Here is a 52,010-nt window from a genome sequence, read left to right on the forward strand (position 1 = left end):
CTCAGTCGGTGTATGCACAACCGTTGCACCTAGCGCTTTCATTAATTCTTGCTTTTCAATACTAAATTTCTCTGGTACACAAACGATGACACGTAAATCATGTTCTAACGCTGCAAGTGCCAGTCCAATGCCAGTATTTCCAGCCGTCGGTTCAATAATTGTTCCGCCCTGGGTAACAAGCCCCTTTTCTAACGCATCTTCGATTAATTCTCTTCCTAAACGATCCTTAACGCTTCCGCCTGGGTTGTAAAATTCAAGCTTTGCAAATAAACGGACTCCTTCTGGAAGTGAAAAACGAGTAATTTCTACAATTGGTGTATGACCAATCAATTCATGAACGCCACGATATACATTCATCGTGTTCTCCCCCTTATTTGCCAATAAAGAAAAGGCAACTGTATGTATTTTCTTTATATGAGACAGTTGCCTTTTTGTTACATTACTTTAACTCTTCTAGTACTTTTACGATAAAGTTTGTAGAATGAAGAGCTGCTTGATCTAAAAATTGATCAAATGAAACATTTGATTCTTTACCAGCAATATCAGAAAGTGCACGAATAATAACAAACGGAACTTCATATTGGTGGCATACTTGTGCAACAGCTGCTGCTTCCATTTCTACTGCATAAAGATCTTCAAATTTATCACGAATTGCCGCAACGCGGTTCGGATCACTCATAAATGAATCGCCTGTTGCAATCATACCTTTTACAACTTGAATATTTTCTTCTGCCTGCATACATTTCTCAGCTAATGCAACTAATGCGTCATCAGCTTTAAATCCAGGCGGCATTCCTGGCACTTGACCATATTCATAGTTAAATGCTGTTACATCTACGTCATGGTGACGAACTTCTGTTGAAATAACCACATCTCCAACATTTAAAGAGTGATGGAATCCACCAGCTGAACCAGTATTAATTACTTTTTCAGGCTTATATCTTTCTAATAAAATCGTCGTTGACATCGCTGCGTTTACTTTACCAATACCAGACTTTAACAAGATTACTTCATGTCCTGCTAATAGCCCTTTCGTAAATTCACAACCTGCAACAGTTTCTGTTTCTGCTTGTTCTAGTTTGTCACGTAAAATACGTACTTCTTCTTCCATTGCTCCAATTACAGCAATTCTCAATCTAATCCCTCTTTCTATTGCTTAGTTGCCTCCATTACCCAAACGAAATGATTTAATCTCGTGAACGTTACATGGAAGCCATTGTTTTCAAAAATAGATTGCATGATAGGAATACGTGTATAGTATTCTGTTTGCAAATCGTTTGCTAACTGATGAAAACCTCTTTGTTTTGCTGTTTCAACAGTTTTATCATATGCATCTTGATCTGCAAATATTGTATCAGCAAACACTATTTTACCACCTTTGTTTAGCAATTGACTATACTTCGCAATCGCTACGTCTTTTTCTTCATCTGTTAAATGATGAAATGCATAGGTGCTCACAATGGTATCAATTGAATTTGGAACTTCGAATGAAAGAAAATCACCTTCTGTAATTGAAAACTTTTGCGGCAATTTTTCTTTAGCAATCATGCGCATTTCGCGTGACGGTTCTATACCGTAAACTGTACGACCAGCAAGTAATAATTTATTTGTTAAATTGCCAGTACCAACACCAAATTCTAATACGTTACCAAATGACTTGTTAACTACATCCTCTAAAATGTCCTCATAACGGGCGAAAACTTCTTTATATTGTATATCTTCACCTTGTACGAATGAGTCGTACGTATGAGCCCACTCATCAAATAAACCATTAAATTCTGTCCCCATAAAAATTCCCCTTTTTCTTATCGGTTTTATCAGTATAATATGCCCTCTTTCTAAAAATGTCAATTGAAATGTACATGGTATTTCCTTCTTTTCTTTGTTACACTATAGGTGATTACATAGGAGAGGGGTCGTCTTCGTGTCATTTACCTTTGAAATGTTAGAAGATAAAGTAGAGTTTTTTGAAGCGGGAGACTTAGCTTCTTTAGAACGAAAAATTAGTGAACAAATCGATAATAATAAAGCACTTATGCTTGAGGTTCATCACATCTCGCATCAAATGGTTATGGATCCGGAAAGCAAAAGACCATATTATAGCGCGGTTGTTCATTTTAAATTAAAAAAATTACGCTAACTAAAAAAGAGAAGCTCATAAGAGCTTCTCTTTTTTAGTTTAGAGTTTGAACAAGTACTGGTTTCCAGCCTTCATTGTCTACCCAATCAATATTTACATAATATTTTTTACCTGATTGTTTATCTTGTACGTTACCGTAAGCTTTATTCTTACCGTTATTTCCGATTCTATGAATAACTAATTGCTCTACTGGAACGTCAATTGCAGCGGAAATTGCTTGATTCATCTCATTCCAATCTGCTGTACCTTTTTTAAACGTCATCGCAGGTGTTGCGCCTTGCTCTGTACCTACTGGCTTCCAAGAAGATTTCGTATAAGCATCGGTTGCCTTTGGCTGTGTTTTTTCAGCTGGTACTTTCTCGTTAGCTTTCGCTTCTTCTTCAGCTTTTTTCTGTTCTTCTTCAGCCTTTTGCTTCTCTTCTTCCTTCTTCTTAGCTTCTGCCTTCTCTTGCTCGTTCTTCTTCGTCTCTTCTTTACCTTTAGCTTTCTCAGCTTTATTCTCTTTTGTTGTTTGCTGAGCTACTTTTTTATCACTAGAAGACGCTTGCTCTTTTGTTTCAGGAACAAACAATTGATATGCCACAATAGCTACTGCTACTAATACAATAGCGATTGCAATATTTAAAACACCGTTTTGACGACGTTTTTGTTGTTTCTGTTGGAATCTAGATCCTCCTGCCATTCTTCAAACCTCCATGCAGTTTTTCATACTTGCTATTGTAACATTAAATCTAGAAAGGTTGAACATTTACAATAATATTTTCACGAAATGAAAACATTTCATAAATAATTGCAAGATTACTTTTCATTTTCTAATCTATGAATTGCTTCTACCAGTTCTGTAAAAACGGGTGTAACTACATTTTTGTTACTATCTGTTTCTATATCAACTACAACTAAAGCATACCTTGGATTTTCATATGGAAAATAACCTGCAAACCAGCGATTCACCTTTTCTCCTTTTCCTGTTTGTGCCGTTCCAGATTTTCCGGCAACATTTAGTGGTAACGAACGGAACACTGTTCCCGTTCCTTTCTCCGTCGTTACAACACCTCTTAATAATTCTTGTAGCTTTTTCACCGTTTCATAAGAAAGCTGTTTCCCAGTTAATTCATGATTTTCAAATGTAAAAAAGTCGGTTCCATTTTTATACACTATTTTTTTTACAGCTTTCACTTCCAACTTCTCTCCATCTCTAGCAATTGTCGCCATCATATTCGCTATAGCTAGAGGCGACACGCGTACATCTTTTTGTCCAATCATCGTTTGAGCAATGGCTTTTCTACTAACTTTATTTTCTTCACTTCTCCAAATTACAGCATTCTTTTCTTCTGGTAATTGCTCAAATTCCGATGTATGAAATACCGAACCTTTCCACCCTACCTTCTTACTTGCTCCTAAGGCCCCTAAATACGTTTCTAACACATCCCTATCCTTTTGCATTAGTTCATCACCTAATACAGCAAACGTTCGATTACAGCTTCTAGCAAAGCTTTCCTTAAAGTTTAATGACCCCATCATAACTTGTGGAAGATTTTCACCGTATAAATCCGTATTACAGTTAAATACACGGTTAAATCGCACCAAATTTTGATCAATTGCCGCCGCTGCAACTACTGTTTTAAAAACAGATCCAGGAAAATGAGGAGTTAACATTTGATTTTCCAGTGTTGCTTTGTATGCGCTCCTATCATTCATCTGTAAAGATGGCTTACTTACCATTGCTAAAACTTCACTATTTTTTATGTCTAGTAATACTAATCCACCTTTTTTTATTCCGTTTTCATTTATAATCTGTTCAGCTTGCCGTTGCAACGTTTTATGTAACGTTGTTTGAATAGTAACTGGATAAAATGGATTTCCTGGTGAAGTGTATTTTGCCTGCTTCCCGAAAATCGGCTCTCCTTGCCGATCCACTTGATATAGTACTTTTGCTTCTCCATCAGTAAGTAAAAATTCATCAAATGATTGTTGCAATCCGGAAATACCAATTGGCGTTTGTTCCGAAAGTTTTTTCATTTCTCCATAGCGCTTTTGAAATTCCTGTTCATTCTCTCCCACATCACCAATTAAATGATTTACCTCTCCCGTTTGCTTCAATCGAGCTTCTGCTGCTACAATGCCTAAAGTATCTAACTGATTTACCTTCTCCATCTGCTCAACCGTTAATTGAAATGGGATATTCCCCCTTTGTAATATAAATGCTTTATTCTTACTTTTCATTTGCAGTCTTATCTCTTGTCTCGACAAACCAATGATATGCGAAATTTTCTCTAACATGTCATTTTTTATTTGTAAAAATGGAAAAATAATTAGAACTGGATATTTCTCTTCACCGATTTCCTTACCATTTCGATCTGTAAAGTGCCCTCTTCCATTATCTACTGTAAGTGATTGCGTTCGCTGCGTAACACTTTTTTCAATTAAATTGATATTTTGGTCAGTAAATGATTCCGTATCTAAAATCTGTATTTGGATTAAGCGACAAAGTAGTAAAAACATTACACTCATAAAACAAATTAAAACAACTGTAATTCTCCGTTTTATTTTCATAAAAAACACCTCGTCTCATGTAGTTTAGACGAGGTGTTTCATCTTTTATACAAATAAAAAAATCACCCGTTTTTACACGAGTGATTTTTACGTTATTTTACAGAGATAATCTCTACTTGCATTTCTCCACCTGGTGTTTGAATTGCTACCTTCTCACCAATTTGCTTACCTAATAAACTTTTTGCGATTGGAGAATCGTTAGAAATTCTTCCTTCAAATGGATCTGCTTCTGCGCTACCTACGATTGTGTAAGATTCTTCATCTCCACCTGGTAACTCTTTAAATGTTACTGTTTTACCTAATGTAACAACTGTAGATTCTTCACCGTTATCTGTGATGATAACTGCGTTACGAATCATGTTTTCTAATTGTGTAATACGTCCTTCTACGAACGCTTGCTCATCTTTTGCTGCATCGTACTCAGAGTTCTCAGAAAGATCTCCGAAGCTACGTGCAATCTTAATGCGCTCTACAACCTCTTTACGTTTTACCGTTTTTAAATCCTCAAGTTCGTTCTCTAGCTTTTGCTTACCCTCTTGCGTCATTGGGTATGTTTTTTCTGTTGCCATATTTTCCACTCCTTTTATATACCAATCCCCTGAAAAAAAGAGGAGTTCCATATGAAAACTCCCCCACTTATATGTGTAGCGGAGGTTTCTAGTACGCTTGCACTAGCGGAGTTGTCACATACAACCCCGTATTCCCAATTCTTCTTTATATAAAGAAGATATGTATGGAAAGTTGATATAAATATGCCCTCACCTATATATAGATGAGGTTGCATGTTTCATTGTATTCGATAGGAAGGGAAAAAATCCCTTCCTATCGTATATCTTTTACTATGCTATTACAAATTTACTTTTTGTTCAAGAATTGTTGCAATTTTTGTCACCATAATATCAATTGCAACATGGTTTTGTCCACCTTCAGGGATAATAATATCCGCAAATTTCTTAGAAGGCTCAATAAATTGATTGTGCATTGGACGTACAACAGTTACGTATTGATCAATAACTGAATCCATCGTACGACCACGCTCTTCAATATCACGCTGCATGCGGCGTAAAATACGAAGATCCGCGTCTGTATCAACGAATAGCTTAATGTCCATTAACTCACAAAGACGTGGGTCTTCTAAAATAAGAATTCCTTCTAAAATGATTACATCTTTCGGCTCAACTGGAATAATTTCTTCTGAACGCGTATGCAATGTATAGTCATATACAGGCTTATCAATTTGCTCATATGCAAGCAACTGCTGCAAATGTTCAATTAACAGATCATTATCAAACGCAAGCGGATGATCATAATTTGTTTTTAAACGCTCTTCCATTGGTAAATGGCTTTGATCTTTGTAATAATAATCTTGCTCCAAGATTAAAATGGAATGACCTTTAAAATGGTCAAAAATCGCTTTCGTTACACTTGTTTTTCCTGATCCTGAACCACCAGCGATTCCAATTACAACAGGCTTATTCGTCCCCATTCGACTACCACTCTTTCTTATTGAAGTATGTTTTTGCGCATCATATTATTCACATACACTGGTTGATCCACTTTGAATTTCACGATTTGCAACGGATGTCTCGCTGCATCTAATTCGTTTCCATCCTCATCCCAAATTTTCTCCACCGTCTGCGTAAAGTTTTCTATTTCTGGTCCAAAGAACTCCACTTCATGTCCTGGTTTGAAGTGATTACGTTGCTCAAGCGTTACGATGCCCGTTTCTTCATTATAATCTAACACTAAACCAGCAAAATCATACGTTGTTTTCTTACTATGATTTCCAAACATTTGCTCTTGATGTCCTGGAACCCCTTCAAAGAATGCAGGAGCTGTGTCACGATTTGCACATTTATCAAGCTCATCTAACCACTCTTGTTTAAACTCAAAGTTATCCGGATCCGCACAATACGCATCAATTACTTTACGATATACAGTTGCCACAGTCGCTACGTAATGGATAGATTTCATACGTCCTTCAACTTTTAAGCTATCAATTCCAATTTCAATCATTTTCGGAATTGATAAAATTAAATTTAAATCTTTTGGACTCATCGCAAAGTGAGCATCTTCTTCTTGGAATAAAGGAAGCTCTTTTGCATCTTTATGTTGTGATACCGTTTGAACTAAATCATAGTCCCAGCGACAAGATTGACAACAACCACCACGGTTAGAGTCACGCGCTGTCATATGGTTACTTAATGTACATCTTCCTGAATATGCGATACACATTGCACCATGGACGAATGCTTCAATTTCAATATCCACTTTGTCCTTAATTTCTTTCATCTCTTCATAGCTTGCTTCACGAGCTAATACAAGACGATGTAAACCTTCTTCTTTCCAATACTGTGCTGCTTTCCAGTTGGATAGCGATTGTTGTGTACTTAAATGCACCTCAACAGAAGGTGCTACACGTTTACATGTCTCAATAATAAGCGGATCAGCAACGATAATTCCCGTTACGCCAGCTTTTTCAATCCCTTTTAAATATTCCTCTAGCCCGTCCATATTTTCATTATGTGCAAAAATATTTGTTGTTACATATATTTTCGCTCCATATTTCTTTGCAAATTCAACGCCTTCTGCCATGTCTTCCAGCGTAAAGTTACCTGCATTCGAACGAAGACCAAATTCTTGTCCACCTAAATATACAGCATCTGCCCCATAATGGATAGCTACTTTTAATTTTTCTAAGTTACCCGCAGGGATTAACAGTTCAGGTTTCTTCACAATAACGCGTTTGCCATCGATCACTCGTGAAATTTCTTGTACAGTCATTTCCTACACCCTCCTCGTTTAGTAAACCGTCTCTTTAAAGAAGAATCCTGTATCTAATGGACGATTTACTGGTTGCATTTCTTCTATCTCTTTATATAAATCGTCTTTCACGTCATAATACGCATCACGATCTTCTACACATAAATCAATTGCTTTACGATATTTCTTTGTTACCTCAATAATGTATTCAGAACTTTTTAGGACACCATCAATTTTTAAGCTATCCACTTCAGCGTCGATTAGTTCCTCTAACTCATCAATGAAACAAATATCGTTCGGACTCATAATGTGAGTACCATTTTCATCTTCATAAATTGGATATTTATTATTACGCTCTGGATCGTACAAGAACATATTCTCTTCATACTTTTTCTTTTCAATGTCGAGATTACGACCTTGATACTCAAAGTAGTTTCCTACTAATGAACGCTTTGATTGGAACATGCAAGTCATACCGTGAATTTGCACTTCAAGTTCCACTTCCGCATTTTCTTTTAATTCAACAATTTCATCTAAGCTAAGTTCACGAGCTAATACAGCGCGTTTCGCCCCTCTTTGCCCCCAATAGTTACAAGTAAACCAGTTTGTTGCTGTCGTTTCTGTATTCCAGTGCAACTTCATGTTTGGTGCAACTTCACGAACAGCCATTAATACCGCTGGATCTCCGAAAACAATCGCATCTACATTTATCTCATTTAAAAATGCAACGTAGTCTGTTAATTCTTCTACTTTATCATTGTGGAACATCGCATTCATTGCAACGTATGCTTTCACACCATTTTCATGTGCAATTTTAACAGCTTGTTTTACATCTTCACGTGAAAATTCCCCTGCTAAACGTAAACCAAACTTTTGTTCACCGATCATTACTGCATCTGCTCCTGCTTTTGCAAGAGGTTCGATATCCGCCACTGCTCTAGGCGTTATTAACAATTCAGGTTTCTTCATACCTTTGTCACCCTTTCTTTTTACTTACAGCCACTCCATCACCAATCGGGAAAATCGTTGTATCATATCCTTCATGGTTCATAAGCCATTCATTGTACGTCTTAATACGACGAATCAAACCACGTGTACGTCTATTTTCAATTTTCTCTTTTGTCGTTACAAGACCATGATACATAACATTATCTGAAATAATTACGCCACCAGGATTTAATAACGGTTCATATAAGTCAAAAAAGCGACGATATTGCCCTTTCGCTGCATCAATAAAAATAACATCAAATGTTCCATGTTCTTTCACTTGTTCGCCTGTTTCTAAAGCATCACCGTAAATAACAGAAATGCGATCTGTTACTGGAGAACGTTCTATATATTCAAGTGCCTTTTCATATCGTTCACGATTGCGCTCTACTGTCACAATACGTGAATTTGGAATAGCTTCCATCATACGAATACTAGAATAACCGATTGCTGTTCCAAGTTCTAAAATGCTTTTCGGCCCAATTAAACGTAAAAATTGCAGCATAAATTCCATTCCAAGTCGATCCATAATCGGCACATGGTTTTCTGTTGCATACTCTTCCATTTCAAGAATTAATTTATCTTTTGGATCAATAAATGATAATAGGTACTCGTTAACTGCATCCTCCATAATTGGTCCTCCTTATTTACATGGAGAAGTGCCTCTATGACGCGTCAATCTTTGTCTTTTCACACATAGAATGCAATAAAAATACAAGCCAGCTTCACCCTTAGCTTGTACGTCCCGTTTTGATATTAAAAACGATTCTTCTGCCAGTTTTTAACCCGATATATTTTACCACAAAAAAGAGGGATGTGCGACCTTTTTCGCTATCCCTCCCCGTTTCACTGTTTTTTCGTAATATATTTTTGCTTTAATGCATTATGTTCTTCTAATGTTTTCGCATAATACACTTCACCACTTGGTGCAGCTAAGAAATAATAATACTCTGTTTGCGCAGGCTCTAACGCCGCTTCCACTGAATGTTTCCCTGAGTTTGCAATCGGCCCAACTGGCAATCCTTTCACAACATACGTATTGTACGGTGAGTTTACTTTTAAATCCTCATATAATACGCGTTGTTTATGCTTTCCAAGCGCGTATAACACTGTCGGATCTGTTTGAAGTGGCATACCTTTTGCTAAACGATTATAGAAAACACTAGAGATCTTTTGACGATCTGTAAAGCCCGTTGCCTCTTCTTCAATAAGTGAAGACAATGTTAAAAGCTGATGAACATCCCAGTTTTTCGCTTTCATTTTTGCCTCGTTTTGAACAATAATTGCATTCGTTTTCTCAAGCATTGGAATTACGATTTCTTCTAACGTTGTATCTTTTTTATAGAAAGAATACGTCGCTGGATATAGATAGCCTTCTAATGGATATTTAATATTGCTATCAAAAATTTTATCAGTCAATAACTTCGGATACTTTTGCTGCATTTTTTGAATAAATGCTTTATCGTTTAATTGACGCACAACATCATCTTTATTCCACTTTAATTCTGCCGCAATCACTTCTGCAATTTCAGTTACTTGCGCCCCTTCTTTAATCGTTACTTTATAAAGAGCTGGACGATGCACGTTACCGGATGACATTTGTTCGATAACATCTTTAGCATTCATCGAAGGATTTAATAAATATGTACCTGCTTGTAAACTTTTCGATTTAGCCTTTGTATAAAAACTAAAAACTGTACCGCTTTTCACAGCACCTTTTTCTTCTAAAATTTCACCAATTTTACTTGTAGATGATCCTTTTGGGATCTCTACTTCAATCTCTTTTTTATTCTCGCTATCAACTGGTCCTAATGCCGATGAAATATATGCATAGACTGAACCACAAACTAAGAGCAATGCAATAATCGAAAATAAAAAAATGCGTCTACGCTTCTTTTTCACTTGATTCTCTACCAAAACTCTTCCTCCTTATTCAATTGTAGACCGTATGTACATATTTCTATACAATACGATATAAAAACACAATAAATTTATTTATCTTTTTTAGATAGATATTTTATTTTTCTACAATCCGTCTCATTATACTACAAAGACTTACACAGTTTCGACAAAAAATCTTTCATTTTACATATAAAAAAAGATGGACTGTATGTCGTCCATCTTTTCAGTACTATTATTCTGCTTCTTGCTCATCAGCAAGAGTGTTGAACATTTCTTGTACCATTTCCCACTCTTCTTCAGATTCGATTGGAAGTAAAGTTCCGCCCTCTTCTTCATTTTGCTCATAAGCCATTGCATCATAAATTTGGTCTCCATCTTCGTCTACTTCACCGATTGGAGAGAAGACTACGTATGATTTTTTGCCAAACTTTTCAGCATCAAAAGTGAAAACAATCTCACATAAATGTTCGTTACCTTTTTCGTCTACAATTGTAATTTGATTTTCTTCCATTTTGGTCACCTCTTATTTACTATCTAAAAATCCTTGTAAGATTACGACTGCAGCCATCTTATCGATTACTTGCTTTCGCTTCTTACGGCTTACATCAGCTGAAATGAGCAGACGTTCCGCTGCCATCGTCGACAAACGCTCGTCCCACATTACAACGTCTAATTGTAACAGCTCTCGTAGGTTTTCTGCAAATTGCTGGCACGCTTCACCACGCGGGCCAATTGTACCATTCATATTTTTAGGTAAACCTACTACTATTTTGTCCACACCATACTGTTTTACTAACTCAGAAATACGGTCAAAACCAAAATGACCTCGTTCTTCGTTAATCTTAATTGTTTCCAGCCCTTGTGCTGTCCAGCCCATTTCATCGCTCATTGCAACTCCGACTGTTTTTGTACCTACATCTAAACCTAATATCCGCATAAACTACTCCTCACGATGATGTTTCAAGTAAGACTTCACAAGCTCTTCAATTAACTCATCACGTTCAAGCTTGCGAATGATGCTTCGAGCATCTTTATGGCGAGGTATGTATGCTGGGTCTCCACTTAATAAATAACCGACGATTTGGTTAATCGGATTATAGCCTTTTTCTTGAAGTGCATCATACACAGTTAAAAGTACATCATTTACATGGACACTCTGTTTTTCATCTTGAATGCTAAACTTCATTGTTTTATCAAAACCGTCCATTTCAAGCACCTCACTTGTAAGTAGTAAGTATAGGGAGAAGAACTTCTCCTCTCCCTACCATTGTACACTACTATCTCTTTATTTTGAAACAGATTTAACGTACTCTTGTACAAACGCTAAAGCTTCCTCAACTTGAGCTGGGTTTTTACCGCCTGCTTGAGCCATATCAGGACGGCCACCACCACCGCCACCACAACGAGAAGCCACTTCTTTCACAAGCTTACCTGCATGGTAACCTTGGCTAATTAAATCTTTCGTTACGCCAGCTAAAATGTTTACTTTATCATCACTTACAGACGCTAATACAACAACTGCAGACTCTAATTTATTTTTTAGATCATCCATCATTGTACGTAAGTTGTTCATATCTGCAACATTTACTTTTGCCGCTAATACGTTCACGCCATCAACTGTCATTACTGAATCAGTTAAGTTTCCAGCTTCGATATTGCTTAATTTCGCAGCAAGAGATTCGTTTTCTTTTTGAAGTTGTTTTACTTCAGCAAATAAACCATCAACTCTTGTTAAAATATCTTTTGGATTTGTTTTCATTTTACCTGCTGCTTCTTTTAATAAACCTACTTGATCGTTCATTAATTCGTATGCAGACTTACCTGTTACTGCTTCAATACGGCGAGTTCCTGCACCGATACCAGACTCAGCAACAATTTTGAAAATACCGATAGAAGCTGTGTTATCAACGTGACAACCACCGCAAAGCTCTAAGCTGTAACCGCCAACTTGTACAACGCGTACAACATCTCCGTATTTTTCACCGAATAATGCCATTGCACCCATTTCTTTCGCTTCTTCAATTGCTTTTTGAGAAATCTCAACATCAATACTTTCCCAAATTTTTTCGTTTACGATACGCTCAATTTTTTCTAATTCGTCAGCTTGTACTTGGCCGAAGTGAGAGAAGTCAAAGCGTAAACGTTCAGAAGTTACAAGAGAACCAGCTTGGTTAACATGCATTCCAAGTACGTCTTTTAATGCTTGGTGCAGTAAGTGAGTTGCTGTATGGTTTTTCACAACGCTACTACGGTTCTTCGTATCAATAACAGCTTTTACAGCCGCATCTTTCGTTAATGTACCCTCTTCAACAACAACTTTGTGTAAGTTCTGACCATTTGGCGCTTTTTGTACGTCTTTTACAAGAACTTTCACACCGTCAGTAAGAAGATAACCACGGTCAGCAATTTGTCCACCGCTCTCAGCGTAGAATGGCGTTACATCAAGCATTAACTGTCCTTCTTCACCAGCTTGTAAGCTATCTGTATACTCACCATTTTTCACAAGTGCAACAACGTTACTTTCTGTTGCAACTGTACCGTAACCAACAAACTCGCTCGCTACTTTAACTTCACCAAGTACACCGCCTTGAACTTGCATAGAATCAACGTCTTGACGAGCAGCACGTGCACGCTCACGTTGTTTTTCCATTTCATTTTCAAAGCCTGCTTGATCAACTGTCATACCAGCTTCTTCTGCGTATTCTTCTGTTAATTCAATTGGGAAACCGTATGTGTCATATAGACGGAACGCGTCTACTCCAGAAATAACAGTTGTTTTTTCTTCTTTTGCTTTTGTGATAACTTCAGCTAAAATTGCTTCACCGTCATGAAGTGTTTCATGGAAACGCTCTTCTTCGTTTTTCACAACTTTCGCAATGAAATCTTTCTTTTCAAGTACTTCTGGATAGAAGTCTTTCATTACTTCTCCAACAACCGGTACTAATTCAAACATGAATGGACGGTTAATGTTTAATTTTTTCGAGTAACGAACAGCGCGACGTAATAAACGACGTAATACATAACCACGGCCTTCATTAGAAGGAAGTGCTCCATCACCAACAGCGAATGTTACTGTACGGATATGGTCAGCAATTACTTTAAATGCCATATCTTTTTCTAAGTCACCATTACGATACTTCTCACCAGAAATTGATTCTGTTGCACCAATCATCGGCATGAATAGGTCTGTATCAAAGTTCGTAGGCACATCTTGAACGATAGATGTCATACGCTCTAAACCCATCCCTGTATCGATGTTCTTCTTAGGAAGCGGTGTATATGAACCGTCTGGATTATGGTTAAATTGAGAGAATACAAGGTTCCATACTTCTAAGTAACGCTCGTTTTCTCCGCCTGGATATAATTCTGGGTCACTAAAGTCATTACCGTAAGCTTCACCACGATCATAGAAAATCTCTGTATTCGGCCCACTTGGCCCTTCACCGATATCCCAGAAGTTTTCTTCTAAACGGATGATGCGCTCTTTTGGAACACCCATTTTCTCATTCCAAATTGTAAATGCTTCTTCATCTTCCGGATGGATTGTAACTGATAGTAATTCTTTATCGAATCCAATCCATTTGTCGCTCGTTAAGAATTCCCAAGCCCAAGTAATTGCTTCTTCTTTGAAGTAATCACCGATTGAGAAGTTCCCTAACATTTCAAAGAATGTATGGTGACGAGCTGTTTTCCCTACGTTTTCAATATCGTTTGTACGAATTGATTTTTGAGCATTTGTAATACGTGGATTTTGCGGGATTACGCGTCCATCAAAATATTTTTTTAATGTTGCTACACCACTGTTAATCCATAGAAGAGATGGATCTTCATGTGGAACTAGTGATGCACTAGGTTCTACTGCATGTCCTTTTTCTTGGAAAAAGTCTAAAAACATTTGACGAATTTGTGCGCCTGTTAGTTGTTTCATTGTATTTTCCTCCTTAAATATAAAAAACTCCCGCCCCTATAAAAGGGACGAGAGTTAACTCGCGATACCACCCTAATTATGAATTGATTATTATAACAATCAATTCATCACCTCATGGTGCCGTAACGTGGCAAGACGGCAGTGATTAGCTGCTCTCAGGATTAGCTTTCTGTTACCCTTCATTTAAAGCTCCTTTCAGCCAGTGGAAGCTTCTCTCTACAAATGGACTGTAACGTACTTGTTCCGTCATTGATTTAATGTATTATATGACTAAATATAATAGAATTCTCTTAAGTTTGTCAATGTAGATAATCATTTATATTATATCAATTGCTCATTATTCATAGTTATTCTACTATTCATTCTTAACAGCCTTTAAATATATTATGCATTTATTACTAAATAGGAATCTCCTCACAAAAATACTTTATACAAATTTCTAAATATTACATCATTTGTTATAATTAAATTATCAACAATAAAGGAGCGACTACAATGACAACTTTATTGAATCAAGCTAAAGAAATGTTAACAACTGATGAAAAAATCCTTTTTTATGCGGCATGTTCATTAGATATATTTATATATCGTTCCGTCGCAAGGCCAGGACTGTTAATCTTAACGAACAAAAAGCTCTTCTTTTATGGACCAGATGTAAGCAAGAACCCAATATTTGAAGAGTACTCTTTCGCAAAAATTTCTAATCTAAAAGAGCAAAAGCGGCTTTTCAGCAATCAAATTGTATTTATGTATGATACGGAATGGAAAAGAATAAAACATATTCAAACAACTGATATGAGCTCTCTGGTTCAAAAAATACAAGATCAACTCCTTAAATAATCATATTATTAGCCCTCTATTTTTTAAATAGAGGGCTTCATTTTAAACATCTTCTCTTTTCCAAAGAGGTCTCACATGAACAATCACTGTACGAATGATTGCTAAAACAGGAACTGATATTAGCAATCCTACAATACCTGCTACTTCTCCTCCAACTAGTAATGCAAGCATAATAATAACAGGGTGCATACGAAGCGACTTACCAACGATGTAAGGAGATAAAATGTTACTTTCCAAAAATTGCAAAATGGCAATTGTAATCCCCGCCTTAATGAGTAAACTCGTTGATACCGTTGCCGCAATCATCAACGTGGGAATCGCCCCTAAAATAGGACCAAAGTACGGGATTATATCCGTTACCCCAATAATAATGCCGAGTAATAACGGATATTTCATACCGATAAACCAAAAAGAAAGAACAGATACTCCCCCTAATACTAAGCAAACAAATAACTGTCCTCGAATATAACTTCCGAGTGATTTATCAATTTCTTTCGCAAGCATTTGACCCGTACTACGCCATTTACTCGGGACTAATTTCCAAAAGATATGATAAAACTCACCGTAATCTTTTAATATGTAAAATACAATGAATGGAATTAAGAAAATAATGAGTAACGAATCCAGTACACCACGAGCTGTGCTCATGACTTTATTTAAAAGCGCTTGAATCTTCGTTTCTACACCACCAAAAATTTGTTTCACCTTTTCATGAATAAATGATGGAAAATTCGCTGTTTGTTCCGTTACCCCATCCATCCAAGAATCGTACATTTTTGTAAACTGCGGAAATTGTTCATTAATCTCTTGCAACTGCTTAATAACAATTGGCGTTCCTTTATAAATCCCATAGCCAATCCCGCCGAAGAAAAGTACGTAAATGAGCAAAATGGCAAGTGTACGAGGCATTCCTTCTTTATGGATTTTTTCAATTAAAGGATGCAATAAGTATGCAATGAAACACGCGATAAGAAACGGTGTAATTGCCACTTTAAATACAAAAATAATTGGTGCCCACAATGGCTTAATTTTTAAAAAGACAAGCAAACAAAGAAAAATGAGTAACAATAATCCTAAACGATATATCCAAATGATTTTAAGATTCTTCACACGAAAAACCTCCTCCACCTTTATTTTGAAAATAAATAGGTTAGGTTATGTGCAAAAGTTTTAAAATCTTTTTATACAGACCATACTGTTTTTTAAAGACGTACATATATTTAACATAATAAGGACAACCACCCCTGAAAATACAAAATGTCAAAATATAATCAGGAGGGCTAATTATGGTTTTATTTATGCTCATATTATCAGCACTTTTTATGATTCTTGAATGGATTTGCATTGGGTTTGGTATTTGGAAAGGTTTCTTTATTCGTTCCTCGCGAAAAGAACGGGCGAAGCAATTATGGCATTATGGAATGCTTGGCGTTGGATGTTACGGTCTATCTTATCTCTTCTCAGAAATCGGACTTTTATATTTGCATACAAGTGCATAAAAAAACTCCCTTATCCTGAAGGGAGTTTTTCACTTTACCAAAATTATAAATAAGACTTAATCATCTTACGTGCTTTTTTCATATTGCGTTTAGAAAATACATCTTGCTTACGAGCATATTGATATGCTGCAGCCCCAACACCTAATGCGATTAATGAATTGCGTATATTCAAAGTAAATCCCCCTTTTCGTTATCCGATCGTTCTTTCATTCTCATCAAATAAATCATCAAGAGAGCTTAATGAACCATCTTCCTCTACTTGATGTGTATGGATTTTCCCCTTTGAAACCGATAATTCGATATAACAATTCCAGCAATAAAATTGGTTGACACCTATTTTTCCGATGTCTTTCCCTTTGCAATTTGGACAAATAAACATATGGCTTTCATCTCCTTACAGTCTCCCAGATTCTATTCGCCATTATGTCCAAACCGCATTCATTTATACATTGCTGGAGCCTTTCAACGTTATACGTTTGAAAGTTTCACTATATAATTTCACCTCGTTACATGAAATCATACGGTGAAATGTTTTCCACGTCCATTTCCTCGCCATTAACTGTTACCATCTGTACTTCTCCTTGTGATTCTTGCAATCGACCAGCTAAAGTCGTTTGACGCATTGCATCATCAAGGCGATTTACACCAGACTGGAAAGCTGCTTCCTCCCCGCAAATAATAAGGAATTTCTTACTCCTTGTAATGCCCGTGTAAATTAAATTACGACGTAACATACGGTAGTAGCTCTTTACAATCGGCATAATAACTATTGGGAATTCACTACCTTGTGATTTATGAATCGAGCAGCAATATGCATGGGTAATTTGGTTCAAATCAGGCTTTGTATACGTTACTTCAATCCCATCAAATGAAACGATAATCATATCTTGTTGCTCGACATTTTCTTTTGCATAAAAAATCGAAACAATTTCTCCAATATCACCATTAAATACTTGGCTTTCCGGCTGATTGACTAATTGAAGTACTTTATCACCTCTTCGATACACAACGTCACCGTAGGCAAGTTCTTTACTTTTTTCTTTTTTCGGATTAAACACTTCTTGAAGAGCTTCATTTAACACATTAATACCTGCTGGTCCGCGGTACATAGGTGCCAACACTTGTACATCTCTTGCGCTAAACCCTTTCGTCTTCGCGTTTTCACATACTTTTTTTACAACTTCAACAATTTGAGCCCCTGCACAGCTGATAAATGAACGATCTTTTTTATTTTGCGCTAAATCTGGTGGAAGTGTTCCGTCTTTTATCGCATGGGCAAGCTGAATAACAGACGAACCTTCTGCCTGACGATAAATTTCTGTAAGTTTTACCGTTGGGATGGCTCCTGCATTTAATAAATCTTTTAACACTTGTCCAGGTCCTACAGATGGCAACTGATCTTCATCACCTACAACGATAACTTGAATATTTGTCGGAAGTGACTTGAATAGCTGATTTGCAAGCCAAATATCTACCATCGAAAACTCGTCAATAATGAGTAACTTTCCTTGTACCGGATCGGTTTCATTGCGCTGGAAAGACCCTTCTGGCGTCCAACCAAGCAAACGATGAATCGTACAAGCTGGAAGCCCTGTCGATTCACTCATGCGCTTCGCCGCTCTTCCTGTTGGGGCCGTTAACAATATTGGAAATGGATTATCATCACTATATTCATTCGGATTTAATGATAATCCGTGAAGTGATGCATACATTTCAACAATTCCTTTAATAACTGTTGTTTTCCCCGTTCCTGGTCCACCTGTTAATAGCATCATCGGCTTATGAAGTGCAGTTTGAACTGCTTCTTGCTGAAGCGGTGCATACTGTACCTTTAGCTGTTCTTCAATTTCCCCTAATGTTTTTAACACTTCTGCTTCAGGGAATTCAGGGGTTTCTTCTTGATTCATAAGACGACGAATTGACTTTACAACGCCTTTTTCAGAGTAGAATAACGAAGCTAAATACACTCGCTCTTCTTCTATAATGACTTTCCCTTCACTTTGCATCATTTCAACGCAGCCTACAATATCTTCCTCAGTCACTCTTCCTTCTTGATTGTTTAAAAGTGACATCGTTTCTCTTACAAGTTGATCTTTCCCCATATAAACGTGACCGAGTTGCAGTGAAACATTCTCTAATGTATAAAAACAGCCCGCACGTACACGGTCGTCGTGATTACCCGATATACCTAATGCACGCCCTATATCATCCGCTCTTCCAAAGCCAATCCCATCCACTTCTTCAATAAGCTTATATGGATTATTACGAATCACTTCTAATGTCATTTCCTTATATTGCTGATAGATTTTAATAGAAAGCTTCGTTCCAAAACCGTAACCATTTAAAAAGCTCATTACTTTCTCTAACCCTTGATGTTCAACAATTGTCTCATATATTTCCTGCGCTTTTTGTTTGTTAACAACACCATTTAACGCATCAGGATCATCCATAATTTTAGAAATAGCATGCTCACCAAGGTGATCTACGATTTTTTCGGCTGTACGCTTTCCAATCCCTTTAAATAAATCGCTCGCTAAATATTGCACCATACCTGCTTTTGTTTGCGGCAATTCTTTCTTAAACGTTTCAACTAAATATTGTTTCCCATACTTCGGGTGGTCTTTAAAGTGACCTGTTAATGTAAACACTTCATCTTCATGCATACGGGGAAAATGACCGTTTATCATTACTTTCTTTTCGTCGTATGTTTCATTCGTTTCAATGATTTTCATACTGACAACGGAATAGAGGTTTTCTTCGTTGTGGAAAATGGTATGAAGAACTTGCGCTTTTATAAATTTTTTCTCTTCCTCAAACAAATCCATTGCATGTTGATTTCCCATCTTTCCTCTCCTTCCCGAGTTCTTTTCACTTTAATGAGCAGTACATCCCCCACCTCTTTCACATTCTTTAGATGAGGGGTAACTGCACATTAAACTATAATTTCACTTTATTCAGCTTCTTGCTCTAATAAACGAACACCATTACCAGCTAAAAAGTGATCTGGCTGAATTTCAGTTGCTTTCTTAAATAAAGTAAGAGCCTTCTCGTTATTTTCTTCAAATACGTACGCAACACCTAAATTATAATACGCATCTGCATGCTCTTCATCCATTTCTAATACCTTTTCAAAATAAGGTTTTGCCTCTTGAATATGTTCTAGTCGTGCGAAGCAAAGTCCACATTGGAAAACAGCTTCTACATCACTTTCATCTAATTCAGTTGCTCTTTGTAAAAATGGCAGTGCAAGACGATCATTTCCAAGCTGCACATGTGTAATACCTAACATAAACGTTACATCAGCTGATTGTAATCCAGCTTGCATCGCTTGTTCAAATACAGCCTTTGCCTCTGCAAATTGCTCGTGACCGTAATATACATTTCCTAAGCCATAATAAGCAGCCGCAGATTTATCATCTAATTCTAATGCACGTTTATAAAATAAAATTGCTCGTTCACTATCACCTAATACATCTAATAAATTCGCAAAGTTAATATATCCAAGCGCATCTTTCGGATTTTCTTCGATTGCTTCTGTAAAATTTTTAGCTGCTTCTTCCCAGTTTCCTTCTTGCATATATTGAATACCTGTTTCAAGTTTGTTTGACATGTCCTTCACCTCTACAACAAATTATAACAAAGAATGTATTTTCCAAGCGAACGAAAATTCGCTTTATGTAAAAGAAACCTCTAACCGCTAATCGGCAGAGGCTTCTCGTTTTATCCTAAATAATCTAATTTCTTACCACTATGATATACTTCATCAATTGTAGCGCCGCCTAAGCACTCATCTCCATCATAGAAAACAACTGCTTGGCCTGGCGTAATCGCACGAATTGGCTCATCACAAAGAATACGAACTGTATTTTCATCAACAATTTGAACCGTTACTTTATTATCTGCTTGACGATAACGGAATTTCGCTGTGCATTTAAATTCTGTTTCTTTTGCTTTGTTACTTACCCATCCTACATTCGTAGCGATAACTTCATCACCATATAGAAGTTCATTATGGAATCCTTGATCAACATATAAAATGTTTTCTTTCAAGTTTTTCCCAACAGCGAACCATGGATCACCGTTACCACCAATACCAAGGCCATGACGTTGTCCAATTGTATAGTACATTAAACCGTCATGTTTTCCTTTCACTTCACCAGATAATGTTTGCATCACACCTGGTTGCGCTGGTAAATAGTTACTTAAGAAATCTTTAAAGTTACGCTCGCCGATGAAGCAAATACCAGTACTATCTTTCTTCGCCGCTGTCGCTAAACCAGCTGCTGTCGCCATTTCGCGAATTTGTGGTTTCTTTAATTCACCTAATGGGAACATTGTTTTTGATAATTGCTCTTGGCTTAATTGATTTAAGAAATACGTTTGGTCTTTATTGTCATCAACGCCGCGAAGCATTTTATATTCGCCATCCATATAAGCAACGCGTGCATAATGGCCTGTCGCTACATAATCAGCACCAAGCGCAATTGCATGCTCTAAAAATGCTTTAAATTTAATTTCTTTGTTACACATTACATCTGGGTTTGGTGTACGACCAGCTCGGTACTCATCTAAGAAGTACGTAAATACTTTGTCCCAGTATTGTTTTTCAAAGTTTACTGCATAATACGGAATACCGATTTGGTTACACACTTCAATTACATCATTGTAATCTTCTGTTGCTGTGCAGACACCATTCTCATCTGTATCATCCCAGTTTTTCATAAAAATTCCGATCACATCATAACCTTGCTCTTTTAATAAAAGAGCTGCTACAGATGAATCGACGCCACCGGACATCCCGATGACAACGCGTGTTTCGTGAGGTAGTTTGTTCATCATGTCACCTCCCATGCTAATTTTGTGTTAATCGCTTCACGATTTTCACTGTTTCGTACGCCGCTTTTTCAATTTGCTCTTTCGTATTTCCAAGTCCGAAACTAAAGCGTACGGATGAACGTATTTGATCGGAGTCTTTTCCGAACATCGCTACTAATACATGTGATGGATCAATCGAACCAGCTGTACAAGCAGAACCACTTGATACTGCAATGCCAGCTAAGTCTAAGTTCACAAGAAACGGTTCAATATTCATTCCTGTAAAACTTATATTCAACACATGTGGTAAGCGATATTCCAAGTTTCCGTTTACCTCGAAAGTAATGCCTTCATTTTTGAAGACAGATACCATTATATCTTTAAACTCTTCATATTGGGCATTTTTTTGCTCACGATTTTTTGCAGCTAGCAAAATTGCTTGCTGCAGTCCAACGATACTAGGTACATTTTCAGTACCAGCACGGCGTTTTCTTTCTTGCTCTCCACCTATTAATAACGGTTCAAATTTCACATTTGCACCAGCATATAGGAACCCGACACCTTTTGGTCCGTTAATTTTATGAGCTGAAATTGATAGTAAATCAATGCCAAACTCTTTCACATCAATTTCTACTAAACCGTAAGCTTGTACTGCATCTGTATGAAAATAAGCTTGATGTTCTTTTAACAGCTTACCTATTTCCGCAATTGGTTGCATTGTCCCTACTTCATTATTCCCAAACATAACAGATACGAGAATTGTCTCATCTGTTAATGCCTTTTGTATGTCAGAAACGTGAACACGTCCTGTTTCATCTACAGGTAAATATGTCACTTCAAACCCTTCACGCTCTAACAATTCACACGTATGCAAAATCGCATGGTGTTCAATTTGCGTCGTTATAATGTGGTTACCTTTATGACGGTTTGCACGTGCTACACCTATAAGCGCTAAATTATCAGCTTCTGTACCACCGCTCGTAAATATAATTTCATTCGGATTCGCATGAATGCTACGTGCACACACACGTCTCGCCTCATCTACTGCATGGCGCGTTTGACGCCCATAAAAGTGAATACTAGACGGGTTTCCGAATGTTTCTGTCATATATGGAATCATCTTTTCGACCACTTCTGGGTGAGTCGGAGATGTCGCAGCATGATCTAAGTAAATGCGTTCCATTAAATCTCCTTCTTTCCAAATCGTTTCACAAGGAATTAAATGTAAAACATATAGCCCCCGTGATTTTCTTCCTCATAACGTACTAAATCTTCTAAAGTTGTACTATCTAATACTTCTTGCACCGCATCACGAACACGCATCCATAATTGGCGTTGTGCTGGTTCTTCTTCTTCTATCATTTCTACAACACTAATTGGACCCTCTAGTACACGGATTACATCTCCAGCTGTAATGTTGACTGGCTGATCAGATAATACATACCCGCCATATGCCCCGCGCGTACTCTTTACAAGACGAGCGTTACGAAGTGGTGAAATTAATTGCTCTAAGTAATGTTCAGATAAGTCATGTGCCTGCGCGATTGACTTTAATGAAATTGGGCCTTCACCAAACTTTTTTGCAAGGTCGATCATAATTGTTAAGCCATAGCGGCCTTTCGTTGAAATCTTCATCTATTTGCACCTCATTTCAAATTTTCACTTCTATTGGTTATATCTTTATTCATAAAAGAACACAATTTAAAATCCTATGAAATTATAGCATAATATAGTATTATAAGAAATTTCAACTTGTGTATCAAAATGATAACATAAAATCACATTGAAAAACTCGGAAATTATTACAATTGAAAGAAAAATGAAAATATTCATATTCATTTTTCCCACAAAACAGCATCCTATTTCAAATTCCATTAAAAAAAATGATACGATAGAATGAGATTATATATTAAGGGAGACGGTCTAAATGAAACAACCACTCGCACATCGAATGCGCCCTACAAATATTCAAGAAATTATCGGACAACAACATTTAGTTGGTGAAGGGAAAATTTTATGGCGAATGGTCCAAGCAAACCATTTTCAATCTATGATTTTATACGGTCCTCCAGGCACAGGTAAAACATCAATTGCTAGCGCAATTGCAGGAAGTACTGGAACCCCGTTTCGCCTCTTAAACGCTGTTACGCATAATAAAAAAGATATGGAAGTTGTCGTACAAGAAGCGAAGATGCATCGACACCTCGTTTTAATTTTAGATGAAGTCCATAGACTAGATAAAGCGAAGCAAGACTTTCTATTACCCCATTTAGAAAGCGGGCTTCTTACTTTAATTGGTGCAACGACAAGCAATCCGTTCCATGCTATTAATTCTGCTATCCGAAGCAGATGTCAAATCTTCGAATTACATGCATTAACAGAAGATGATATTTTAATTGGTTTAAAACGAGCTCTTGAAGATAAAGAAAAGGGGCTTGGGGAATATGATGTAACTGTCACGAATGAAGCACTGCATCACTTTGCAAATGCGTCAGGCGGAGATATGCGTTCAGCTTATAATGCACTTGAACTAGCTGTTTTATCTAGCTTTACAACTGACGACAAAGCCGCGGAAATTACACTTGAAATCGCAGAAGAATGCTTACAAAAAAAGAGCTTCGTTCACGACAAAGGTGGAGATGCTCATTATGACGTATTATCAGCATTTCAAAAATCTGTGCGTGGAAGTGATGTAAACGCAGCACTTCATTATTTAGCACGCCTTATTGAAGCAGGTGATTTACAAAGTATCGGTAGACGCCTTCTTATTATGGCATATGAAGATGTTGGACTTGCTAGCCCGCAAGCTGGACCGCGCACCCTTGCAGCGATTGAGTCAGCTGAACGAGTTGGATTCCCAGAAGCACGCATACCACTTGCAAATGCTGTTATTGAACTTTGCCTATCACCGAAATCAAATTCAGCTTATAAAGCACTTGATGCCGCATTACACGATTTACGTAACGGACAAACAGGTGATATTCCAAGTCATTTAAAAGATAGTCATTACAAAGGCGCAGAATCACTTGGAAGAGGCATTGGATACTTATATCCACATGACCATCCAAATGGCTGGGTACAACAACAATACTTACCTGATAAAATAAAAAACAAGCAATACTATAAACCGAAAACGACAGGGAAATTTGAGCAAGCACTTTCTACTGTGTATGAAAGATTACAAATTTCGAATAAAACGAAAAATAAAGGGTAACATAAACGAAAACGTCACCATTATGGAGGCTTCGCTTATGAAAACACGTCAAGATGCATGGACAAAAGAAGACGATCTCCTTTTAGCAGAAACTGTTTTACGACATATTCGCGGCGGAAGTACACAAATAAAAGCGTTCGATGAAGTTGGCGATACATTAAACCGGACTTCCGCAGCTTGTGGATTTAGATGGAACGCTGAAGTAAGGCCAAATTACGAAGATGCGGTGCAACTTGCGAAAAAACAACGTAAAGAATTAAAACGTTCTGAAGCTAAAATAGAAAAAGATCATTTCACGAAAACGAAACAACTCGTAATCGATGCCGAGTTTTCAGAAGATATTACGCCAAGTAAACAAGGTCTTACAATACAAAAAATCATCTCATTTTTGCAAAACTTAGAGCACAATAATCCTTCACTCGCAAAGTTACAAACCGAAAATGACGTATTACAAGCTCAGCTCACTTCCCTGCAAAAAACAAACGATGAACTTGAAACAAAATTAGCTGTACTCACAAAAAAGCAACAAGCAATCGAAGAAGATTACGCCATGCTTGTTAGAATTATGGATCGCGCTCGAAAACTCGTTTCAGTTGAAGAGCAGGAGGAGCAAATTGCTCCGATTTTCAAAACCGATCAAAATGGAAATTTAGATATTATATATTCTGCAGAGAATTAAAAAACAGGGGTATCACTTTTTTGACTAAGTGACATCCCTGTTTTTTTCGATTGACAACAATAAGCCTCTTGGAGAAAATTGGATATTTTTCACTTAAATGTTACTATAAATATATACACTTGAAGGGAGATGGTTGCTATTTCATTAATAGTATTCAAAATAACACTCGGTGTTCTCGTCCTAACGTTAGGGATTTTTACATTTCACATTTTAAAAAAGACTTCCGCCTATAAGTCGGACAAATACGATTATTCTTTATTAGGTTTACTTACATTTGAATTATTAGTATTGCAAATAGCAGCAATCCTTTAAAATAAAATAGAAAAAGCATATACCCAAGACGGATATATGCTTTCTTTTTATTCTTGCCCTACACGCTTCACTTCTACGTTTTTAATACGTTCACGTACAACGTGACTTGCCATAATTAGGCCTGCCACAGATGGTACGAATGCATTTGATGAAGGTGGTAATTTCGCTTTACGAATTTTTGCATTTTCGTCTGGTACGATTTCTTTACGTACTTCTTCACGAATTACGATTGGGTTTTCGTCAGAGAAGACAACTTTTACACCTTTTTTAATACCATCTTTACGAAGCTTCGTACGAATTACTTTCGCAATTGGATCTGTATGTGTTTTAGAGATGTCCGCAATACGGAAACGAGTTGGGTCCATTTTATTTGCTGCACCCATACATGAGATAATTTTAATTTTGCGACGTAAACATTGTTTAATTAAATGAATTTTGAACGTAATCGTATCAGATGCATCTACTACGAAATCCAATCCATGTTTGAAAAACTCTTCATATGTTTCATCAGTATAAAACATTTCTAGTCCAATTACTTCACACTCTGGATTAATGTCTGCAATACGCTCTTTCATTAATTCTACTTTTGAACGTCCTACAGTAGATACTAACGCGTGAATTTGACGGTTTACGTTTGTAATATCTACAACATCTTTGTCAACTAATACAAGACGTCCTACGCCAGAACGTGCTAACGCTTCTGCCGAAAATGATCCTACGCCGCCAATTCCTAAAATACCGACTGTACTATTTTTTAATATTTCAAGGCCTTCTTTTCCAAAGGCTAATTCATTACGTGAAAATTGATGTAACATTCAGCTCTACACTCCTATTACAAAAATGGTCTACCATGTATTCTAGCGTTTTTCCGACTATTTGTATAGAAAAAGTTATAGAATTCCTAAAAATACATATTCAAAGAGAAAAAATAAACATAAGACCACTAGCTGAACCAGACTTTTTTCTTACATATTTGTTTAAAAAGGAGGATTCAGAGGGCCGAGCAAATCGAGGCGCTGAAGCCAGGAGGATCGCGGTGTAGCTTTTACTACTCGAGCACCGGACTGGCGAAGCAGCGATGAGATGCGACAGTTATCTGAACCGGACTTTTTAAACTTCCCTTCAATACACGTTTAAAAAGGAGGATTCAGAGAACCGAGCAGATCGAGGCACGTATGCTAGGAGGAGCGCAGTGTAGGAGTACTACTCGAGCACCGGACTAGCGTACGTAACGATGAGATGCGACAGTTATCTGAACCGGACTTTTTAAACTTCCCCTCAAAAAAAAGCCTAGACGGCTATAGTATAACCATCTAGACTCTATTCTTACTTCTCTTCTTTCAAGCTCAATTTTAAGCTTAGCTCTTCAAGCTGAGCTTCTGCAACTGGGCTTGGCGCTTCTGTTAATAAGCAACTTGCGCTTGCTGTTTTCGGGAATGCAATTGTATCACGAAGGTTCGTACGACCTGCAAGTAACATAACAAGACGGTCTAAACCTAATGCAATTCCGCCGTGTGGTGGTGTACCGTATTCGAATGCTTCTAATAAGAATCCGAATTGCTCTTGCGCTTCTTCTTGTGAGAATCCAAGTGCTTTGAACATTTTTTCTTGTACGTCACGCTCGTAAATACGAAGTGATCCACCACCAAGCTCATAACCGTTTAATACAAGGTCATATGCTTGTGCGCGTGCTTTTTCTGGTGCTGTTTCTAATAGCTCAACATCTTCACGGAACGGCATTGTGAATGGGTGGTGAGCTGCGAAGTAACGATCTGCATCTTCATCGTACTCAAGAAGCGGCCAATCAGTTACCCATAGGAAGTTAAATTTACTTTCGTCAATTAACTCAAGCTCTTTACCTAGGCGTAAACGAAGTGCACCTAAGCTATCTGCAACAACGCTCTTCTTATCCGCTACGAATAGTAATAAATCGCCAGCAGTAGCTTCTAATGTATTCATTAACGCTTTTGCATCTTCTTCACCGAAGAACTTCGCAATCGGTCCTTTTAGGCCGTCTTCTTCAACTTTCAGCCAAGCTAAACCTTTTGCACCATATACTTTTACAAATTCAGTTAATGCATCGATGTCTTTACGAGAGTATTTGCTCGCAGCACCTTTTGCATTAATTGCTTTTACTTGTCCGCCGTTTTCTACAGCACTTGTAAATACTTTGAAACCACAACCTGCTGCAAATTCAGATAGGTCTGTTAGTTCCATTTCAAAGCGTGTATCTGGCTTATCAGAACCGTAGCGAGCCATTGCATCAGCATATTTCATACGAGGGAATGGTGCACTAACTTCTACACCTTTCGCATCTTTCATGACTTTCGTCATCATACGCTCCATCATTTCTAAAATTTCATCTTGTGTTAAGAATGATGCCTCGATATCGATTTGTGTAAATTCTGGTTGACGATCCGCACGTAAATCTTCGTCACGGAAACAACGTGCTACTTGATAGTAACGCTCAAATCCGCCGACCATAAGAAGCTGTTTAAATAACTGTGGAGACTGCGGTAATGCATAGAATTCACCATCATGCACACGACTTGGTACTAAATAGTCACGAGCTCCTTCTGGTGTGCTCTTCGTTAAAATTGGTGTTTCAACTTCTAAGAATTCTTCTGTATCTAAGAAGTTACGAATTGTTTTTGTTACGTCGTGACGCATTTTAAATGTGTTGAACATTACAGGACGACGTAAGTCTAAGTAACGATATTTTAAACGCACATCTTCTGATGCATCTGTGTCATCAGAAATAATAATTGGCGTTGTTTTCGCTGCATTTAATACGTTTACTTTCGTTGCTTGTACTTCAATACGACCAGTCGCCATATTGTCATTAATTGCACCTTCACCACGTTCAACAACTGTACCTTCTACGTGTAATACGTATTCGCTACGAATTGTTTCTGCTACTTCTAGCGCTTCTTTTGATGTTTCTGGGTTAAATACAACTTGTACGATACCTGTACGGTCACGTAAGTCGATAAAGATTAATCCACCTAAGTCACGACGTTTTTGTACCCAACCTTTTAATTGAACTGTTTGTCCAACAGCTTCTACCGTTACTTTTCCACATGCATGTGTTCTTTCAGCCACTGTAAGTTCCCCCTATACTAATTTCTCTGCTACGTATGAAGCGAATACATCTAACGCTACTTCTTCTTGTCCGCCTGTTGCCATATCTTTCAAGTTAATGATGCCTTTATCTAGCTCATCTTCCCCTAATACAGCTACGTATTTCGCATTTAAACGATCCGCTGATTTGAATTGTGCTTTCATTTTGCGATCTAAATAATCTTTTTCAACTGACAATCCAGCTTTACGAAGATCAAACGCAATTTTTGCAGCATGGTCTTTCGCTTTTTCACCAAGAGCTACAACGTAACAATCGATACTATGTTCAATTGGTAATTCAATATTTTCGGCTTTTAGCGCCATAATTAAACGTTCAATACTCATCGCAAAACCGATACCTGGCATTTCTGGTCCACCGATTTCTTGTACAAGTCCGTTATAACGGCCACCACCGCTTAATGTAGTAATAGCACCAAAACCTTCTGCCTCACTCATAATTTCAAAAACAGTATGTTGGTAGTAGTCTAAACCACGTACTAAGTTCGGATCTTTTTCAAACGGAACATCCATCATCGTTAATAGTTCTTGAACTTTGTCGTAGTATACTGCTGAATCTTCGTTTAAGTATTCTGTAATAGATGGTGCGGTACTCATTAGTTCATGATTACGGTCCTTCTTACAGTCTAAAATACGAAGAGGATTTTTTTCTAAGCGAGATTGGCAATCAGAGCAGAATTCTCCGATGCGCGGCTCAAAGTGTGCAATTAATGCGTCGCGGTGCGCTTGACGGCTCGCTGCATCACCTAAGCTGTTTAATACAACTTTAATATTTTTTAAGCCCATGCCACGGTAAAACTCTACAGCAAGTGCAATTACTTCTGCATCAATTGCAGGATCGTTACTACCGATTGCTTCAATACCGAATTGTACGAATTGACGATAGCGACCTGCTTGTGGTCTTTCATAACGGAACATTTGACCGATATAGTATAATTTCGTTGGTTGTGTTGCATCACCGAACATTTTGTTTTCAACGTAAGAACGTACAACAGGTGCAGTACCTTCTGGACGTAATGTTAAACTACGCTCTCCACGGTCTTGGAATGAGTACATTTCTTTTTGTACGATATCTGTCGTATCACCAACACCACGTAAAAATAGCTCTGTGTGTTCAAAAATTGGTGTACGAATTTCTTTATAATTGTAACGACGGCAAATTTCGCGCGCTTGCCCTTCGATATACTGCCATAACTCTACACTACCTGGAAGAATATCTTGCGTTCCGCGTGGGATTTGAATAGACATATTCAGTTCCTCCTCAAATTGTTTTAATCTTAATAAAAATAAAAAAACTCCCGCCTCTACTGTTTGAACAGTAGGGACGAGAGTATTATACCCGTGGTGCCACCCTAATTGAAGCACGTATGCTTCCACTTTTTTAATAACGCTTAAATATGCGTTCATCTCTACTAAGCGTATAAGCCTTTCAAGTTGAAACCTACAGAGTGTCATTCAATCAGTCATCATGTAGAAATGTTTTCAGCCTAGGACATTTCTTCTCTTTCCATGTGTATCTCATTTACTCTTCTCTATCAACGGCTATATTCATATGTAAATATAAAATTACTATACGTTTGTTGAGTAGGATTGTCAAGTGCTCTAAGAGCGCTCAATTTGCTTCTTTAGGCGCTTTACATCTTGCAGTGAAATTCCGAACTCTGAAGCAAGCTCCATTGAAGTATTGTTTTGCTCTTTTGAAATAAAATCATGAAAATTCACGTTAAACAGTTGATTTGCACCATTTGTAACAGAATGCCCTTTTTCATTCATACGCATACGTATATCCCTCACATTCAATATGGATGTTTTACTTGTTATTGTTCCATATTGATGAAAGAGTTATACATAACTGAAAACAGCTATTGATTCCAAATAAACATTAACATTCGATTCACAACAATAATAATAGCCAGTCCACTCGCCAGCATATAATGTTTCAAATGATACAATGCTGCAACACCTACTCCAAACACGATAATTTCTAACAATACATGTAATATGCCTTGTACTTCCCATTCTGCGTGTTGCGCTCCAAATAAAGCCCATATGATAGCAACAATAACCGGAAGAATAATCGCAAGTGTAACTTTTATAACCGTTATTGTTCCTACCCGAAATCCCCAGTATCCAACAATTCCAAGAACACATAACTCAAGCATAAAACGTAATGCTATATTAAACGCTTGTAGCATGCTACACCTTCTTTATCTTTTATTCCCCCTCAAATTAATCCTATGATAAATGAACAAAACATACAATAATGTATAAAAAAGAGAGGGTCATATAACCCTCTCTTTTTTAACAACACTATTTACTATCCACAATTAAGGTCACCGGACCATCATTGATTAAAGAAACGTCCATCATTGCTCCGAACTTCCCTGTTTCTACATGCAATCCTTGCTTACGAACTTCCTCATTAAAGAAATCATATAAACGCTCTGCATAGTCAGGTTTCGCAGCACCCATAAAGTTTGGACGTCTTCCCTTACGGCAATCTCCGTATAATGTGAATTGCGAAATTGATAGAACTTGTCCTTCTACATCAAGTACAGAATGGTTCATCTTTCCGCTCTCATCTTCAAAAATACGTAAGTTTGCAATTTTTTCTGCAATGTAAGTTGCATCTTTTTCTGTATCTTCATGCGTAATGCCAACTAGTAATGTTAAACCGAACGGAATTTGTCCTACGATCTCACCGTCTACTGTGACAGACGCTTCTTTTGATCGTTGTAAAACAACTCTCATCTTTTCTACACTCCCTATTAATGCATCATGCGTCGTACTGCATAAATTTCTGGAACACGTTTAATGCGCTCTACTACTTTTTTCAAGTGCTGTAAGTTTCGAATAGAAATCGACATGTTAATCGTCGCCATCTTATTACGATCACTTCTACCAGAAACAGCTGAGATATACGTTTTCGTTTCTGTAACAGCTTGCAATACTTCATTCAATAAACCACGGCGATCATAGCCTGAAATTTCAATATCAACATTGTATTCAATTTCTTTTTCAGGGCTACCTTCCCACTCTACTTCTAATAAACGCTCTACAGCTTCTTCCGTATGCACATTGACACAATCACGACGATGAATCGATACACCTCGGCCTTTCGTAATATACCCAACGATATCATCACCCGGAACTGGGTTACAGCATTTTGATAAACGAATTAGTAAATTATCAGCACCGCTTACCTTTACACCAGAATCCCATTTTCGAATTTTCATCGGTTTACGAACTTCTTTAACTTCAACGATGTCTTCTTCTTCACGTTGTTTACGGAACTTGTCCGTTAGTCGCGTAACAATTTGCGCTGCTGTAATTCCGTTATAACCAACTGCTGCAAACATATCTTCTTCATTTGCAAAGTTAAACTTCTCAGCAACACGTTTTAAATTATCAAGCGCTAATACTTCTTTCATCTCATACTCTAAGCCACGCACTTCTTTTTCAACAAGTTCACGGCCTTTTTCAATATTTTCATCTCTACGTTGTTTCTTAAAGAATTGACGTATTTTATTTTTCGCATGAGATGTTTGAGCAAGCTTTACCCAATCTTGACTTGGACCATACGAATGTTTCGATGTTAAAATTTCAATGATGTCACCAGTTTTCAACTTATAATCAAGCGTCACCATTTTCCCATTTACTTTTGCACCAATTGTCTTGTTTCCAATTTCCGAATGGACACGATACGAAAAATCAATTGGAACAGAACCAAGTGGTAATTCCATTACATCGCCTTTTGGTGTAAAGACGAATACCATGTCAGAGAATAAATCAATTTTTAATGACTCCATAAATTCTTCTGCATTAGAAGCTTCATTTTGCCATTCTAATATTTGACGGAACCAAGTTAGTTTCTTCTCTAATGTACCTGTTGTTTCTGCTGTTTTTCCTTCTTTATACGCCCAGTGTGCCGCGATTCCGAATTCTGCAATCTCATGCATTTCTTTCGTACGAATTTGCACTTCTAGCGGGTCACCTTTTGGTCCAATTACAGTCGTATGAAGAGATTGATATAAATTCGCTTTCGGCATTGCAATATAATCTTTGAAACGACCTGGCATTGGCTTCCAGCACGTATGAATAATTCCAAGCACCGCGTAACAATCTTTAATACTATTTACAACGACACGTACAGCTAGTAAATCGTAAATTTCATTGAACTGTTTATTTTGCAATGCCATTTTACGATAAATACTGTAAATATGTTTTGGTCTTCCAGAAATCTCAGGTTGAATTGAAACTTCTTTTAATTTCTCACGAATACCAGTCATTACTTCATCTAAATATTCTTCACGCTCTGCACGTTTACGCTTCATTAAATTTACAATACGATAATATTGTTGCGGATTTAAATAGCGAAGTGACGTATCCTCTAACTCCCATTTAATAGTACTAATTCCGAGTCTATGTGCTAAAGGTGCAAAGATTTCTAACGTTTCATTCGCAATGCGACGCTGCTTCTCTTGAGGCAAATGTTTCAATGTACGCATGTTATGAAGACGATCAGCTAGTTTAATTAAAATAACTCGAATATCTTGAGCCATTGCGATAAACATTTTGCGATGGTTTTCTGCTTGTTGCTGCTCATGAGATTTATATTTAATCTTTCCGAGCTTCGTAACACCATCGACAAGCATAGCGATTTCTTTATTAAATTCTCGTTCAATATCTTCTAATGTAATCTCTGTATCTTCCACTACATCATGCAAGAAACCTGCCGATACTGTAGCTGGATCCATGTGTAAATCAACTAAAATACCTGCAACTTGAATTGGGTGAATAATATATGGTTCACCCGATTTTCTATATTGTTCGCTATGTGCATCGCGTGCATATTCATAAGCACGTGCCACTAGCTCAATATCTTCATCCGCTAAATATTGACTTGCTTTCTCGAGTACCTGTTCAGCTGTTAGTACTTGCTCATTTGCCATCGAATCACCTTTTATTGAAAATTGACTTTGTATTTATTAAATAGAATAAATTATATTCTATCATTATAACCCAATGATTGTGAATTGTGAAAAGGAAAAGATTTTACTGACATTTCACCTTATTTTTTTGTTCAATTATACAAAAGTACCCGCTCCTCTCCAAGAGATTCACGGGTACTTTTTATCACCGTAGTTTTACCTATATAGTGATTAGTATTTTTCTAATACTAATACATCGTAACCATCTAACATTTTACGACCATCTAAGTAAGTAAGCTCTACTAAGAATGCAATTCCTGCTACAACTCCGCCAAGTTCTTCAACTAGCTTAATTGTCGCTTCAATTGTTCCGCCTGTAGCTAATAGATCATCTGTAATTAATACGCGTTGACCTGGTTTAATTGCATCTTTATGGATTGTTAAAACATCTGTACCATATTCTTTGCCGTAGTCAACTGTAATTACTTCACGTGGTAATTTTCCTAATTTACGAACTGGTGCAAAACCTACTTCTAATGCATAAGAAACTGGGCAACCGATAATAAAGCCACGTGCTTCTGGTCCTACTACAACGTCAATATCTCTTTTTTTCGCATACTCAACGATTGCGTCCGTTGCTGCTTTGTATGCTTTGCCGTCGTTCATTAAAGGTGTAATATCTTTAAACACAATACCTTCTTTTGGATAATCCGGTACAATTGCGATATGTTGCTTGAAATCCATATTTCTGAATCCTCCTCAGATTTAAAGGTTTGTAAATACAAATCCTTTACCCTAACTGTTCTACTTCTTTATGATTACGAATCGTTTCAAACCACGTATATAGTTGCTGATATGTGCTATAAACCAATTCTTTTTCTAATTGTAAGTGGTTCATTTTCTCACGATATGTGTTCGATTCAATTAAATCACGCTTTTGTTTTTGTTCAGCCATAAAAATGACACCGTCTTTTATTGTAACAAATTCTAACTCAAAAAACACCTGTGTCATGAAATTTACTGTGTCTTTTGACCAACCTTTATGACGACATAGTTGTTCCCCATATTGTTTTAAAGAAAATGGTGCTTTTTGGTTCAAGAAAGAGTAGTACCATTTAAAGTGTTCCCGCGTTGGGACTGTACTAAATAAATGGTTATTCTCTTGATAAAATAGCGTATAAATTCGAGATGGGAACCCGACTTTAAATAAATCGCGCAATTCATCTGTTCCTTTCGGTAAATCGAGTAACACAATATATTGATCATCCAAATGCGTTACATCTGATGCATGCACGATATGCTCTTTATAGTCTTCTAAAGAAAATTTATTCAATACCTCTTCAGAAAAATACACCATTGTTATTTTTTCTATAGGAAGTTCTGCTACATTCGTTTCTACATTACGCATACTACGCCAATCAAATAACTGCCACGCCTCTACAGCAATATCTTGTACCATTAATTGTGGCTTCTTAAAATTATTCCATTCATTGATAGATGCTTCCCCTATTACAGATACCTTTGCAACTGGAGAAATTTCTTTCGCATAGGCACCAAAACCAAATCCGATTGTATCCAGTGTCGCTTGCCCATCGCGAAGAGCCATTTTCAAATGAGAGCCATCTGATCCGATTGCACGAATACTTTCTAGCTCTGCATCCTTCACTGCAATACGTGGTTTTGGATTTCCAACACCAAATGGCGCTAACTTTTGCATATCCTCAATTGCAGCAAGAGTTACATCCTCCACCTTACAAAAAGCATCAACTGCTGTAATTGGAATAAAATCTTCTTCTGTTAAAATTACCTCTGCTTGTTCATTTAAGCGGCGGCGTAATTCATCTACATCATTCATATGTAGCGTCATTCCCGCTGCCATCGGATGCCCTCCGAAGTGTGGCAATAACTCTCTACAATCAGACAAGTTGGCAAATAAATCAAACCCTGCAATACTACGCGCTGAACCCTTTGCCGTTTCTTTTATAGGATCAATGCATAATACAATCGTTGGACGATAAAAACGTTCAACTAATTTAGATGCGACAATTCCAATTACACCTGGATTCCAGCCTTCTTTTGCCAGTACTAGTACTTTATTGTCTTCTGGCGGGAAATTATTTTCCACTTCAGCGATAGCTTCTTCTGTAATTTGCTTTACAATATCTTTTCGCAGTTTGTTCAGCTCATCAATTTCTTCAGCTAGCTCTTTCGCTTCTTCTGGATCATCTGATAATAAAAGATGTACAGCCGGCGTAGCATCTTCTAAACGTCCAACTGCATTAATACGCGGTGCGAGTGAGAAGCCAATACTCTCTTCTGTAATTTCACTTTGCGAAACGTTAGCAACTTTAAATAGCGCCTTTAGTCCGATATTTTTCGTCATGCGCATATGCTTTAAACCGCGCTTCACTAGCAATCTATTCTCACCATGAAGTGACACTAAATCGGCTACTGTACCAATTACTGCAATTTCTAATAAATGTTCTGGTACACGGCCTAGTAGTGCATGTGCAACTTTAAACGCAACACCTACACCAGCTAAATAGTGAAACGGATATACACCGCCTTCTAATTTCGGATGAATAATTGCAAGTGCTTCTGGTAATTCTGGCGGTGGCTCATGGTGATCTGTAATAATAAGATCTATTCCAAGGTCCTTCGCTACCTTCGCTTCATGTACCGCTGCAATACCAGTATCTACGGTAATAATTAGTGAGAACCCAGCGCTATGCGCCCAACGAAACGCTTCTTCGTTTGGTCCATACCCTTCTGTAAAACGGTTTGGAATATAAAATTCTACATCTGCACCTAATTCTTGAAGCGCAAGATATAAGACAGTCGTACTACTTACTCCATCCGCATCGTAATCACCAAATATTAATATTTGCTCTCCATTTTGAATCGCCTTATTTACACGTTCTACCGTTCTATCCATTCCTTCTAATAAAAATGGATCGTGAAATTCTTGATTTTCTGTATTTAAAAAATCTAAAATCTTATCTTCTGTATCTAATCCTCTACCGAGGAATAACGAAACAACAAGAGGTGATAATTGCAATTTACTTGCTAATTCACTCACTCGCTCTTCACTATATTCTTTTTCTTTCCAACGCGTCTTCGGTTGTAACACGAAATCACCCCTTAACCTATCCATTATACAAGACAGATTAAGGGGTGACAATATGATGCAAGCTACGATGCAATATCCATATACTAAAATATTAATGCTATTTAATTTGGAGAATACGGATTTATATGTACAAACACATTTTGTACGTTATCTTGTTTCATAAGCGTTTCTTTCACATGCTTTCCAATCCGGTGCCCTTCTTCTACAGTAATGTATGGATCTACAGAAACTTTAATATCAACAATAACGTAATGACCATGTTCCCTCGCATATAAAGAGCCTATTTTTTTCACACCTTCCACTTGAAGAACCGCTTCTCTAAATGGAATAATATCCTCCTCATGAAGAACATGATCAAGCGTTGCATGAATCGCTTCTGCCCCAATACTCCACGCCATTTTTGCAACAAGAAGTGAAACAAATAATCCTGCAATTGGATCGGCATATACAAGCCAATCTAAACCGAACTTACCACCAATAATCGCCGCACAAATACCGATTAAAGCTGCAATTGAAGAAAATACATCCGAACGGTGCTCATATGCATTTGCAATAATTGCATCACTATTTATCCTTTTCCCTAATCGGAATTTATATTGAAACATTCCTTCTTTCACGACAATAGAAAAAATAACAGCAAAGATCGTAATTCCCTTCGGCGGTTCTAGTTCTTGTGAAAAAGCTTTTATAGACGAAATCGCTATCTCTAGTCCAACAATAAATAATAATACCGCAACAATAATCGCTGAAATCGATTCCGCTTTGCCATGACCGTACGGATGATCTTCATCAGGCGGCTGCTTCGCTGCTCGTAATCCAAAAAGTACAGCTAGCGAGCCAATTACATCTGACCCAGAATGCACTGCATCCGCCAATAGTGCTTTACTGTTTCCAATATAACCAATTACCGCTTTTATAATCGCTAATATAATATTACCAACGATCCCGACAATAGCACCAAACTCGGCCTGTTTAAAACGTTCATCTTTTTCCATAATTAAAATCCCTTCTTTTCTTAACCTATCTTTTTATTGTAGCAAAAACAGCGATAACTTCACCACTTTCTTCCATTTTATTCTTTCAAAAGTTGCTATCTTATTGTATCCACAAACGAAAAAAGAGATGCCTCATAAAGAGACATCATCTTTTTTATACTTGCGGTTCAGATTCTACTTTCTCAACCTTCTTCTTGTTTTTCCCCTTTTTCAAACGACGGTTTTCAAGCATTAACCAAATTTGAGAGGCAACGAAAACAGAAGAGTACGTACCTACAACTAGTCCAACAAGTAACGCAAACGAGAAGTTACGTAGTGACTCGCTACCGAAGATAAGTAACGCAATTACCGGGAATAACACTGTTAATACGGTGTTAATCGAACGACCAAGCGTTTGACGAATACTTGCATTTACGATTTCTTCTAGGTCTTTTATGTCGCGAACTCGTTTTTTCTGTTTGTATAATTCACGGTTTCTATCAAAGGTAACAATTGAGTCGTTGATAGAATAACCGATGATTGTTAATACCGCAGCGATAAACGTTAAGTCTACTTCTATCTGGAAAAGACTAAACATAACAATCATAACGAATGCGTCATGTAGTAATGCAAGTACTGCAGATAATGCATACGTAAATCGGAATCGAATACTTACGTATAAGATAATGACTACCGAAGCAATTAATACTGCGATAAATGCATTTCGTGCGATTTCTTTACCGATTGTTGGTGAAACTGTACTTACGTTTGGCTCTGTACCATATTTATCTTGGAAGAATGTTTTTGCTTTCGCAATTTCATCTTTTGATAAAACTCCTAATGTACGGACGGCGAAACCTTTATTGTCGTCCCCAGTCGGTACGATATCTTCTTCCTTCACATCAATTTTCAATTCTTTCAAATCTTTATGAACATCTGACACAGTAAGTGCTTGTTTAGATTGCAAGTCGATACGTGTACCACTCGCAAAGTCAATCCCAAGATTCAGTTTGAAAATTGGTAGTATAATTGCACCTGCAATTACAACTACCATCGAAAAGATAAGGAATTTATGACCGATATTTACGAAATTAATACGATCAAATCTTGTCGGTGGATGTACCACACCTTTTGTTAATGGAATAATATCCTTTTCCTTAACACCAAAGTAAGATGGTTTTTTATCGAAGTAACGGCTCTTTACAAGTAAACTTAGTAAGAAACGAGTACCGAATACGTTCGTAACGAAACCAACTAAAATACTTACGATTAAACTTGTTGCGAATCCTTTTACAGAGCTATTACCATAAACGAATAACACACCAGCTGCTGCAAGTGTTGTAATGTTCGCATCTAAAATTGTTGCTAATGAACGATGGTTACCAGCACGAAATGCCGACATCATGGACTTACCAATTTTCAGCTCTTCTTTCAGTCTCTCGTACGTAATAATATTCGCATCAACTGCGATACCTACCCCGAGCACTAACGCTGCAATACCTGGCAACGTAAGAACCGCATGCATCCAGTTAAAGACAAGCAATGTAACGAAAATGTATAAACCTAACATAACAACCGCTACAATTCCCGGTAAACGGTAGAATACAAGCATAAATAAGAAGATTATAGCAATACCAATCGCACTAGCGAAAATCGTTTGCTCTAATGCTTGTTGTCCAAATTTCGCTCCAACAGATGTTGAATACATTTCTTTTAAATCAACAGGAAGTGCACCTGCATTTAATAAAGATGAAAGTTCTTTCGCGCTTTCCACTGTAAAGTTTCCACCTACGATAGATACTTCAGCTTGGTTAAATACTTGGTTTACTGTTGCCGCTGATAAGAACTTCGGATTCGGTTTTGCAGACTCTGCTTTATACGAATCTTTTCCTTCTTCAAAATCAAGCCAAATTACCATTAAATTCGTTGGTGGTGGCATTTTTGAAATTTTTTCAGTTACTTCACGGAATTTGTCAGCGCTTTTTAGTGTAAGACCTACGCTCGCACGGCCTTGCTCATCAAATGTTTGCTTTGCTCCGCCGCCTTTTAAATCCGTTCCGTCCATAAGAAGGTTGTCATCCACATCACGGAATGTTAGTTTCGCTTGTGTTGATAACATTTCACGTGCTTTTTGCTGATCTTGTACACCAGCAAGCTGTACACGAATTCGATCTTCCCCTTCGATTTGAATGTTCGGCTCACTTACACCAAGAACATTGACACGATTTTCAAGAGCACCTACTGTACTTACAAGTGCATTACGATCGATTTTATCACCTTTTTTGGCTGGTTTTACTTCATACAGAATTTCAAAACCACCGCGAAGGTCTAGTCCTAGACTAATTCCTTTTGCTATGTCTTTTCCTGCCGCACCAATTACTCCACCAATTAATAAAACGATGAGGAAAAAGGCGGCAATTCTCGTACCACGCTTTGCCATATGTACCCTCTTTCTGCTACTAACACTTTCAATAAATCTCTTACGATTCACTTTTGCACGTGTGCATACGCCTAGTTAGTAGACTTCCTTTCTATAAAATACCTGTATTTTTGCTAGTTCATCACTAGCTGTGTAGGTAATCTTGTCACCATACCTACACTTTCATTATTTATTTTTCCTCTTCACTACCTCCTTTATATATAATCTTAGACATAATTATTTCCTCTTTATCAATACCTATCATTATACTGCAAAAGGAAGAACAAACCAATTGCAGTCAGTTATTTATTTTCATATTCGTCAAACGACCAAAGTGGCGCTTGATATGCTTCAACAGTTAGATAAGTCATATATTCATTAGTACTTACTCTTAATACATCATTCACTAATTCATATAACCTAACATCACTGTCTATCTTCTTCCACTTTTTCACCTTGAGAAACTTCCAAATATCATTATCTGTCACTCGGTCATAACCAAACAAGTGAAACTCTTCTACTTTACTTTCTAAAACGACTTGTAACTGTCCGCGGTATGATTCTACCAAAGCCTCTTTATCCAACATATATAAACATCTCCTTCTGATTTCAGCACGAAAAGTCGCTTTTAATCCCGCTCTAATGGACAGTAATAACTTCTTTCAAGAGTACCATTCACACTTTACTCTCTTAAATGCTTGTCATTCTTGTCTCATACGTGCATATAAATTATTGTAAATCATTCCATTGATTTTGAGAAGGTAGGAGAAGAGTATGACAAGACAAAGCTTTTTAAAAGGTGCATTTATTTTAATGATAGCTGGCTTTATTACAAAAATCCTTGGATTTATTAACCGCATTGTAATGGCACGTATTTTAGGCGAAGAAGGCGTTGGCCTTTATATGATGGCTGTTCCCACCTTCATTTTAGCAATTACATTAACACAAATAGGTCTTCCCGTTGCAATCGCAAAATTTGTAGCAGAAGCGGAAGCGGTGAACGATAAACAAAAAATAAAAAAAATATTAACCGTATCACTAGCTGTCACTTCCTTTATTAGCATCATTTTAACAATTGGGATTATGCTCCTTACACCTATTTTAGCAAAAACATTATTAACCGATGAAAGAACGTACTATCCATTAATGGCCATTTTACCTGTCGTTCCTGTTATTGCTGTTTCTTCTGTTTTACGCGGTTATTTCCAAGGGAAACAAAATATGAAACCTAGCGCTTATGCTCAAGTCATAGAACAAGTTGTCCGCATTACAATTATCGCTGTATGCATTCGGTTATTTTTACCTTACGGCGTAGAATATGCTGCAGCTGGCGCAATGCTATCAGCCGTTCTTGGCGAAGTTGCATCTTTATTATTTTTACTTACTTTATTCCAGCGCGAAAAACATTTATCTATACGCTCTGGTTTTTTCACTACGGTAAAGGAGAGCAAAAATACATTTTATTCTCTTATGGATATCGCACTTCCAACTACAGGAAGCCGTTTAATCGGTTCCGTTTCTTATTTCTTTGAACCTATCGTTGTTATGCAAAGCCTAGCAATTGCCGGGGTTGCCGCTTCTGTCGCAACACAGCAATACGGTATATTGAACGGTTACGCCTTCCCGCTTCTATCACTACCTGCCTTTATTACATACGCTCTTTCTACAGCACTCGTCCCTTCCATTAGTGAAGCAATGGCAAAGAGACAGCACAAATTAGTGGAACACCGTTTACAACAAGCCCTTCGAATTTCCTTAATTACTGGTGGATGGTCAGTCGTTATTTTATATGTATTTGCTTCACCCGTCTTAACGCTTATGTATGGATCGGACAGTGCAACAGCATTCATCCAACTTCTTGCACCTTGCTTTTTATTTCATTATTTTCAAAGCCCACTTACATCTGTGTTGCAAGCTTTAAACTTAGCAAGAGCTGCAATGATGAACACATTTATTGGCGCTATCGTGAAATTAATCGTTATTTTTGTACTAGCTTCAAAGCCAGAGTTTCAAATGATGGGAGTTGCCCTTGCTATTGCAGCAAATATAGTGACCGTAACATTCCTTCACTATGCTACTGTTTTAAAGAAAATTAAATTTACCATTTATGCAAAAGACTATATTTTCGGAGGACTTGCCATCGGTATTGCAGGTGCCTTCGGTTTTTACCTTCATAAGTATATTATTTTCTCTCATTCACTTGGCGTACAAACATTATGGGAAATCACTTTAACAACAATCGTTTATATTTTCCTCCTCTTTGCTTTCAAACTCATTCGAAAAGAAGAGTTGAGTCGCCTCCCTATCATTCGGAAACTTTCATTTTTGAAGTAAATAGGCTTACTATTTAATACGGTAAGCCTCTAGTTTCCTTTCAAATCCACAAAAAATTGGCCATTTTGAAAGCTGCAGTATAAAATTTGTGCTATATCGTTATAACCTAAGTTTTTTAATTTTCCAATGAGCCATTCGTCTGTATGTTCAATCATTTGCAAATGATTGAATTGAATTTCTCCATCAATAATTAACGGGAGAGTAAAAATAGGCGTATCATTTTTACTCTTTTTACTTTTTTGTTTTTGAAAAATAGACAACTTCCCTGATGGTTCCAAAATAGCGTACTCCACATCCCGCACATCTCCAACTCCTTGCTCCCTTAATTGCATCATTAAATCATCTATGTTATAGCGCTGTTTCCGCATCTTTTTTTCATCAATCTTTCCCGCATTTATAAGAATAGCTGGCTCTCCTTCTATTAAATGCCGAAATCGTTGAAACTTTAAAGAAATGACTGACAAAATAATTTGTATGCACATAAGAAAAGTCATCGGAACTAATTGATGCCAAAGTGATTTATCCGTATTTTCAATTGCTACTACAGCCATTTCACCGAGCATAATGAATACGACTAAATCTAATACACTTAGTTCTCCAATTTCACGTTTCCCCATAAGACGAAAAATAATTAAGATAATGATATACAAAAGCATCGTCCGGCCAATTATTGATACCCATTCCATTTCTACATCTCCTTTTTTATTTATAGACTTCCCTACAAAAAAGAAACTAGTCTAACTTGATCAAAATGAAAATATGCTTGTATTAAAAAGGGGGAATTCATAAATGGATGGAACGAAAAAATTATCAACTGCAATCGGCTTCGGTATTATTGCCCTACTTGTCCTCGCATCTATTACTAGCATGGTTATAGCTCTATTGTTAAAGTTTACGAATATGAATGAAGGGACATTAACCGTCACTATTTTGATACTAGCTCTTCTATCTATGCTTATGTCTGGGTTTATTGCTGGAAAAAAGGCGCAAGGGAAAGGTTGGCTAGTAGGTTTCACAACAGGACTTACATTCGCCATACTTGTTTTTCTAGTTAACTATTTAGGCTTCTCTCAAACTTTATCGAACTCACAGTTACTCTACCAATTAGCATTAATGGGTGCGAGTACACTCGGTGGTATTTTCGGTGTAAATATGTCAAAACAAAATAACTAAAAAAGGCCCTGCATATTTCATGCAGGGCCTTCATCATTAGTTTTTCACAACTTCACGAATCGCATTGCGATCGAAAGTTAAGTGTGAACCACCAGATTTAACAACGATTTTCGTTTCATCTACTGATTCAATTGTACCGTGTAAGCCACCAATCGTTATGATAGCATCACCTTTTGACAACTCGTTTTGCATTTGAGCAACTGCTTTTTGACGCTTTTGTTGCGGGCGAATTAATAAGAAATAGAAAATCGCAAACATCGCAACGATCATAATGATATTCATCATACCTGGATTCATCTTTTGTTCCTCCTTTTAAATTATGTATTAGAAGTTTTTAGCATTCGGTTTATTAAAGCCATACTGTTCAAAGAACTCTTCGCGGAAATCGCCAAGACGGTCTTCACGAATAGCTTGTCTCACCTGCTCCATTAAGTTTAACAGAAAATGAAGGTTGTGATAAGACGTTAAACGAATTCCGAACGTTTCATCACATTTCATTAAGTGACGAATATACGCACGAGAGTAATTTTTACATGTGTAGCAATCACAGTTCGGATCAAGCGGACCGAAGTCTCTAGCGAATTTCGCATTTTTTACAACTAAACGACCTTCACTTGTCATACATGTACCATTTCGAGCGATACGAGTTGGAAGTACACAGTCAAACATATCAACACCGCGAATTGCACCATCAATTAACGAGTCAGGAGAACCTACTCCCATTAAGTAACGTGGTTTATTATCCGGAAGAAGTGGTGTTGTAAACTCAAGAACACGGTTCATAATATCTTTCGGTTCACCAACAGATAGACCGCCTATAGCATATCCAGGGAAGTCCATTGAAACAAGATCTTTCGCACTTTGACGACGAAGCTCTTCAAACTCTCCACCCTGTACAATACCGAATAAACCTTGATCTTGTGGACGTTCATGTGCTTTTAAGCAACGCTCTGCCCAGCGGCTTGTACGCTCTACAGATTTCTTCATATATTCAAAAGTAGCTGGGAATGGTGGACACTCATCAAATGCCATCATGATATCTGAACCTAATGCATTTTGGATTTCCATCGCTTTTTCTGGTGATAAGAATAATTTATCTCCGTTTAAGTGGTTACGGAAGTGAACACCTTCCTCTTCGATACGGCGGAAGTCACTTAAACTAAATACTTGGAAACCACCAGAATCTGTTAAAATTGCACGATCCCAGTTCATAAATTTATGCAAACCGCCTGCTTCGCGTACAATTTCATGACCTGGACGTAACCATAAGTGATACGTATTACTTAAGATAATGCCCGAATCCATTGCCTTTAATTCTTCTGGTGACATCGTTTTAACTGTTGCAAGTGTACCAACTGGCATAAATGTTGGTGTATCAAATGAACCGTGTGGCGTATGTACACGACCTAAACGCGCACCCGTTTGTTTACAAGTTTTAATAAATTCATAACGAATTGCTGTCATAATTTACTCCTTTTATTTGTTTCTCATTTTAGAGTGAGATGCAACGAACATCGCATCACCGAAACTAAAGAAACGATATTTTTCTTTTACTGCTTCATTGTAAGCATGAAGTACATTATCTCTATTTGAAAATGCACTTACAAGCATAATTAATGTTGATTTTGGCAAATGGAAGTTTGTAATTAAACCATCAATTGCTTTAAATTCATAACCTGGGTACATAAAAATATCTGTCCATCCAGAAGCAGCGCAAAGCTTACCATCATGATCTGTCGCAATTGTTTCTAACGTACGAGTTGATGTCGTACCTACTGTAATAATACGTCCACCATTCTCTTTCACACGATTTAATAACACAGCCGTCTCTTCAGACATATGGTAATATTCTGCGTGCATATGGTGCTCTTCAATCGTATCTGCAGAAACTGGTCTAAATGTTCCAAGCCCTACGTGAAGTGTAATGAAAGCTAATTGAACACCCTTTTGCTTTAACTTCTCAAGTAACTCTTCTGTAAAGTGAAGTCCCGCAGTCGGCGCTGCTGCTGAACCAATTTCTTTCGCATATACTGTTTGGTAGCGATCGCGATCTTCTAGCGTCTCTTTAATATATGGAGGAAGTGGCATTTCCCCAAGTTCATCTAAAATTTCATAGAAGATGCCGTCATATGAAAATTCAAGCTGACGTCCACCTTGATCTGCAGTTCCTGTGCAAGTTGCTTTTAATTTCCCTTCGCCAAAAGAGATCACGGTTCCTTCTTTTACACGTTTCGCTGGCTTAACAAGCGTTTCCCACGTATCGCCTTCTTCTTGTTTTAGAAGAAGTACTTCAATGTGTGCACCTGTATCTTCCTTCACACCATGCAAACGAGCAGGCATAACTTTCGTTTCATTTAAAACTAAGCAATCCCCCTCATGTAAGTAAGAAAGAATGTCTGTAAAATGTTTATGCTCAATATCACCGGTTTCACGATCTAACACCATTAATCTTGATGTTTCACGATCCTCTAATGGGACTTGTGCAATAAGTTCTTCTGGTAAATGAAAATCAAACAGATTAATATCCATAACTATATCCACCTATTTCTTATTTAAATCGATTTATTATATACATAATAAAAGATAATACAATACTTAACACAATACATGTAATGATAGGAAAATAAAAGGTAACGTTACCTTTTTTCACAAAAATATCGCCTGGAAGTCTTCCAATGAACTTCCAAGCTAGACCAACAACAATGAGTAAAATACCAGCTGTAATAAGCAGCTTTGGCATCTCCGTCATGCTTTTGGCATCTCCATTCCGAAATGTTCATATGCAAGCGGAGTTACAATACGGCCTCTTGGAGTTCGTTGTAAAAAGCCAATTTGTAATAAATATGGCTCATACACATCTTCAATCGTATGAGATTCTTCCCCAATCGTCGCCGAAACTGTTTCTAGTCCAACTGGACCACCGCGGAACTTTTCAATAATACCAAGTAATAATTTATGGTCAATATGATCAAGACCTAATTTATCTACTTGTAGTAGTTCTAACGCCATTTGTGTAATTTCCATTGCAATTGTTCCGTCGCTGCGAACTTGTGCGAAGTCCCGTACACGTCGTAATAAACGATTCGCTATACGAGGTGTACCACGAGCACGTCTTGCAATTTCTAGTGCAGCTAACGAATCTATTTCAACTTCAAACACTTCTGCTGTACGTTCGACAATCGCAGAAAGCTGATCTACTGTATAATACTCTAATCGTGAAAGTACACCGAAACGGTCACGAAGTGGTGCTGATAATGCACCTGCACGCGTCGTTGCCCCAACTAGCGTAAATGGAGGTAAGTCTAATCGTACAGAGCGCGCTGATGGTCCTTTTCCAATCACGATATCAAGGCAAAAATCTTCCATCGCCGGGTATAGCACTTCTTCAATAGATCTATGCAAACGATGAATTTCATCAATAAATAATACATCTCCAGGCTGAAGCGCTGTTAATACAGCTGCTAAATCTCCTGGTCTTTCAATTGCGGGACCTGACGTCGTTCGAATGTTAACACCCATTTCATTGGCAATAATATTCGCAAGCGTCGTTTTACCAAGTCCAGGTGGGCCATATAAAAGTACGTGATCTAACGTTTCTTCACGCATTTTCGCCGCTTCAATAAACACTTCTAAATTATGTTTCGCTTTATCTTGGCCAATATACTGACGGAGCGTCTGTGGCCGTAATGAATACTCTAAATCCGCATCTTCGTATCCAGATTCCCCTGAAAGGAGACGTTCGTCCATTATACTCACCTCTTACCGTTTAGTAAAAGACTAAGTGCCTTTTTAATATATTGATCCGTCGTTAATGATTCTTTTAATAACTCTGGTACAACGCGAGAAACTTCTCGTTCTGCATAACCAAGTGCACGCAATGCTTCCAGTGCTTCGTCAAGTTCCACTGATGAACCCTTCTTCTGATCAAAACTTTCGACATCCGAGAACAGATCAACAAATGCATCTGGCACGACATCTGCTAGTTTTCCTTTTAAATCTAAAATCATTTGGCGCGCTGTTTTCTTTCCAACGCCCGGGAACTTCACTAAGAACTTCTCATCTTCATGTTCAATCGCTTGAACGACCTGTCCGGTTTGACCAGAAGCTAAAATTGCAAGAGCTCCTTTTGGCCCAATGCCAGACACACCTAACAACTTTGTAAATAATAAACGCTCTTCACGTGTTTTAAACCCGTAAAGTGCCATAATATCTTCTCTCACATAATGATATGTATAGACACGGATTTCTTGCTTACTTCTTTGAAATACATACGGATTTGGTGTGAAAATTTGATAACCAATTCCATTATGGTCAATTACGACATATTCCGGTCCTACATACTCCACGTAACCTGTAACATATTCAAACAAAATACAATCTCTCCCTCTCAAATCATGTATTCCATTTTAACATATTTAACAATAGAAAAGCGAGACTGCCCCAACAAATGTTCTCTATTTGAAACTTCTGTTATTTTCCATTGACAGAAAGGATAAAGCACCTTAATATACAGAAGTCGATAATGATTATCAATACTAATTAAAGGGGTTACATCGGGATGAAACGTAAGCTATTTATTTTATTTACTATTATGCTAGTTGTTCTTTCTATCGTTGGCTGTTCTTCTCAAAAAGAAGAGTCAAAAGCAAAAGAACAACCGAAAACGAAAGTTGTAAAACATGCTAAAGGGGAAGCAACAATTCCAGTTAATCCAAAGAGAATTGTTGACTTATCTGGATCAACAGAGGAATTATTAATCCTTGGACATAAGCCTGTTGGTACAGCAAACACATATAAAGATAAAATCCAAAATCACTTAACAGAAAAGCTAGACGGAGTAAAAGCAGTCGGCTGGTACTGGGCGCCTAAAGTTGACCTAGAGGCTGTTACAGCTTTAAAACCAGACTTAATTATTTTAAACAATCGTCAATTGAAAATTTATGATCAACTAGAAAAAGTGGCACCGACAGTTGTTCTAGAAACAAATCTAGAAGACTGGCGTGGTAAGTTTAAAGAAGTAGGTAAACTATTTGACGAAGAGAAGAAAGCTGACAAATGGATTGCAGATTACGATAAAAAAGCAGACTCTTTATCAAAAAAAATTAAAGAAAAAACAAAAGATGAAAACTTTATGTTCGTCGCAGTTACACCTCAAAACTTCCGTGTATACGGTAGCTTTGGATACGGTGACATCATCTTTAATGATTTAAAGCTTCCAGCAACAAAAGGTACAGATTTAAAACAAACGATGGCACAAGTATCACTAGAAGGTCTTGTTGCATTCCAGCCTGACCAAATGTTTATCGTAAACTTCGGCGGTGAAGCTGATAAAGTGTACGAGGACTATAAAAACAGTGCCGTTTGGAAAGACAATAAAGCCGTAAAAAGCAATCACGTATACGAAGTATCAAATGAAGTCTTCAATACGAAAGCATTCAATCCAATCGGAAAAGACATGCTAGTTGATGAAATTGCAAAAGAAATTTTAGCTAAAAATAAATAAGAAAAAGCAGCTCATCATGAGCTGCTTTTCTTATTATTTTGCACTGCATACTGCTTCATTTTTTCGATTGTCTTCACAAAACCTTCTTTTGATTTTATGCGAATACCACGTTTCAATTTCGCACGCTCATAACTCTCAAGCTTTTTCATATCAATTTGAAAGAAGGAGTGGATCGCGTTATCACTTTTCGGTACCCCTTTGAAAATTTGTAATATCCCTTCCTCTGAAACACCAAAATACCCGCTCGTTTTCAGTAAAGGAGAAATATCATCAACTTTCTTTTGTAATACGATTTGCACATCATCACGATCAACAAGTTGCCATTCCTTATATTGCTGCAAAAACTTTTCTAAATCCGCTACTTTTTCTGTCAGTATTTCCTCACTTACTTCTCCGTCAACATACATGCGCTCTAATAAAATTGTAACTTGAGGTTCTTTTTCTACTACTTCTGCCCTCACATCGGATCCATAAGCTAAGCAAAACATCATAACGAAAGCTTGCAATGCAATTAGTATCCATTTCATTTCCGTTCACCTCTTCTAGGCAAAATCATACTTTCATTTGTAGCTTTTCCGGAAATGGGGGTTTTATCCATATAAACACTAGTATTAAATTTCTAGGGAAAATAAAAAATGCAGACAAGGGTTTATCCCTCATCTGCATGTATCATTTACTTTTATATAAAATGAAAGACGCCTGCAAAGCAGGCGTCTTGATGCGTTTACGGCGAGAAACCAGGCGACCACATTCGCGTGTTTAGCACTTAAGCATATCTCTCGTCTTACGTAAATTAGCTCATCGCTTTGCTAATATAACATTAATAAGATAGAAGCGCAACATGTTTATAAAAATATTATATTTCCTCTTTCATCCAAATGAATTATATGTAAATTATAAATTGATAAATGTAATATATATGTTACAATTAATATAACAGCGAAATCATAATTAACAGGAGATGGATATTGTGAAAAAAATTAAGGATGAACGACTCATTCTGCAAACGTTAAAAAACATACGTATTGCCTTTCTTTTTCAATCACTCGGTATAATTGGAATTTTAGGGTATATCGGATTCACTGAAGGAATGGATCAAATTACAAAATCTCCATTATGGTTATTATTTATGCTTACGAGTATTTTAATTGCTTATTTACAGTTAAGCGTTTCAATCGATGTAGAAGAAAGTGAAAAGGATATAAAGTTAACTCCTTATTACAAAATTGTTTTACGTTCTCTTATTGTTGGAATTATTATAGCTATTATTTATATCATTTTCAGTCCAGGAAGACCTCTGTTTGAAGCTATCCTTACAGGTAGTATTTTCTTCATATGCTTTTTAACTTCTTATTCCGTTAGTTATTTCATAAAAAAACGTCGTTTACAAGATGATGATAAATAAAGAGGAAGGGCTAGCCCTTCCTCTTTGATTTTGCTATCGCATAGTACCAGTTAAACCGTAACGAATGTCTCGGAACATATTTGTTATGTCACGATTAAAATCGTTTGTAACTGTGCCGTTACGTAAACGCGTACTCATTGCATCGACACGAGTAAACATGTCATTTCTTACAGAAACATATACGTTTCTATTTCCAACTTCATTCGCAACAGCTTGACGAATTTCGTTTGCCATCGCTGTTTCATTCGTCGTTGTATTACGTGGTTTTACCGCAATCGCTACATCGTTTCCATATACAACTGTAGAAACTCGGTCTACGTTATTCATACGTTTCACACGATTCGTAATTTTCTCCGCAGTTTTACCATCATTGTTAATGTATGAATTGTTCATTGTAATATTACGAGTTGGATGCGGATTAGCAATTTGCCCGTTGTAATTTACATCACGGTAATAGTTGTATCCTGTATCGTTACGACCGTTTCTATATGTTACATAATCTGTATAGCGATCGTTACGCGCTACATTATCACGATACTGGTGTGTATCATTATAAGATGTACGCTCGTAATTGTAGTTACGTCCATCCATGGCATTATTATTTTTTGGTGTACCACATGCAGCTAATGCACTGGTAACTAACAAAGAAGCAGCGATAACTTTTACTTTCGTATTCAATACAAAAACCCCCTCTGTTAGAATGAGCTTCTCTTCTGAAAAGCTCCCTCTTATGATGAGTAACAGAGTAGTTTTTTACACTGTTAATATTTCACTAGGAATTTTCTAACACTTGATGAAAAAAACTTTATTTTTTTAATTAACATGAATGCAAAAAAAGGCGGGAAATAACCCCACCTTTTTTTAAACTTCCTCTTCGTCCTCTTCTTCCGAAACTGGCTCTCCAAATACATTTGGTGGATCTGGTTGATAATACATCGTTCCTGGCTGTGGTGCATATGCTGGCTGAGTTGGTTGATAATATAATGGATTAGCATATTGCGGTCCACCTGGTTGTGGACTATATAACCTATTTTCTCCTCCGCATCCACAATCTTCTTCACCTTGCACGAGTGGCGGCATATTATTATCCATTGGCATCATATTCGGATTTGGCATAGAAGTATATTGCGGCGCCATTTGTTGATACGGCATTTGATTGTATGGATTTTGTTGCTGATACTGCGGATATGGTGGCATCATTGGCTGTTGATACGGCATTTGATATGGCATCATATTCGGCGGTTGATTGTTATCCATTATCGGCATCATGTTTGGCATTTGATTGTTATCCATTATCGGCATTATATTCGGCATTTGGTTGTTATCCATTATCGGCATCATATTCGGCGGTTGATTGTTATCCATTATCGG

General features: G+C 37.3%; 53 protein-coding genes, 1 pseudogene and 2 other annotated features (1 of these 56 running past the window's edge). Of the genes and pseudogenes, 9 read left to right on the plus strand and 45 right to left on the minus strand.

What is annotated here, in order from left to right; all coding sequences use genetic code 11:
- The 3 genes from BAU23_RS16830 to BAU23_RS16840 form a co-directional block, all read right to left on the minus strand.
- Window positions 1-357, minus strand: the 5' portion of a protein-coding gene (locus tag BAU23_RS16830; protein WP_071734843.1) for an O-acetylserine dependent cystathionine beta-synthase. Its footprint begins 567 nt before the window's first position; 357 of the gene's 924 nt are visible here — the first part of the coding sequence; its start codon is at window positions 355-357; its stop codon lies off the left edge, out of view.
- An 82-nt stretch (window positions 358-439) separates the two neighbouring features.
- Window positions 440-1,135: a 5'-methylthioadenosine/S-adenosylhomocysteine nucleosidase gene (mtnN, locus tag BAU23_RS16835; RefSeq protein WP_001217032.1), complete on the minus strand. Its 696-nt coding sequence runs from the start codon at window positions 1,133-1,135 to the stop codon at window positions 440-442.
- 14 nt (window positions 1,136-1,149) lie between these two features.
- Window positions 1,150-1,788, minus strand: a complete 639-nt coding sequence (locus tag BAU23_RS16840; RefSeq protein ID WP_000536336.1) for a class I SAM-dependent DNA methyltransferase — start codon at window positions 1,786-1,788, stop codon at window positions 1,150-1,152.
- 136 nt (window positions 1,789-1,924) lie between these two features.
- On the opposite strand from BAU23_RS16840, the gene BAU23_RS16845 reads away from it, so the two are divergent.
- Window positions 1,925-2,140 (plus strand): YrzA family protein, encoded by a 216-nt coding sequence (locus tag BAU23_RS16845; RefSeq protein WP_000010984.1) that lies wholly within the window; start codon window positions 1,925-1,927, stop codon window positions 2,138-2,140.
- 34 nt (window positions 2,141-2,174) lie between these two features.
- On the opposite strand, the gene BAU23_RS16850 is transcribed toward BAU23_RS16845, so the two are convergent.
- The 12 genes from BAU23_RS16850 to alaS all read right to left on the minus strand — a co-directional run bounded on the left by BAU23_RS16850 (window position 2,175) and on the right by alaS (window position 14,273).
- Window positions 2,175-2,822, minus strand: coding sequence for a YrrS family protein (locus BAU23_RS16850; protein ID WP_000907115.1), 648 nt, complete (start codon window positions 2,820-2,822; stop codon window positions 2,175-2,177).
- Between the two features lie 116 nt (window positions 2,823-2,938).
- The gene (locus tag BAU23_RS16855; RefSeq protein ID WP_000695160.1) at window positions 2,939-4,693 is read right to left on the minus strand and encodes a peptidoglycan D,D-transpeptidase FtsI family protein; all 1,755 of its coding nucleotides are present in this window, start codon (window positions 4,691-4,693) and stop codon (window positions 2,939-2,941) included.
- A gap of 92 nt (window positions 4,694-4,785) precedes the next feature.
- Window positions 4,786-5,262, minus strand: coding sequence for a transcription elongation factor GreA (greA, locus tag BAU23_RS16860; protein ID WP_000179964.1), 477 nt, complete (start codon window positions 5,260-5,262; stop codon window positions 4,786-4,788).
- A 278-nt stretch (window positions 5,263-5,540) separates the two neighbouring features.
- Window positions 5,541-6,179, minus strand: a complete 639-nt coding sequence (gene udk / locus BAU23_RS16865; protein WP_000537077.1) for a uridine kinase — start codon at window positions 6,177-6,179, stop codon at window positions 5,541-5,543.
- A 17-nt stretch (window positions 6,180-6,196) separates the two neighbouring features.
- Entirely contained in the window at window positions 6,197-7,477 is a 1,281-nt protein-coding gene (locus BAU23_RS16870) for a peptidase U32 family protein (RefSeq protein WP_000217960.1), read from the minus strand.
- 18 nt (window positions 7,478-7,495) lie between these two features.
- Window positions 7,496-8,425, minus strand: a complete 930-nt coding sequence (locus BAU23_RS16875) for a peptidase U32 family protein (protein ID WP_071734844.1) — start codon at window positions 8,423-8,425, stop codon at window positions 7,496-7,498.
- A gap of 7 nt (window positions 8,426-8,432) precedes the next feature.
- Window positions 8,433-9,074 carry an O-methyltransferase gene (locus BAU23_RS16880; RefSeq protein WP_000389099.1) on the minus strand — a complete coding sequence of 214 codons (642 nt, stop codon included), beginning with the start codon at window positions 9,072-9,074 and terminating at the stop codon, window positions 8,433-8,435.
- Between the two features lie 215 nt (window positions 9,075-9,289).
- Window positions 9,290-10,360 carry an endolytic transglycosylase MltG gene (gene mltG / locus BAU23_RS16885; RefSeq protein WP_071734845.1) on the minus strand — a complete coding sequence of 357 codons (1,071 nt, stop codon included), beginning with the start codon at window positions 10,358-10,360 and terminating at the stop codon, window positions 9,290-9,292.
- Between the two features lie 217 nt (window positions 10,361-10,577).
- Window positions 10,578-10,856, minus strand: coding sequence for a DUF1292 domain-containing protein (locus tag BAU23_RS16890; protein WP_000392249.1), 279 nt, complete (start codon window positions 10,854-10,856; stop codon window positions 10,578-10,580).
- Between the two features lie 12 nt (window positions 10,857-10,868).
- A complete protein-coding gene (gene ruvX / locus BAU23_RS16895) occupies window positions 10,869-11,282 on the minus strand; it encodes a Holliday junction resolvase RuvX (protein ID WP_001221201.1) in 414 nt (137 codons plus the stop codon).
- A 3-nt stretch (window positions 11,283-11,285) separates the two neighbouring features.
- The gene (locus BAU23_RS16900; protein ID WP_000348590.1) at window positions 11,286-11,552 is read right to left on the minus strand and encodes an IreB family regulatory phosphoprotein; all 267 of its coding nucleotides are present in this window, start codon (window positions 11,550-11,552) and stop codon (window positions 11,286-11,288) included.
- A gap of 78 nt (window positions 11,553-11,630) precedes the next feature.
- A complete protein-coding gene (gene alaS, locus BAU23_RS16905; RefSeq protein ID WP_000811813.1) occupies window positions 11,631-14,273 on the minus strand; it encodes an alanine--tRNA ligase in 2,643 nt (880 codons plus the stop codon).
- A 40-nt stretch (window positions 14,274-14,313) separates the two neighbouring features.
- Window positions 14,314-14,532: a binding site (T-box leader), on the minus strand.
- Window positions 14,533-14,768: 236 nt separating this feature from the next.
- Here alaS and BAU23_RS16910 point away from each other — a divergent pair.
- Entirely contained in the window at window positions 14,769-15,113 is a 345-nt protein-coding gene (locus BAU23_RS16910; protein WP_000209534.1) for a PH domain-containing protein, read from the plus strand.
- A 42-nt stretch (window positions 15,114-15,155) separates the two neighbouring features.
- On the opposite strand, the gene BAU23_RS16915 is transcribed toward BAU23_RS16910, so the two are convergent.
- Window positions 15,156-16,223 (minus strand): AI-2E family transporter, encoded by a 1,068-nt coding sequence (locus BAU23_RS16915; RefSeq protein WP_000793104.1) that lies wholly within the window; start codon window positions 16,221-16,223, stop codon window positions 15,156-15,158.
- A 176-nt stretch (window positions 16,224-16,399) separates the two neighbouring features.
- Here BAU23_RS16915 and BAU23_RS16920 point away from each other — a divergent pair, with 176 nt between their 5' ends.
- Window positions 16,400-16,612: a hypothetical protein gene (locus BAU23_RS16920; protein ID WP_000242544.1), complete on the plus strand. Its 213-nt coding sequence runs from the start codon at window positions 16,400-16,402 to the stop codon at window positions 16,610-16,612.
- Between the two features lie 43 nt (window positions 16,613-16,655).
- Here BAU23_RS16920 and BAU23_RS16925 read toward each other — a convergent pair whose 3' ends face one another.
- The 7 genes from BAU23_RS16925 to cymR all read right to left on the minus strand — a co-directional run bounded on the left by BAU23_RS16925 (window position 16,656) and on the right by cymR (window position 23,062).
- Entirely contained in the window at window positions 16,656-16,784 is a 129-nt protein-coding gene (locus BAU23_RS16925; protein ID WP_001026264.1) for a YrzQ family protein, read from the minus strand.
- Between the two features lie 18 nt (window positions 16,785-16,802).
- Window positions 16,803-16,991, minus strand: coding sequence for a hypothetical protein (locus BAU23_RS16930; RefSeq protein ID WP_000469281.1), 189 nt, complete (start codon window positions 16,989-16,991; stop codon window positions 16,803-16,805).
- A gap of 127 nt (window positions 16,992-17,118) precedes the next feature.
- Complete coding sequence (gene recD2 / locus BAU23_RS16935) at window positions 17,119-19,455, minus strand: SF1B family DNA helicase RecD2 (RefSeq protein ID WP_071734846.1); 2,337 nt, start codon at window positions 19,453-19,455, stop codon at window positions 17,119-17,121.
- Window positions 19,456-19,562: 107 nt separating this feature from the next.
- A complete protein-coding gene (locus BAU23_RS16940) occupies window positions 19,563-20,222 on the minus strand; it encodes a tetratricopeptide repeat protein (protein ID WP_000066389.1) in 660 nt (219 codons plus the stop codon).
- A 110-nt stretch (window positions 20,223-20,332) separates the two neighbouring features.
- Window positions 20,333-21,448 carry a tRNA 2-thiouridine(34) synthase MnmA gene (mnmA, locus tag BAU23_RS16945; protein ID WP_001038013.1) on the minus strand — a complete coding sequence of 372 codons (1,116 nt, stop codon included), beginning with the start codon at window positions 21,446-21,448 and terminating at the stop codon, window positions 20,333-20,335.
- A 16-nt stretch (window positions 21,449-21,464) separates the two neighbouring features.
- Window positions 21,465-22,610 carry a cysteine desulfurase family protein gene (locus BAU23_RS16950; RefSeq protein WP_000439920.1) on the minus strand — a complete coding sequence of 382 codons (1,146 nt, stop codon included), beginning with the start codon at window positions 22,608-22,610 and terminating at the stop codon, window positions 21,465-21,467.
- A 35-nt stretch (window positions 22,611-22,645) separates the two neighbouring features.
- Window positions 22,646-23,062, minus strand: coding sequence for a cysteine metabolism transcriptional regulator CymR (gene cymR, locus BAU23_RS16955; protein ID WP_000704117.1), 417 nt, complete (start codon window positions 23,060-23,062; stop codon window positions 22,646-22,648).
- Between the two features lie 292 nt (window positions 23,063-23,354).
- On the opposite strand from cymR, the gene BAU23_RS16960 reads away from it, so the two are divergent.
- Together BAU23_RS16960 and BAU23_RS16965 are read left to right on the plus strand one after the other, a co-directional pair.
- Window positions 23,355-24,641 carry a replication-associated recombination protein A gene (locus BAU23_RS16960; protein WP_000812926.1) on the plus strand — a complete coding sequence of 429 codons (1,287 nt, stop codon included), beginning with the start codon at window positions 23,355-23,357 and terminating at the stop codon, window positions 24,639-24,641.
- A gap of 37 nt (window positions 24,642-24,678) precedes the next feature.
- Complete coding sequence (locus BAU23_RS16965; protein WP_000857694.1) at window positions 24,679-25,320, plus strand: RsfA family transcriptional regulator; 642 nt, start codon at window positions 24,679-24,681, stop codon at window positions 25,318-25,320.
- Window positions 25,321-25,679: 359 nt separating this feature from the next.
- On the opposite strand, the gene BAU23_RS16975 is transcribed toward BAU23_RS16965, so the two are convergent.
- The 12 genes from BAU23_RS16975 to BAU23_RS17035 form a co-directional block, all read right to left on the minus strand.
- Window positions 25,680-26,447 carry a tRNA threonylcarbamoyladenosine dehydratase gene (locus BAU23_RS16975; RefSeq protein WP_000903181.1) on the minus strand — a complete coding sequence of 256 codons (768 nt, stop codon included), beginning with the start codon at window positions 26,445-26,447 and terminating at the stop codon, window positions 25,680-25,682.
- Between the two features lie 511 nt (window positions 26,448-26,958).
- Window positions 26,959-28,734 carry an aspartate--tRNA ligase gene (gene aspS / locus BAU23_RS16985; RefSeq protein WP_000840912.1) on the minus strand — a complete coding sequence of 592 codons (1,776 nt, stop codon included), beginning with the start codon at window positions 28,732-28,734 and terminating at the stop codon, window positions 26,959-26,961.
- A gap of 12 nt (window positions 28,735-28,746) precedes the next feature.
- Window positions 28,747-30,018, minus strand: coding sequence for a histidine--tRNA ligase (gene hisS / locus BAU23_RS16990; RefSeq protein WP_000027075.1), 1,272 nt, complete (start codon window positions 30,016-30,018; stop codon window positions 28,747-28,749).
- Between the two features lie 69 nt (window positions 30,019-30,087).
- Window positions 30,088-30,318, minus strand: a binding site (T-box leader).
- A 54-nt stretch (window positions 30,319-30,372) separates the two neighbouring features.
- Window positions 30,373-30,549, minus strand: a complete 177-nt coding sequence (locus BAU23_RS30230; protein ID WP_001242605.1) for a hypothetical protein — start codon at window positions 30,547-30,549, stop codon at window positions 30,373-30,375.
- Between the two features lie 83 nt (window positions 30,550-30,632).
- Window positions 30,633-30,965 (minus strand): YrdB family protein, encoded by a 333-nt coding sequence (locus tag BAU23_RS17000; RefSeq protein ID WP_000938308.1) that lies wholly within the window; start codon window positions 30,963-30,965, stop codon window positions 30,633-30,635.
- Window positions 30,966-31,080: 115 nt separating this feature from the next.
- On the minus strand, window positions 31,081-31,521 hold the full coding sequence (locus BAU23_RS17005; RefSeq protein WP_001266959.1) for a D-tyrosyl-tRNA(Tyr) deacylase: 441 nt from the start codon (window positions 31,519-31,521) through the stop codon (window positions 31,081-31,083).
- A 17-nt stretch (window positions 31,522-31,538) separates the two neighbouring features.
- Entirely contained in the window at window positions 31,539-33,722 is a 2,184-nt protein-coding gene (gene relA, locus BAU23_RS17010; protein WP_001262798.1) for a GTP diphosphokinase, read from the minus strand.
- Window positions 33,723-33,932: 210 nt separating this feature from the next.
- Window positions 33,933-34,445, minus strand: a complete 513-nt coding sequence (locus tag BAU23_RS17015; RefSeq protein ID WP_000346222.1) for an adenine phosphoribosyltransferase — start codon at window positions 34,443-34,445, stop codon at window positions 33,933-33,935.
- A gap of 46 nt (window positions 34,446-34,491) precedes the next feature.
- Complete coding sequence (recJ, locus tag BAU23_RS17020; protein ID WP_000941280.1) at window positions 34,492-36,831, minus strand: single-stranded-DNA-specific exonuclease RecJ; 2,340 nt, start codon at window positions 36,829-36,831, stop codon at window positions 34,492-34,494.
- Window positions 36,832-36,932: 101 nt separating this feature from the next.
- Window positions 36,933-37,826 carry a cation diffusion facilitator family transporter gene (locus BAU23_RS17025; RefSeq protein WP_000409726.1) on the minus strand — a complete coding sequence of 298 codons (894 nt, stop codon included), beginning with the start codon at window positions 37,824-37,826 and terminating at the stop codon, window positions 36,933-36,935.
- 154 nt (window positions 37,827-37,980) lie between these two features.
- Window positions 37,981-40,245: a protein translocase subunit SecDF gene (gene secDF / locus BAU23_RS17030; RefSeq protein ID WP_001119090.1), complete on the minus strand. Its 2,265-nt coding sequence runs from the start codon at window positions 40,243-40,245 to the stop codon at window positions 37,981-37,983.
- 281 nt (window positions 40,246-40,526) lie between these two features.
- A complete protein-coding gene (locus BAU23_RS17035; RefSeq protein WP_000884548.1) occupies window positions 40,527-40,811 on the minus strand; it encodes a post-transcriptional regulator in 285 nt (94 codons plus the stop codon).
- A 187-nt stretch (window positions 40,812-40,998) separates the two neighbouring features.
- Here BAU23_RS17035 and spoVB point away from each other — a divergent pair, with 187 nt between their 5' ends.
- A complete protein-coding gene (spoVB, locus tag BAU23_RS17040) occupies window positions 40,999-42,558 on the plus strand; it encodes a stage V sporulation protein B (RefSeq protein WP_000198277.1) in 1,560 nt (519 codons plus the stop codon).
- Between the two features lie 29 nt (window positions 42,559-42,587).
- Here spoVB and BAU23_RS17045 read toward each other — a convergent pair whose 3' ends face one another.
- Entirely contained in the window at window positions 42,588-43,244 is a 657-nt protein-coding gene (locus BAU23_RS17045) for a DUF421 domain-containing protein (RefSeq protein WP_000455376.1), read from the minus strand.
- Between the two features lie 103 nt (window positions 43,245-43,347).
- Here BAU23_RS17045 and BAU23_RS17050 point away from each other — a divergent pair, with 103 nt between their 5' ends.
- Window positions 43,348-43,731, plus strand: coding sequence for a TIGR04086 family membrane protein (locus BAU23_RS17050; RefSeq protein WP_000349128.1), 384 nt, complete (start codon window positions 43,348-43,350; stop codon window positions 43,729-43,731).
- A gap of 36 nt (window positions 43,732-43,767) precedes the next feature.
- Here the strand turns inward: BAU23_RS17050 and yajC are convergent, their stop codons facing one another.
- Genes yajC through ruvA form a run of 6 tightly spaced genes read right to left on the minus strand, consistent with a single transcriptional unit; the run spans window position 43,768 to window position 48,101 of the window.
- The gene (gene yajC / locus BAU23_RS17055) at window positions 43,768-44,028 is read right to left on the minus strand and encodes a preprotein translocase subunit YajC (RefSeq protein WP_001068062.1); all 261 of its coding nucleotides are present in this window, start codon (window positions 44,026-44,028) and stop codon (window positions 43,768-43,770) included.
- Window positions 44,029-44,055: 27 nt separating this feature from the next.
- Window positions 44,056-45,195 carry a tRNA guanosine(34) transglycosylase Tgt gene (tgt, locus tag BAU23_RS17060; protein WP_000125371.1) on the minus strand — a complete coding sequence of 380 codons (1,140 nt, stop codon included), beginning with the start codon at window positions 45,193-45,195 and terminating at the stop codon, window positions 44,056-44,058.
- A gap of 12 nt (window positions 45,196-45,207) precedes the next feature.
- On the minus strand, window positions 45,208-46,260 hold the full coding sequence (queA, locus tag BAU23_RS17065) for a tRNA preQ1(34) S-adenosylmethionine ribosyltransferase-isomerase QueA (RefSeq protein WP_000354023.1): 1,053 nt from the start codon (window positions 46,258-46,260) through the stop codon (window positions 45,208-45,210).
- A 19-nt stretch (window positions 46,261-46,279) separates the two neighbouring features.
- Entirely contained in the window at window positions 46,280-46,480 is a 201-nt protein-coding gene (locus BAU23_RS17070) for a DUF2905 domain-containing protein (RefSeq protein WP_000138162.1), read from the minus strand.
- Entirely contained in the window at window positions 46,477-47,478 is a 1,002-nt protein-coding gene (ruvB, locus tag BAU23_RS17075; RefSeq protein WP_000344469.1) for a Holliday junction branch migration DNA helicase RuvB, read from the minus strand. Before ruvB ends, BAU23_RS17070 begins: the two co-directional genes overlap by 4 nt.
- A gap of 5 nt (window positions 47,479-47,483) precedes the next feature.
- The gene (ruvA, locus tag BAU23_RS17080) at window positions 47,484-48,101 is read right to left on the minus strand and encodes a Holliday junction DNA helicase RuvA (protein ID WP_000464515.1); all 618 of its coding nucleotides are present in this window, start codon (window positions 48,099-48,101) and stop codon (window positions 47,484-47,486) included.
- 188 nt (window positions 48,102-48,289) lie between these two features.
- On the opposite strand from ruvA, the gene BAU23_RS17085 reads away from it, so the two are divergent.
- Entirely contained in the window at window positions 48,290-49,234 is a 945-nt protein-coding gene (locus BAU23_RS17085; RefSeq protein WP_071734849.1) for an iron-hydroxamate ABC transporter substrate-binding protein, read from the plus strand.
- Window positions 49,235-49,248: 14 nt separating this feature from the next.
- Here BAU23_RS17085 and BAU23_RS17090 read toward each other — a convergent pair whose 3' ends face one another.
- Window positions 49,249-49,761 carry a BofC C-terminal domain-containing protein gene (locus BAU23_RS17090; RefSeq protein ID WP_000871168.1) on the minus strand — a complete coding sequence of 171 codons (513 nt, stop codon included), beginning with the start codon at window positions 49,759-49,761 and terminating at the stop codon, window positions 49,249-49,251.
- Window positions 49,762-50,195: 434 nt separating this feature from the next.
- On the opposite strand from BAU23_RS17090, the gene BAU23_RS17095 reads away from it, so the two are divergent.
- Window positions 50,196-50,639 carry a hypothetical protein gene (locus BAU23_RS17095; protein WP_002077340.1) on the plus strand — a complete coding sequence of 148 codons (444 nt, stop codon included), beginning with the start codon at window positions 50,196-50,198 and terminating at the stop codon, window positions 50,637-50,639.
- A gap of 33 nt (window positions 50,640-50,672) precedes the next feature.
- Here the strand turns inward: BAU23_RS17095 and BAU23_RS17100 are convergent, their stop codons facing one another.
- Complete coding sequence (locus BAU23_RS17100; RefSeq protein ID WP_001093545.1) at window positions 50,673-51,317, minus strand: YhcN/YlaJ family sporulation lipoprotein; 645 nt, start codon at window positions 51,315-51,317, stop codon at window positions 50,673-50,675.
- A gap of 183 nt (window positions 51,318-51,500) precedes the next feature.
- A pseudogene (exsA, locus tag BAU23_RS17105) lies at window positions 51,501-52,010 on the minus strand (spore coat assembly protein ExsA); the annotation flags it as partial.

It is taken from the genome of Bacillus nitratireducens, from assembly GCF_001884135.1.
Taxonomy (GTDB): Bacteria; Bacillota; Bacilli; order Bacillales; family Bacillaceae_G; genus Bacillus_A; species Bacillus_A nitratireducens.

Bases quoted from the DNA above. Each gene is read 5' to 3' on its own strand.
- spoVB (WP_000198277.1), top strand. From the start codon at position 40,999: ATGACAAGACAAAGCTTTTTAAAAGGTGCATTTATTTTAATGATAGCT.
- BAU23_RS16855 (WP_000695160.1), bottom strand. From the start codon at position 4,693: ATGAAAATAAAACGGAGAATTACAGTTGTTTTAATTTGTTTTATGAGT.
- ruvX (WP_001221201.1), bottom strand. From the start codon at position 11,282: ATGCGGATATTAGGTTTAGATGTAGGTACAAAAACAGTCGGAGTTGCA.
- BAU23_RS17005 (WP_001266959.1), bottom strand. From the start codon at position 31,521: ATGAGAGTTGTTTTACAACGATCAAAAGAAGCGTCTGTCACAGTAGAC.
- BAU23_RS30230 (WP_001242605.1), bottom strand. From the start codon at position 30,549: ATGCGTATGAATGAAAAAGGGCATTCTGTTACAAATGGTGCAAATCAA.
- yajC (WP_001068062.1), bottom strand. From the start codon at position 44,028: ATGAATCCAGGTATGATGAATATCATTATGATCGTTGCGATGTTTGCG.
- BAU23_RS17035 (WP_000884548.1), bottom strand. From the start codon at position 40,811: ATGTTGGATAAAGAGGCTTTGGTAGAATCATACCGCGGACAGTTACAA.
- udk (WP_000537077.1), bottom strand. From the start codon at position 6,179: ATGGGGACGAATAAGCCTGTTGTAATTGGAATCGCTGGTGGTTCAGGA.
- BAU23_RS16950 (WP_000439920.1), bottom strand. From the start codon at position 22,610: ATGGAACGCATTTACTTAGATCATGCTGCGACATCTCCGACTCACCCA.
- BAU23_RS16890 (WP_000392249.1), bottom strand. From the start codon at position 10,856: ATGGAAGAAAATCAAATTACAATTGTAGACGAAAAAGGTAACGAACAT.
- queA (WP_000354023.1), bottom strand. From the start codon at position 46,260: ATGGATATTAATCTGTTTGATTTTCATTTACCAGAAGAACTTATTGCA.
- tgt (WP_000125371.1), bottom strand. From the start codon at position 45,195: ATGACAGCAATTCGTTATGAATTTATTAAAACTTGTAAACAAACGGGT.
- BAU23_RS17015 (WP_000346222.1), bottom strand. From the start codon at position 34,445: ATGGATTTCAAGCAACATATCGCAATTGTACCGGATTATCCAAAAGAA.
- BAU23_RS16850 (WP_000907115.1), bottom strand. From the start codon at position 2,822: ATGGCAGGAGGATCTAGATTCCAACAGAAACAACAAAAACGTCGTCAA.
- hisS (WP_000027075.1), bottom strand. From the start codon at position 30,018: ATGTCTATTCAAATCCCACGCGGAACGCAAGATATTCTTCCAGGTAGT.
- BAU23_RS16900 (WP_000348590.1), bottom strand. From the start codon at position 11,552: ATGGACGGTTTTGATAAAACAATGAAGTTTAGCATTCAAGATGAAAAA.
- cymR (WP_000704117.1), bottom strand. From the start codon at position 23,062: ATGAAGATTTCAACGAAAGGCCGCTATGGCTTAACAATTATGATCGAC.
- ruvB (WP_000344469.1), bottom strand. From the start codon at position 47,478: ATGGACGAACGTCTCCTTTCAGGGGAATCTGGATACGAAGATGCGGAT.
- BAU23_RS17085 (WP_071734849.1), top strand. From the start codon at position 48,290: ATGAAACGTAAGCTATTTATTTTATTTACTATTATGCTAGTTGTTCTT.
- BAU23_RS17095 (WP_002077340.1), top strand. From the start codon at position 50,196: ATGGATATTGTGAAAAAAATTAAGGATGAACGACTCATTCTGCAAACG.
- BAU23_RS16965 (WP_000857694.1), top strand. From the start codon at position 24,679: ATGAAAACACGTCAAGATGCATGGACAAAAGAAGACGATCTCCTTTTA.
- BAU23_RS16875 (WP_071734844.1), bottom strand. From the start codon at position 8,425: ATGAAGAAACCTGAATTGTTAATAACGCCTAGAGCAGTGGCGGATATC.
- BAU23_RS16940 (WP_000066389.1), bottom strand. From the start codon at position 20,222: ATGTCAAACAAACTTGAAACAGGTATTCAATATATGCAAGAAGGAAAC.
- recD2 (WP_071734846.1), bottom strand. From the start codon at position 19,455: ATGGGAAATCAACATGCAATGGATTTGTTTGAGGAAGAGAAAAAATTT.
- BAU23_RS16930 (WP_000469281.1), bottom strand. From the start codon at position 16,991: ATGTTTATTTGTCCAAATTGCAAAGGGAAAGACATCGGAAAAATAGGT.
- BAU23_RS16975 (WP_000903181.1), bottom strand. From the start codon at position 26,447: ATGTTACATCAATTTTCACGTAATGAATTAGCCTTTGGAAAAGAAGGC.
- BAU23_RS17045 (WP_000455376.1), bottom strand. From the start codon at position 43,244: ATGGAATGGGTATCAATAATTGGCCGGACGATGCTTTTGTATATCATT.
- BAU23_RS16840 (WP_000536336.1), bottom strand. From the start codon at position 1,788: ATGGGGACAGAATTTAATGGTTTATTTGATGAGTGGGCTCATACGTAC.
- BAU23_RS17090 (WP_000871168.1), bottom strand. From the start codon at position 49,761: ATGAAATGGATACTAATTGCATTGCAAGCTTTCGTTATGATGTTTTGC.
- BAU23_RS16960 (WP_000812926.1), top strand. From the start codon at position 23,355: ATGAAACAACCACTCGCACATCGAATGCGCCCTACAAATATTCAAGAA.
- BAU23_RS16920 (WP_000242544.1), top strand. From the start codon at position 16,400: ATGGTTTTATTTATGCTCATATTATCAGCACTTTTTATGATTCTTGAA.
- BAU23_RS17025 (WP_000409726.1), bottom strand. From the start codon at position 37,826: ATGGAAAAAGATGAACGTTTTAAACAGGCCGAGTTTGGTGCTATTGTC.
- BAU23_RS16870 (WP_000217960.1), bottom strand. From the start codon at position 7,477: ATGACTGTACAAGAAATTTCACGAGTGATCGATGGCAAACGCGTTATT.
- alaS (WP_000811813.1), bottom strand. From the start codon at position 14,273: ATGAAACAACTAACAGGCGCACAAATTCGTCAAATGTTTTTAGACTTT.
- BAU23_RS16910 (WP_000209534.1), top strand. From the start codon at position 14,769: ATGACAACTTTATTGAATCAAGCTAAAGAAATGTTAACAACTGATGAA.
- relA (WP_001262798.1), bottom strand. From the start codon at position 33,722: ATGGCAAATGAGCAAGTACTAACAGCTGAACAGGTACTCGAGAAAGCA.
- secDF (WP_001119090.1), bottom strand. From the start codon at position 40,245: ATGGCAAAGCGTGGTACGAGAATTGCCGCCTTTTTCCTCATCGTTTTA.
- greA (WP_000179964.1), bottom strand. From the start codon at position 5,262: ATGGCAACAGAAAAAACATACCCAATGACGCAAGAGGGTAAGCAAAAG.
- mnmA (WP_001038013.1), bottom strand. From the start codon at position 21,448: ATGAACAAACTACCTCACGAAACACGCGTTGTCATCGGGATGTCCGGT.
- BAU23_RS17050 (WP_000349128.1), top strand. From the start codon at position 43,348: ATGGATGGAACGAAAAAATTATCAACTGCAATCGGCTTCGGTATTATT.
- BAU23_RS16880 (WP_000389099.1), bottom strand. From the start codon at position 9,074: ATGGAGGATGCAGTTAACGAGTACCTATTATCATTTATTGATCCAAAA.
- BAU23_RS17070 (WP_000138162.1), bottom strand. From the start codon at position 46,480: ATGACGGAGATGCCAAAGCTGCTTATTACAGCTGGTATTTTACTCATT.
- BAU23_RS17000 (WP_000938308.1), bottom strand. From the start codon at position 30,965: ATGCTACAAGCGTTTAATATAGCATTACGTTTTATGCTTGAGTTATGT.